Source organism: Methylobacterium sp. Leaf88 (assembly GCF_001422795.1).
GTDB lineage: Bacteria > Pseudomonadota > Alphaproteobacteria > Rhizobiales > Beijerinckiaceae > Methylobacterium.
In genome coordinates this window covers 328,615-384,514 of record NZ_LMMK01000045.1, presented here as the reverse complement: position 1 = coordinate 384,514, position 55,900 = coordinate 328,615, and the positions used below count along the sequence as shown (strand labels likewise).

The following is a 55,900-nucleotide window of genomic DNA, read 5'->3' as shown; positions in this document are numbered from 1 at the left end:
CGAGACGATGACGATCGGCAATTGCGGCCGGGCCTCGGACACCGCGGTGGCGAGCTCGAAGCCGTTGGTCTTGCCGGACAATTCGACGTCCGTGATCAGGCCGCTGATGTCGGGGCGGTCCTGGATGATGCCGAGCGCCCGTTCGGCCGAGGCGCATTGCACGGTCTCGTAGCCGCCATTCTCGAGAACGTCGCCGAGGTCCATGATCGTCAGGGCCTCGTCCTCCACCAGCAGGATCACCGGCCGGTCGTCGTTCGCCTTCGCCTCGTCCACCACGATGCACCCTCCAGCCTGTCTGGCCGCGGGCCCCGCCCGGGACCGGGATCCTCGCGTGAAGCCCGGGGGCCCGCACGGCGCGATCCGGGACACCGGAGATCCTGGACATGGGGCCAGCGCAACGTCATCCCAACGAGCGACGGGGGCGTGGGTTGCACCGGACGCAGGGTCCTCGCCGTCAGGGGGCGACCGCCGGCACCACCGTCCGCATGGCGTCGAGAAGCTCGGCCAGATCCTGCGGCGGGACGGTGAGGGCGGGCGTCAGGTAGACGATGTCGCCGAAGGGGCGGACCCAGGTGCCCCGCGCGAGGAAGCGGCGCTTCAAATCGGCCAGATCGGGGGGCCGGCGGAACTGCACCACCCCGATCGCCCCCAGGACCCGGATGTCGGCGACGTGCGGCAACCCGCGAAGGGGTTCGAGCCCGTCCGCCAGGGCCCCCGCGAGGGCCGCGACCTGATCGAGGCGCGGTTCGCGGTCGAACAGGTCGAGGCTGGCATTGGCCGCCGCGCAGGCGAGCGGGTTGGCCATGAAGGTCGGCCCGTGCATGAGGGCGGCGGCGGGATCGTCGGCGAGGAAGCTCTCGAACACGGCCCCCGTGGCCACCGTGGCGGCCAGCGCCATCGTGCCCCCGGTGAGGGCCTTCGACAGGCACAGGATGTCCGGCACGATGCCGGCCTGCGTGCAGGCGAACAGGGTGCCGGTGCGCCCGAACCCGGTGAAGATCTCGTCGGCGATGAGCGGCAGCCCGTGGCGCCGCGCGAGCCGCGCGACGGTCGCCAGCACCTCGGGGGGGTGCATGCGCATGCCGCCGGCCCCCTGGACTAGGGGCTCGACGATCACAGCCGCCAGGGTCTCGCGCGCGGCCGCCAGGGTCGCGTCGAGGGCGGCGACCTGCGCCGCCGTCCGGGGCAGGTCACAGAAGACCTGGGTCGGCAGGTAGGCCCCGAAGCGCCGGTGCATGCCCTCGTCGGGGTCGCAGACCGACATCGCCCCGAGGGTGTCGCCGTGATAGCCCTCGCGGAAGGCCAGGATGCGGGTGCGCCCGACCACCCCCCGGTTGATCCACATCTGCACCGCCATCTTTAGGGCGACCTCCACGGCCACCGAGCCGGAATCGGTGAAGAAGACGTGGTCGAGGTCGCCGGGCAGCAGGGCCGCGAGGCGCGCCGCCAGCCGCTCCGCCGGGGCGTGGGTGAGCCCCCCGAACATCACGTGCGGCATCGTCTCGAGCTGCGCGGCCACGGCCGCCCGGATGTGGGGATGGTTGTAGCCATGGGCCGCCGTCCACCAGGAAGCGATGCCGTCGATCAGCTCGCGCCCGTCGGCGAGGACGATGCGCGACCCGTGCGTGCGCACGGCTTCCAGCGGCGGGGCCGCCCCCTGCATCTGCGTGTAGGGGCGCCAGAGATGATGCCGTCCGGGGGATTCGCGCGGGCTCGTCATGATCGGACAGGGATGTGAGCGCGGGACCGCCGGGTCAAGCAGGCCCTTCGCTGCCGATCGCCCCCGCGACGGGACTGAACACATGAGCCTTCTTCTTATGATCGACCATGTATATCCTGTCTAAGCTATGCATGTTCATTCCTTTTAGCGGTTCTAATCTTTAAACGACATCTTGCAAATGATGTTGCAGCTCACTACGGCGAAGCTTCTGCTTCGTCCGAGATCCGATATGCCGCGCGCCGCCCGAACCTCTCGCCATGCGTCTCGGCACCGCCGGTTGGCCGGGGGCGCCCTCTGGCTGCTGTCCGCCGGTGCGAGTTCGGCGCAGGAGGCGCCGTCCACCGTCACACTCGAGGAACTCAGCGTCGCCGGCCTCGGCAACGGACTCGCGACCGTCGGCTACCAGCCCAAACGCTCGACCTTCGGGGCGGGGTCCGACACCGCCCTCCTCGACACGCCGGCCAACATCGCCGTGGTCTCCGCCGCGGTGCTGCGCGACCAGCGCGTGATCTCCCTCGACGAGGCCCTGCGCAACGTCAGCGGCATCGCCCAGACCAACAGCGTCGGCGGCACGCAGGAGGCCGTGGTCCGGCGCGGCTTCGGCACCTTCCGCGACGACTCGATCCTGCGGGATGGCCGGCGCACCGTGCTGCAGCAGAACTTCAGCTACGCCATCGAGCGGGTGGAGGTGCTCAAGGGCCCGGCCTCGCTCCTCTACGGCATCACCGACCCGGGCGGGCTGATCAACCTCGTCTCGAAGCGGCCGGACTTCACGCAGCACGGCTCCCTCAACCTCACGGGGACGAGCTTCGACGGCGGCCTGGTCCAGGGCGACCTCACCGGCCCCATCGCGGGCACCAACCTCGCCTACCGGATGGTGGCCGACATCCAGAGCTACGCCTACTGGCGCAACTTCGGCCATCTCAGCCGCCAGGTCGTGGCCCCCTCCCTCACCTGGAAGGGCGACGACACCACCGTGACGGTGGGGTATGAATTCGGGCACTACCGCGTGCCCTACGACCGCGGCACGATCTTCGATCCCACCACCGGGCGGCCCCTGCGGGTGCCGCGCGACCGGCGCTTCGACGAGCGCTCGAGCCAGCACGAGGCCACCAGCCATCTCGCCACCCTCGATGTCGACCACCGCTTCGACAACGCCTGGACGTTGCATTTCGGCTACACCTACTCCCATCTCGGCTACGACGAGGACCAGATCCGGCCGGTCACCTATCTTCCGGCCAGAGGCCTCCTCACCCGCCGGGCCGACGGCACCCGCAACGCGGACTTCAATGCGCATGTCGCCCGCCTCGACCTGACCGGCAGCTTCGACACCGCCGGTCTGCGCCACGACCTCCTGGCCGGCGTCACTTACGAGAACATCGATTACGGCCGGCCCGACATCATCCGGGGCCCGAACCGGGCGGGGTTCGACCCGTTCCGGCCGGTCTACGGCACCCTCGCGGCGGTGCCGGTGATCTCGCCCGCCGACAGCAACCTGCGCGAACGCTTAGTGAATACCAGCGTGTATTTGCAGGACTCCCTGCACCTCAGCGACCAGTGGATCCTGGTCGCCGGGGTCAGCACGCAGATCTTCGACCAGTTCGGCGCCAAGGGGACGCCGGCGGTGGCCTACACCGACATCGACGGGGTGCGCGTCCTGCCGCGGGTCGGCCTCGTCTACAAGCTCGCCCCCACCCTCTCGCTCTACGGGAGCTATTCGCAGTCCTTCAAACCCAACACCTCGCTGGCCAACATCGTCGGCGCCCTGCCGCCCGAGGAGGGAGACTCCATCGAGGTCGGCGTGAAGGCGGATGTCGCCGCCGGGCTGACCGTGACGGGGGCGATGTTCGACATCGACAAGGCGAACGTGCTGGTGACGCAGGTCAACGGCCAGGGCCTCACCGTGGCGACCACCGCCGGCAAGGTGCGCTCGCGCGGGTTCGAGCTCGACGTCGCCGGCCAGATCCTGCCCGACTGGGCGGTGATCGCCAGCTACGGTTTCACCCAGGCGGAGGTGACCCAGGACCCGGTGCTGGTGGGCAAGCAGCTCCTCAACACCCCGCGGGTCACCGCCTCGGCCTTCCTCACGCATCAGTTCGGTGCCATCGCCGAGGCAACGGAGTTCGGCGCGACGCGGCTGGGCGCCGGCTTCCTGGAAGCCGGTTTCGGGGCGCGCTACGTCGGCGCCCGGCCGGGGGACGCCGCCAACAGCTTCGCCCTGCCCGACTACGTCGTCTGCGACGCGTTCCTCGCCTACAGCACCGAGGTGAACGGCTTGGCGACCACGCTCCAGCTCAACCTCAAGAACCTGTTCGACCGCACCTATTATCCCTCGTCGGGGGGCAGCAACCTGCTGGTGGCGGTGGGCGAGCCCTTCCAGGCCCTCGTCACCGCGCGGGTGGCGTGGTGAGGCACCTGCGCGCCGTCCTGTTCCAGCTGCACTGGCTGCTGGGGCTGGGGGCCGGGCTGATCCTGACCGTGGCGGGCGTCACCGGTGCGCTCCTCAGCTACGAGGACGCCATCGGCGAGGCCTTCGACGCGGACCTGATCCGGGTCGCCCGCCGGGCGGAGGATCCGCTCGCGCCGGATGCCCTCCTGGCCCGCTTCCATGCCCAGCGCTCCGACACGGTGGCGAACCTGACGCTCTCGGCCGAGGCTGCCACCGCCGCGATGGTCCGGCTCGGGCGCGATCCCGCCACCGGCCTGCGGCCGCCCTCCCTCTATCTCGACCCCTATGACGGCACGGTGCGCGGCTCGGCCCGGACGGAGGAGGCCTTCGCGACCATCCGGCGCCTGCATCGCTGGCTGCTCCTGCCCGGCGACGGCAAGGGCTGGGGCCGGCCCCTGACCGGCGCGAGCGTCCTCGCGCTCCTCGTCCTCCTCTGCACCGGTCTCTACCTGCGCTGGCCGAAGGTGATGTCGCTGCGGATCTGGCTGAAGCCCCATCTCCGGCAATGGGGCCGGCCGACCTACTGGTCGCTGCACGCGGTGGCCGGCACCTGGGTGCTGCCGGTCTACCTCGTCATCGCCCTGAGCGGGCTGTGGTGGTCCTTCGACGGCTATCGCGAGGTCGTCACCACCCTCCTCACCCTGGGCGAGACCATCACCCGGATGGCCGATGGCAAGCCGCCGGCGACGAAGGCGAACGGGCTGCCCGCCGGCCGGAGGGACTCTGCAGCGAATGGCGAGGCTGCAGGCGGGGGCAGTCGCAAGGAGGTGGGGTTGGGCAGCGCGGGGGCGCCGTCCCTCGACGCGGCCTGGGCGGCCTTCCGTACCGCACAGGACGGGCAGTTCCTCCGTGCCACCCTGCTCCTGCCCGCCGGCCCCGCCGGGCTCGTGCGCATCCGCTCCGAGAACCGGAACGGCTGGCGCGACGACATACGGATCGAGGCGACCAGCGGGCGCATCCTCATGCGCGAGATCGGCGGGGAGCGTCCGCTCGGCGCCCGCATCGCCGGCAACATGCTCGACGTGCACAGCGGGCGCATCTTCGGACTCCTCGGGCCACCGATCTTCCTCGTCGCGGCCCTGCTGATGCCGCTCTTCCTGGTGACGGGCGTGCTGCTCTACGTCGGGCGACGGGCGGCGAAGGCGCGGCGCGCGCAGGCGGGAGCGGACCGTACCGCGACCTCCGCGCTCAGCCCGCGCGCTTGACCCCCAGACCGGTTTTCGACAGGTTCCGCCGCCACAGCTCCCGTCCCCGACCGCTGCAACTCCTGAGATCCGATGTCGTCTGGCGACGAATCCGCCGTCCCGCCCGCCGCATCCGCGCACGAGCGACGCTTCACGATCTGCCGCGAGGACGAGCCGGTGCCGCCCGTGATCGCCGGAGCCATCGCGGCGATCGGCAATTTCGACGGGGTGCATCTCGGTCATCGGACCCTGATCGCCGCCGTGCGCGAGACCGCGCAGGCGGCCGGCCGCCCGGCGGTCGTCCTCACCTTCGAGCCGCATCCGCGCGCCTATTTCGCGCCACATCTCCCCATGTTCCGTCTCACCGACGCGGAAGCCAAGGAGATCGTCTTCGCCCATCTCGGCCTCGACGGACTCATCGTGCGCCGCTTCGACGCAACCCTGGCGGGAACCGGCGCGCGCGACTTCGTCGAGGGGCTGCTGGTGCGCGACCTCGGGGTGGCGGGCGTCGTCATCGGCCACGATTTCCATTTCGGCCGAGGCCGCGAGGGCACGCCGATGGTCCTCGCCGATCTCTGCACGCAGGCGGGCCTGAGTTGCCGGATCATCCCGCCTGTCGCCCTGAGCACGGGGGCGGAGCCGGTCTCGTCGAGCGCGATCCGGGCTGCCCTCACCGAGGGTGCGGTGACGCGGGCCAACGCGCTCCTCGGCTACCGTTGGTTCGTCTCCGGCGAGGTCCGCCACGGCGACAAGCGTGGACGTACCCTCGGCTATCCCACCGCCAACGTGGCGCTGCCCGCCTGCAACCTCGCCCACGGCATCTACGCGGTGCGAGCGCGCCTGCCCGACGGTCGGGTGAAAAACGGGGTCGCCAGCTACGGCCGGCGCCCGACCTTCGACGACGGCGCCCCGCTCCTCGAGGTCAACCTGTTCGATTTCTCCGGCGACCTCTATGGCCAGACGATCGCGGTGGAGTTCCTGGACTATCTCCGCGGCGAGGTCCGCTTCGACGGAGCGGAGGCCCTGATCGCCCAGATGCATCGCGACGCGGCCGAGGCCCGCCGGATCATCGCCGAGAATGCCGCCCCCTCAATGCTCGACGCCTGAGGCCACGCCTATTCTGCGTCGTCCTCGGTCTCCGGCGTGCGATTGGGCCAGGTCACGATCCGATCGAGGAGTTCGTCGGCTGTGAACTCCTCCTCGTTGCCGGAGACGCGGCCGCGCACGGAGATGCCGGCCTCATGCACGCTGGCGGCGCGGCCCGAGACCAGCGGATGCCAGGCGTAGAGATCGCGGCCCTCGCGGATCAGTCGATAGGCGCAGGTCGGTGGCAGCCACGGGATCGTGCGCACCGCCTCGGGCGTCAGGCGCACGCAATCGGGCACGCGCTTCTGGCGCCGCGCATAGTCGCGGCAGCGGCAGCCATGGCCGTCGAGGAGGGTGCAGCCGACATCGGTGTGATAGACTTCCGCCGTATCCTCGTCCTCGAGCTTGAGGAGGCAGCAGCGGCCGCATCCGTCGCACAGGCTCTCCCACTCGGCCGGCGACATCGCCTCCAGGCTCTTCGTCCGCCAGAACGGCTCCACGGTCGGAGCGGTCTGGGGATCGGAACGGATGGTTTCGGGGAAGGCCTGCGGCGTCGGGGAACGCGCGGCCGAGCGGTCCCGCATGGGGAACACCTTGGGCTGGGAGCGGCGAGGATCCGGATGATCTGCCCCTGTGCCGCAACGCGGCCCCGGGAGCAAGCGTTGCCGGCGCACGGCATGACGCCGCGCCGTGTTCGGAGGCGCCGCGCCACCGCGCCGCCCCATTCCGGCATCAAGATTAAGAACAGGTTATGGCCTGCGGCGGCGGGACGCTTGCCCTTGTCGGGCGTTCCCATGAACGAAGCCTCGCGGCCGGGCGCGGGTGTTGGTAGGATCGCGCGGACCGGCGTCGTGCCGGAACCGGGTGCGGAAGGACTGGAACTCAGGTGCGCCTGCCCAAAGCGACCTCCCTCACGACACGGATCAAGCACGCCGCCCTCGCCTTCGACGCCTGGGTGAACGCGAGCCTGTACGACGGCGGTCGCACGGCGGGAGAGACCTACGAGCGCTTCCAGGAGCGCATGAACGTCTTCTCGGTACGAGGCTGGAAACGCTTCGCCCTCGACCTGACCAGCGAGGGGGTGACCCTCGGTACGGGTGGCGCGGTCCTGATGCTTGCCCTGGCGCAGCCGGCCTTCAACCTGACCAGCGACAACTGGCTCAAGGCCCAGGACCTCGCCGTGACGTTCCTCGACCGCTACGGCACCGAGGTCGGACGGCGCGGCATCAAGCACGACGACTCGCTGAGGCTCGACGATTTTCCCGACATCATGATCAAGGCTCTGGTCTCCACCGAGGACCGGCGCTTCTACGAGCATTGGGGCATCGACCCCATCGGCACCGCCCGCGCGCTGGTGTCGAACTCGCGCGGCGGCGGCAACACCCAGGGCGGTTCGTCGATCACGCAGCAGCTCGCCAAGAACCTGTTCCTCACGAACGAGCGCTCCCTCGAGCGCAAGATCAACGAGGCCTTCCTGGCGCTCTGGCTGGAGAGCCACCTCTCCAAGAACGAGATTCTGAAGCTCTACCTCGACCGGGCCTACATGGGCGGCGGCACTTTCGGCGCCGTGGCGGCGGCGGATTATTATTTCGGCAAGCCGCTGAAGGACATCTCCCTGGCCGAGGCCGCGATGCTCGCCGGCCTGTTCAAAGCGCCGACCAAGTACGCCCCCCACGTGAACCTGCCGGCGGCCCGTGCCCGCGCCGGCGACGTGTTGCACAACATGGTCGAGGCCGGCTTCCTCACCGAGGGCCAGATCCAGACCGCCCTGCGCAACCCCGCAACACCGGTGACTCGGACCCGCGACATCACGGCGGACTACTATCTCGACTGGGCCTTCGGCGAGATCAAGCAGATGGCCGATGCGGGCCGCTTCCGCAGCGACCGCGTCCTCACCGTGAAGACGCCCCTCGACCTGACCATCCAGCGCCGGGCCGACGAGGTGGTGCAGAATACCCTGCGCCGATTCGGCGACCAGTACGAGGTTGACGAGGCCGCCATGGTGATCCTCGATCCGGACGGGGCCCTTCGGGCGATGGTCGGTGGTGCCGATTATGGCGAGAGCCAGTTCAACCGCGCCACCGACGCCCTTCGCCAGCCCGGCTCGTCGTTCAAGCCCTATGTCTACGCCGCCGGCCTCGCCTCGGGCCTGTATCGGCCGGACACGCGCGTCGTCGATCGGCCCGTCTGCATCGGCAACTGGTGCCCGCAGAACTACGGGCGCTCGTTCTCGGGGGCCACGACGCTCACTGTCGCGGTGGCGAAATCCATCAACACCATCCCGATTCAAGTCTCGATCGCCCTGGGCAAGGCGATGGGCATCTCCCATGAAGCCAGGGCCGCCGCCGCCGGGCGCAAGAAGATCATCGAGACCGCCCACGCCATGGGCATCACCACGCAGCTGACCGATTCCGTCTCCCTGCCGATCGGCTCGGCGGAGGTGAACGTCATCGACCAGGCTGCCGGCTACGCGGTTTTCGCCAATGGCGGGCGCAGGGCCAAGCCCTACGCGGCCATGGAGGTCCGCAACTCGTCCGGTGATGTGATCTACCGCCATGCCGACGAGCCGATGCCGCAGGTGCTGTCGACCCAGGTGGTCGCCGACATGAACTACATGCTGACCAAGGTGGTCGAGGAAGGCACCGGCAAGCGCGCGGCCCTGGAAGGCATCAAGGTCGCGGGCAAATCCGGCACCACGAACGCTTACCGGGACGCTTGGTTCGTCGGCTATACGGGCAATTACGTCGGCGCTGTCTGGTTCGGCAACGACGATCACACCTCCACCAACAAAATGACGGGCGGCTCGCTGCCGGCCATGACTTGGCATGACGTGATGGAAGTCGCGCATCAGGGTATCGAGCTCAAACCCATGCCGGGCCTGAAGGATCCGGGCCGTGCAGTGGCGCAGTCGGGGCAGAGTGCGGCCCCCGTGAACGCGGCGGCGAGCGCGGCCGGCAAACTTTCCCGGCGTTCCTTCGAGGTCATCGGCAGCATGAACGGCCTGTTCCGCCAGGTGGAGAAGACCTCCCTGAAGGCATCCGAGAAAACCTCCGCCCTCGAGCCCCTGAACGCCCCCGGCCCGGTGGCGGACGGGGTTCGCGCCGTCGGCGGCCGCGTCGGCACACCGTAGCCGGCGATCATGCGCATGACATTCGCCGAGACGGTGGCGCGGTTGCGTCCGGACCAGAGCCGAACGCGTTCTTCCGAGCTTCGGAGCCGGGAAGCAGGCCCGGTCTCCGGAACCGGCGGACGCCTGACGCGCGCGCTGCGACGCGGCGTCCGCAAGGCTTCGACCGTGACAATGATGCTTTACGCCCTGGCGCTGGGGGCGGGCCTTGGCCTCGCGACCGCCGATTATGCCACGCGAGGTGGCTATCCCTTCGGCGGCGTGCGGGTGGGGGCCTGGACCGCCTGGCCGAAAGTCGGTTCCGTCGGTGCGGATCCCTACGCCCGCGCGGTCAACGCGCGGCGCGGTGAGATCCCCCTGGCGATCGGTGAAGGCATGCTGCTCACGGCCGAACAGGACGAATCCGGACGGGCACTCGATGCCGCCTGCACCTACCGCGTGGCGGGCGTGACGCCGCCGGCCCGCGCCTGGACCGTGACGGTGGCCGGGCGCGGGCCACGCGACTCGGACACCGCCCCGATGCGCGAAGGCTTCACCGCCACCGAGATCCTGCGCGAGACCGACGGGCAGTTCGTCATCACCCTGTCGCCGGAGGTCCAACCGGGGAACTGGCTGCCGATGCCGCGCCCCAGGGGGCCGGTACGGCTCGCCTTGCGCCTGTACGACACGCCCGTGGCGGCCAGCGCGGGCAGCCTCGACCGCTCGGCGGTGCCGGCCATCACCCGGACCGGGTGCGCCGCATGACCCCGCGGGGCCGCTTCCTCGTCGCCACCCTGTCGGGACTGGTGCTCGCCGGCCTCGTGCACGGGGCCACCGTCCTGCTCATCCCGCGCCTGGCGGAGTCCGATGCGCTGTCGCGGGCGCGTTCCGGGGAGAACCTCGACCATCCGCTGGCGATCAACACCGTGGCGGCCGGCGACGCCACCCCGCCCGTGGAGGCGTGGCTTCCGATTCCGGACCCGGCGGTGGCGGTCGGGCTCTGCGCCTATGATCTCTCCGAGGGACCGATGCGGGTTTCGGCCCGTACGGGCTCGCTGATGCTGTCCCTGGCGGTACACGGACAGCGGGGGGCTTTCTACGCGGTGACCGACCAGGCGGCGGTGCGCGGCGCCCTCGACCTCGTGGTGCTCACCCGGTCCCAATACGACGAGGCGCTCGCCAATGCCGACGAGGACGAGGTCAGCCACGATGTCCGCATCGTCGCCGGCGACACCCGGGGCTTCGTGGTGGTGCGGGTGATCGCGGCCCTGCCAAGCCAGCGCACAGCAGCCGACGCGGCGGTACAGGCGGTCTCCTGCACCGTCGACAGCCCCGGCGACGAGAAGACCGGCGGCTGAGGCACTCCTCAATTCTTGGCGACGATCGGCCTCGGCGCTGCGACCGCGACCACGCCCTCCGCCTCCGGCAGGAGCCCGCATCGGGCCTCGGCTTCCGGCGGTACCAACGGATCGAGCAGGGGACGCCGCCCGTCGAGGGCGGCCAGGGTCCCTTCCACCGACACGCCTTCCGGCCCTGGCGCCTCGATCAGCAGATGCTCGAGAGCATAGCGGTAGCGGCGGGAGCGGCGACCGGTCTCGAAGCGGACCCAGGCGATGAGGCACCGGTTCTCGGCCACCCGCATGGCGGCTTGGCGCACATCGCCGTCGTCCAGACTCTTGGCGAAGGGCAAGCTGCGCAGGCGCAGGGCGTCGCCCTCCTTCACCCGCACCGCCAGGGCGGCGAATTGCGGGATCAGCCGGGCATCGGTGCCGATATCCTCCGACAGGCGCCGGTAGCGCGAGACCGGCGAGCGAAAGCTCTGTGCCATCAGCGTGTCGTGATAGGCCGCCGGATCGTCGGTCCGCCAGGAGGCGGGGAGCACCCGGGCGCGCGTGAGATTGGCGAGAATGACCGTGAACGCGTCGTGCCCGGCCGCTGGCATGAGGAAGCGCCAGGCGCGGTCGCGCAGGACGCGTTCCTCGTCGGTGAAGGGAAAGGCGGAGGCCGGCTCCTCGCGCTCCCGCGCCGCCAGGGTCCCGGTGGTCTCGATCAGGCTGTTCCAGGCGCCGGTTTTGGGCCGCCCGAAATCCCCCTCCTGCGCGCAGCCGGCGAGGAGCGCCGGGATCGCGAGGGGTATCAGGCGCAGCGCATGCAGCCGGAGGGCCTGCCGACGTCCGGTTCGGAATAAGGACACCATGCGGGGGCGCGTCGGCCGGGTGTCAGGAACGGCGGCGCAGGCGCGGCGCGGGAGCTTCCGGCTCGGGCATGCGCTCGTAGCGAATTCCGGTGAAGAGCAGAATGGCGCCCCGCGGCGCATCCGCGTCCGCTCTCCGGAAGCGGCGCGCCGTAGCCGGGAACGTCACGACCGTGGCCGTCGGACGCTCGGGGCGGCGATCGGCGCCGCCGGTGTCGGGCAACCTGTGGGTGTTCATCGGCTGGTTTCCGATTCCGTTCGATCTCTGAGGCGAGCCGTCGCCGGGCCTGCTCCCGCCGCATCCGGGCCGTTCCGGTGTCGGGGTGATGCCGTCAGAGATCAGCATGGGGTGGTTAACGGAACCTTGCGATGGCCGGAACGGCTCTCTCTTCCGTGCCTCGGTCGCAGCGGGCCAGTCGGGCGTGGCTTCCCTGCCACGCCCTCGGCCCATGGCATGGCCCGCTATTTGCGACGGCGTGGGCTGCCCATGGCGGGCATTTCCTCCCTTGTACTCGGCCCCGCTCGCCCGGCGAGCGGGGCTTTTTTTGCGGGATCGGCATTACGGCGACACTTCGAACCCCGCCGGACGCGGGATCGACGGCATGGAACACGCGGCGGCGGGAGCGCTTGCTAAGGGCCGGTCGCGCCCGATATGCCGTGTCGCTTCCGTTCGAACGGCCTGACTTTTCGCGAACGCACTCTCCCATCCAATACATTTCCCTTTCGCACACCCCATTTCGATTGAAGGACACCGCCGGATGCGCGTGGTTATCTCCCGACTCTTGAGCTCGACCAAAGGACTCAGCACGGCCCTGCGGATTGCGCCGTTCGCCCTCCTGATGGTGGCGGTCAGCCCGGCCCAGGCCCAGCGTGAGGACCAGGGCCTTCAGCTGGGATGCGCCAACGACTATTTCCGCCTCTGTGCCGGCGTGGATCCCAATAGCCAGGATGCGGAGCGCTGCATGGATCGCAACCGCGCCCGCCTGTCGCCCGAGTGCAAGGCGGCCATCGGCGACTACGACCGCCGCACCGGCGGGAAATCGCAGAAGTAAGGTGCCGCACGGCACACCGCATCACGGGCGGGACGGGCAACGACGCTGCCCGTTCCCAGACAGAGGTTTGACAGCATGACCCTGACCGTCGCGGTGCAGATGGACCCGATCCAAACGATCCGGATCGCCGGGGACACCACCTTCGCGCTCCTGCTCGAGGCCCAGGCCCGGGGACACCGGTTGCTGCACTACACGCCGGATCGCTTGTCGATGCAGGGTCAGGTCGTGACGGCCCGCGTCGAGGCCCTCACGGTGCAGGACGTGGAGGGGGCGCACGCCACTCTTGGGCCGGTCGAGCGCATCGATCTGTCGAGCGTCGATGTGGTCCTGATGCGTCAGGACCCGCCCTTCGACATGGCCTACATCACCGCAACCCACATGCTGGAGCGGATCCACCCGCGGACCCTCGTGGTGAACAACCCCGCCGAGGTCCGCAATGCGCCCGAGAAGCTGTTCGTCCTCGATTTTCCCGAGTTGATGCCCCCTACCCTGATCACCCGCGACAAGGCCGAGATCGAGGCGTTCCGGGCCGAGCACGGCGCCATCGTGATGAAGCCCCTGCACGGGCATGGCGGAGCTGCGGTGTTTCGGGTCCTGCCGGAGGACGCGAATTTCGGCTCGATGTTCGACCTGTTCTCGGTGACCTTCCGCGAACAGTGGGTCGTGCAGCGTTTCCTGCCGCGCATCACCGAGGGCGACAAGCGCATCATCCTGGTGGACGGCGAGCCGATGGGCGCGATCAACCGGGTGCCCGCCCTCAATGACATCCGCTCGAACATGGTGCGAGGCGGTGCAGCGGCGGCTTCGGATCTCACGGAGCGCGAGCGCGCGATCTGCGCCGCCATCGGCCCGGAGCTGAAGCGCCGGGGCCTGATCCTCGTGGGGATCGACGTGATCGACGGAAATCTCACCGAGATCAACGTGACGTCGCCGACCGGCATTCGGGCGATCAGGCGCCTCGGCGGGCCGGACTTGGCGGTCTCGGTATGGAACGCGATCGAGGGCCGCGTCGGCAAGGTCCTGTCGGCCTGAGGGGCGCCGAGGCTCGGACGGCCCCGTGTGGCAGGTCCGGTATATCCCGGACCTGCCCCGTTCGTTCCGGCGTCAGACCAGACCGAGCTTCTGCGCCAGGCCGATCCGCTGGAGCTTGCCGGTGGCGCCCTTCGGGATCTCGTCCAGGATCATGATCTTGGCCGGCACCTTGAAGGCGGCGAGACGCTCCGAGGCGAAGCCGCGCAACTCCTTCTCGACAAGGTGGTGTCCCTCGCGCAGCACGATCGCGGCACAGACGTCCTCACCGAGCTTGTCGTGCGGCATCGCGAAGGTGACGCACTGCGACACCGCCGGGTGGTCCATGAGAATCTCGTCGACTTCGCGGGGCGAGATCTTCTCGCCGCCTCGGTTGATGATCTCCTTGAGGCGCCCCGTGATGGTCAGGTAGCCCTCGGGTGAGAGCGAGCCCTGGTCGCCGGTGCGGAACCAGCCCTGCTTGGTGAAGGCCTCCGCATTGGCCTTGTCGTTCTTCTCGTAGCCCGACATCACGTTGTCGCCGCGGATGACGATCTCGCCGGTCTCGCCGGCGGGCAGGGGCTCGCCATCCTCGTCCACGATGGCGATCTCCGGACCGGCCGCGAGACCGACCGAGCCGGCGTAGTGCGGGCGCGGCGGCAGCGGGTTCGAGGCCATCTGGTGGGAAGCCTCCGTCATGCCGTAGGCCTCGATCAGGGGTGCGCCGAAGACCTCCTCGATCTCCTTCATGACCTGCGGCGGCATGGAGGAGGAAGACGAGCGGATGAAGCGCAGGGGATTGGCTTCGATGGTCTCCCGGTTGCGGGAGGCGCGGCCGAGGATCGCCTGGTGCATCGTCGGCACCGCCGTGTACCAGGTCGGGCGGATCTCGCTCATCCAACCGAAGAACTTCAGGGCGTTGAAGCCCGGGGTGCAGCAAACCTGGCCGCCGGCCGAGAGCGGCGCCAGGATGCCGGCGATCAGCCCGTGGATGTGGAACAGCGGCATGATGTTGAGACCGCGATCCTCGGCCGTGAAGGCCAGGGTGGTGCGGATGTTGCGGGCCGAGGCGCAGACGTTCGACTGCTTGAGGGGCACGATCTTGGGGCGCGAGGTGGTGCCCGAGGTATGCAGCACGAGGCCGATATCTTCGGGATGGGCTGGGCCGCCCTGGGCCGCCGGGGCTGCGGTGGAGTCCTCGAAAGACAGGGTGAAGCTGCCCGCGCCTTCTGCCGGGGTGGGGGTCAGGCGCACCACGGGTACGCCCAGGCGCGCGGCCACGGCCACGGCCGGGCTCTCGGAGCCCGCGGCGACGACCAGCAGGCGAGCGTTGAGGTCGGAGAGGTAGAACGTGAACTCGTCCGCCTTGTAGCTCGGGTTGAGGGGGGCCGCCGTCGTACCCGCTCCGATGGCGATGAAGGCGGCCGCCATCTCCGGCCCGTTGTCGAGGACGATGCCGACCCGATCGTTTCGACCGATGCCCTGCGCGTTGAGGGCCGCGATCGTCCGGTCCGTGAGCGCACGGAGACGGCCGAAGGTCAGCGGCACGCCACCGGGGCTCGACAGGGCGGTGGCCTCCCCGGCCCCCGCGCGGATCAGGGCGTGGAGAGTGGTGGCGGCGGTCGTCGGTGCGGCGGTCTCGGCCATGGTCATCGTCCTCGAATGTCTGGGGTTCAGGCCGGCGTGATGGAGAGGCGCCCCTGCGCCCGCTCCAGGCTCTGGGCGAGGAGGCGCATCAGGGCGTAGACGGTGTCGATATGGGGCGTCGGGGTGTCGGTGAGGCGCCCGAGTTCGATGATCGAGCCGACCAGGGCCTCGAGCTCGATTGGCCGCCCGGCCTCCACGTCCTGCAGCATCGAGGTCTTGTGGGCGCCGACCTTCTCGGCCCCCGCGATGCGGCGCTCGATGCCGAGCTTGAAGGTGACGCCGAGGCGGTTCGCGATCGTCTCCGCTTCCCGCATCATGTCGGCGGCGAGCGCCCGGGTTTCGGGAAACTGGCAGATGTCCACCAGGGTGGCGTGGGCCAGCGCCGAGATCGGGTTGAAGCTGAGATTGCCCCACAGCTTGAGCCAGATCTCCGCCCGGATGTCGCTGGTCACCGGTGCGCGAAAGCCCGCCTTGATCAAGGTCTGGGCCAGGGATTGCACCCGCGCCGACATCGAGCCGTCGAGCTCGCCGAGGCCGAAGCGATGGCCCTCCACCACCTGAACCACGCCGGGCTCCGTGAGCACGGCCGCCGGATACACCACCGACCCGATGACGTGCTTCGGGTCGAGGTGCTGGGCGATGAGGCCGGCCGGATCGGCGGTCTCCAGGTGCGTACCCGTCAGGTCCCCGCCATACCCCTGCGAAAAGTACCACCACGGGATGCCATTCTGCATCGTCACCACCATCGTCTCGGGTCCGATGAGGTGGTGAAGGTCGGCTGCGATCGGCCCGACCTGATGCGCCTTGACCGTGAGGAGCACGATGTCGTGCTGGCCCGCCTCGGCCATGGACTTGGTGGCCTTCAGGTTCGTGACGTGGATCTCGGAGCCGTCCTCCTCGATCAGCCGCATGCCGTTTCGCTGGATGGCGTCGAGGTTGGCGCCGCGCGCGATGAAGGTGACGTCCTCGCCCGCATGGGCGAGGCGCACGCCGAGAAATCCTCCGATGGCGCCGGCGCCGACGATCGCGATGCTCATATGGGTGTCCTCAAAACCTGTCCTGATCACGTCCGCTTCGTGGGAGTCGGGTGTCTCATGAAACGCCGTTCGACAACACGCCGATGCCGGCGATCTCGACCTCTACCGTGGCGCCCCTGGGGATCGGGCCGCTGCCCACCGAGGTGCCGCAGGCGATGAGGTCGCCGGGCTCCAGGGTCATGTCCCGAGAAAGCTCGGCCACGAGTTCGGCGGGCCGGCGCATCATGTCGGCGAGCGGATAGCGCTGGCGCTCGCGTCCGTTCACCCGCACCGCCACATCGAGCCCCTCGGGATCGATGTCGGTGGCAATCACCGGACCGAAGGGGCCGAAACCGTCGAAGCCCTTGGAGCGTGTCCAGTGCACGAAGCTCGAGTCGGCTTTCAGCGCTTCCAGCGCGGTGACGTCGTTCACGCAGGTGTAGCCGAAGATGTGCGCGGCCGCCGTCTCCGGCGTGAGGTCTCGGCCGCGCCGGCCGATCACGATCCCGAGTTCGCCCTCGAACAGCAGCCGGCCTGAGCCCTCAGGCGCCGTGATCGTCTGCCCGCTGGCGAGGTAACAGCTCGCCGGCTTCACGAAGTAGAGCGGCACATCGGGCCGGGTGAGCCCCTGCTTCTCGGCCGAGGCGTGGAAGTTGTTCCACAGGGCGATGTACTTCGACGGTCGGCACGGAAGGTCGAGGGTGACCTCGGACAGCAGCAGGATCGCGCCGGTGGGTGTCGGATCGGCGAACAGATCGCCCGCATGAACGTGGATGGTTTCGCCGTCGAGGCGGCCGAAGCCGCTCGCGCCGTGGTGGAGGTAGCGGAGCCAGCGTGCCATCGGGTCAGCTCCGGGCGATGAACCGGGCGCGCATCGGCTTCAGCACGAAGAGCGCGAGGAACCCGGCCAGGAAGGCCATGCCGGAGGCGGCGTAGAACACGTTCTGCCACGAGCCGGTCTTGGCCTGGATCATGAGCAGGATCGGCAGGAGCAGGGCGGCGGTGCCCTTGGCGGTGTAGAGAAGGCCGGCATTGGCCGCCGCGTTCTTGTCGCCGTAGGTGTCGCTGCAGGTGGCGGGGAACAGCGAGTAGATCTCGCCCCAGGCGAAGAACACGAGCCCGGTGAGCAGCACGAAGGCCATCGGGATATGAGCGAACATGCCGAGCGCCAGGATGCCGGCGCCCTCGATCATGAAGGCGATGACCATCGTGTTCTCGCGCCCGATCTTGTCCGAGACCCAGCCGAAGAACGGCCGCGTCACACCGTTGAGCACCCGGTCGATGGTGAGCGCGAAAGTCAGGGCCGGCAGGGTAATGCCGATGAGCGAGACCTCGACCCCCGCGACCTTGAAGTCCTTGGCGATGGGAGCGAGGGAGGCGGCCGCCATCAGGCCACCGGCGGCCATCATCACGAACATCAGGTAGAGCAGCCAGAAGACCGGCGTCCGGACCATCTCGGCGGTCGAGTACTGGCGCCGGGTGACGGTGTTTACGGTCGCGGTGCGGCCGGCCAGCATCCGATCCTTGAAGGCGGCGCTCGGCGAGACGAGGAGCAGGGCCGCCAGCATGACGACCAAGCCCTGGCCGAGGCCGAACACGAAGAAGGTGTGCTGGTAGCCGGAATCGCGGATCATGTTGGCGATCGGGATCACAGTCAGGGCCGAGCCCGCGCCGAAACCGGCCGCGGTGAGGCCGGCCGCGAAGCCGCGCCGGTCGGGAAACCACTTCAGGGCATTGCCGACGCAGGTGCCGTAGACCGCGCCCGCGCCGACGCCACTGATCGCGGCGGCCGCATAGAGCATGGTCAGCGTGTCGGCGTAGGAATTCATCACCCAGCCCAGCGCGCAGAGGGCGCCGCCGAAGATGGTGACGAGGCGCGGGCCGTACTTGTCGACGAACCAGCCCTCGATCGGCACCAACCAGGTTTCCATCACCACGAAGATCGTGAAGGCCCACTGGATCGCGGTGCGTTCCCAGCCGAACTTCTGCTGGATCGGGTCCACGAACAGCGTCCAGCCATACTGCAGGTTGGCGATCATCGACATGCAGAGCACGCCGAGGACGAGCTGTCCCCACCGTCCGAGCGGTGGCGCATCCACTGTCGCAGCAAGCTCCCTGCGGCTTGCAGCAACGTCGGCGGGCGCGATCGACGTCGTCCCGGGCGGGACAGGCGCAGCAGTACGCGCGGTCATGGGCGTCTTCCTTGACTCAACTCTTGTTTGCGGATTTCGGTTTTATCGGCAATTATTTTGAATTCAAGGAGCTATACCTCGGCCAAACCTGTGGTTCGTCTGCAAAATTTTTGGGTTAAGCCCCTAAAAAATTTGAGATGCTGCTCAACCCGCGCATTCGGCCCGTGGGTTTTCTTGCAGTGCAAAGGACGACGTTTGCGGTGCGACATCAGAAGTGCAGTGAACAGGCTCAGGCCAGGCGGGAAACTGTCGGATATGGAACCAACGGGAGTAGGCACCGTTACGCTTGCCAGACGACGCCGGGTGGCATCCTGCGACCGGACGTTCAGCCTGGAACCAACTTCACGGAGCGTTTGATGAGCAGCACGACGGACAAGATCAAGGGTCTCGCCAACGAGGCCGTCGGCAACATCAAGCAAGGCATCGGTTCGGCCACCGGCAATGAAAAGCTGCAGGCCGAGGGCAAGGCTCAGGAACTGAAGGGCGAAGCCCAGAAGACCGTCGGCGATGCCAAGGACGGCATCAAGGGCGCGGCCCAGAGCGCCGCCGACGCCGTCAAGAAGATCTGAGCGGATCGTCCCTTCGCCTCGGTCCCTGACGGGCCGAGGCATCGCGCCGTCGGGCCGACCCACAGCATCATCGAAACAGTCCTTGCCGGAGTGCCCGCGCGCGTTCGGGTGTTCTGACTAGGGCCGAGACGAGAAGGATCTTCAAGATGAACCGCGACCAGATCGAGGGTGGAATCCGGAACATCCAGGGCCGCGGGCGCTCGGCCCTCGGTGCCGTGACCGGACGGGTCCGTCCGCAGGCCGAGGGCGCCTACGACCAGGCGGCCGGTGCCGTCCAGTCTGCCTATGGCCGGGCCCGTCATGCCGCCGATGACCTGCAGCGCGACGGAGCCCACCGTGTCGACGAGGCCCGCCACAGGGGCCGGGCCATCGCGGGCAACCTCCAGGACCGCGGCCGGCTCTACCAGGACGAGGCCGTGCGACGCGGCCGCGCCATCGCCCGCCGGGCCGACGAGAACAAGGGTGCCACCCTCCTCCTCGTGGCCGCGGCCGCCTTCGGCGCCGGCTGGCTCCTGCGCCGCACCCGCTGAATCATCGATTCATCGCCTGAGAAGCGGGCCGGGGCGTTTACGCGCCCCGGCCCGCTTCGCGTTCGAGGGTGCGGCAGCCCCTCTTGGATGAGGCGTGGTTTCCGTGGCACGCAGGATGGCGCGCGGCGTCTCGATCGCTTCGCCCGAGGAGAGCGGCGATGCCGATACGCCAATGGGCCGAGTTGACGACGGACGAGATCCGGGATCGCGACATGGGTCGCACGATCGCGGTGCTGCCCGTCGCCGCCATCGAGCAGCACGGCCCGCACCTGCCGCTGGCCACCGACGCGATCATCGCCGAGGGCTATCTCGCGCGTCTCATGACGTTGCCGGCCCAAGATCTCGACGTCCTGCTCCTGCCGGTCCAGGTCGTCGGCAAGTCGGATGAGCACGAGGGTTTTCCCGGGACCCTGTCGCTGACCACCGCGACGGCCCTGCAGGCCTGGACCGGGATCGGCGATGCCGTCCGCCGCGGCGGCTGCGGCAAGCTCGTCATCGTGACCTCGCATGGTGGCAACAGCGGCCTGATCGACCTCGTGGCGGGGGATCTGCGCGGGCGCCACGCCATGGTGGCGGTGACCACCGCCTGGAGTCGGTTCGGTTATCCCGACGGGCTGTTCCCCGAGGCGGAGATCCGTCATGGCATCCATGGCGGCGGTATCGAGACCGCCCTGATGCTGGCCCTGCGGCCGGATCTGGTGCGGCGTTCCGAGATCGCGGATTTCACGCCGCGCACGCTGGCGATGGAGCGGACCTTCACCCATCTGCGCGCGGGCCGTCCCGCCGCCTTCGCCTGGCGGGCGGAAGATCTCAACCCGGCCGGCGCCATCGGCGACGCCCGCCTCGGTACCGCGGAAGCCGGGGATCGTGCCCTCGACCACGGCGCCCGCGCCTTCCTCGAGCTGCTGCGCGAGGTCGACCGCTTCCGCTTGGCCGAGTGAGAGGGCGACGATCGTGACGTCGGTCCCATGCGCTCGGTAACCTCGGGGAAGCCCGGCGCGAACAAGCCTGATGCGAGAGAGCCGACATGCCGGATGTCGACCTCTCGGATCATGGAGCACCCCCGATGGCCTGTGCCGTCCCGGCCGGACACGATCGGCCGCCCCCGCAGGCCCGCGACCCCTTCGGCTGGGCGACGGTCGCCCGGCCCGCCGCGGCGGCCAGCGGGCTCACCGAGCGCATGAGCCGGGATCAGGCTCTGGCGTGCGATATGGCGGCCGCCCAGGCGGGCGACGCGGAGGCCTATCGCCGCCTCTTGCGCGACTGCCTTCCGGTGATCGCCGGACTGGCGCGGGCGCAGGGGGTCCGGGCGGAGGCGGTGGACGATGTGGTGCAGGACGTGCTGCTGACGATCCACCGGGCGCGGGCGAGCTACGATCCGGCCCGGCCCTTCCTGCCCTGGCTGCGCGCCATCACCCAGCGCCGGGCCATCGACGGGATGCGCCGGGCGAGTCGCCGCCCGCGGGAAGTCCACGACCCCATCGCCTACGAGGCGGAGGTCGATCGCGGGCCGGCGCCGGGCCACCGCCTGGAGGCGCGCGACCGGGAGCGGGTCCTGGCCCGGGCCGTCGCCGCCCTGCCGGATGGCCAGCGCCAGGCCGTGGAGCATCTCGCCCTTCAGGAGCGCAGCCTGGAGGAGACGGCCGCCCTGACGGGGCGCACCAAGGGTGCCCTGAAGGTCAACCTGCACCGGGCCTTGAAGGCCCTGCGACGGACGCTGGGATCGGGTTCCGCGGACCGGGACGAGGCCGCGTCCCGGCCGGGCGAGCGAGGAACCCACGATGTCTGACACGGCCCGCACGTCTTCGCATGACCGCCTGATGGACAGCCTCGCCGGCGGTCTGCGGCCCGTCCGGCGCCTGCCCGGGCCGGCCTTTCGGGCGCTCGCCTGGTGCGCGGCCGCCGTCGGGCTGGGGCTCGCCCTGATGCCCTTCGCCGATCTCGAGGCCCTGCGCATCCGCATGGCGGTGGCCGATCTGCGCTACGCCGCCCTCGGCGCGGTGCTGACCGCCGTCGCGGCGGCGGTCGCCGCCTTCCAGACCAGCGTGCCGGGGCGCGCCTCCGCCTGGGCGCTCCTGCCCCTGGCGCCGGCCGCATTCTGGATCGGGGCCAGCGGCGCCGGCTGCCTGCGCGACTGGGCGGTCCCCGGGGCCGACCCCGCCGACATGCACCAGACCGGGGGGTGCGTCGCCTTCCTGCTCGCCGTCTCGCTTCCGTTGTCGCTGGTCCTCGTCTGGATGCTGCGGCGGGCCTGTCCCCTGCGCCCCAACCTCACGGCGGCGCTGGCGGGGCTCTCGGCGGCGGCGGCCGCGGCGGCGCTCCTGGTGCCGTTCCATCCGCACGACGCCACCGCGACGGACCTCGCCCTGCACGCGCTCGTGGTCGGTCTCGTGATCGGGGCCAACGGGCTCGTCGGCGGACGCCTGCTGCGGCGGGGCTGAGGGACGCGCCGGTATACCGGCGGGGTCGTGTCGAGGTCGCGGGGGGGTCGCCCCGCGCCGCTCAGCCGGCGCGGATCGCGGCCGCGACCTCGCCCGGATATTCCTCGTGCGGGCTGAGCGCCCCCGGCACCGAGGCCCGGGCGACCCGGCCGGTGGCGATCAGCGCGTCCATCTCGGCGCCGGAGCGGCGCGGCGCCCGCTCCGGCCGCAGGACCAGGACCGGCGGCAGGCCGGGGGCCTCGAACAGGTCGAGGAAGTCCCGGCGAGTCGCGAACGGGTCGAGGCCACCGGTGACGAAGGCGGCGGTGCCGAAGCGCCCGCCGTTCTGGCGGGTGATGGCGTGCTTGTCGGCGATGACCCCGGGCGTGACGTGGTCGGGGTCGGCATAGACGTGGGCGCGCATCATCCGGCCGATGACGGGGCGGCTGATGTTGATGCGGTAGAGGGCGTCGCCCAGGAGCGGCAACTCGACGGCCCGGCGCAGGCCGGCGAACAGGCCCCGGCGCTCCGGCCCGAGGGCGGTGGGCAGGGGCCCCCGCCAGGTCGGGGCGACGAGGACGAGGCGCGCGAAGGCCCCGGGATGGCGCCGGGCGGCGGCCACGAGGTAGCCGGCGGCGTGGCCGGCCCCGACCCCGAGGGCGTAGGGCCCGGGGGCCGCCGCCAGCAGGGCGTCCAGGAAGGCGTGCATCGTCTCCGGATTCATCGGCACCCGGGCGCGGACATGGTCGCCGAAGCCCGGCCAGTCCGGCACGAGGCAGCGATAGGCATGGCCGAGGTCCTTAGCCAGGGGCCGCATCTCGACCCGGGCCGAGATCGAGGACAGGGCCGGCAGCAGCAGGGCCTCGGGGCCGCTGCCGACGACGTCGTAGGGCGTCGGCACGCGACGCCCGGCGAAGGTCAGCGCGAAGCTGCGGGCGGAATGGGCCGGGTCGATCATCGTTACGCCTCTCCCTCGCATCCGGGCCGATGTCACCGCCACCAGATGGGGCATGGCCGGCCGCACCGGCACGCGACCGAGCGCCGCCCCGAATGGGGCTTCGCCCGGACCCCGGTCGAGCGACCCGGCGACGCCCCCGGGATCAGGTGCGCAGGAGTTCGTTGATGGCGGTCTTGGCGCGGGTGCCGGCATCGACGCGCTTGACGATCACCGCGCAGTACAGGCCCGGGCCGGGGCTGCCGTCGGGCAGGTCCTTGCCCGGCGTGGTGCCGGAGACCACCACCGAGTAGGGCGGCACGCGGCCGTACATCACCTCGCCGGTGGTCCGGTCGATGATCTTGGTCGAGGCGCCGATGTAGACGCCCATGGAGAGCACGCTGCCCTCGCCGACGATCACGCCCTCGGCCACCTCGGCGCGGGCGCCGATGAAGCAGTTGTCCTCGATGATGACCGGGTTGGCCTGGAGCGGCTCGAGCACGCCCGCGATGCCGGCGCCGCCGGAGATGTGGCAGTTCTTCCCCACCTGGGCGCAGGAGCCGATGGTGACCCAGGTGTCGACCATGGTGCCCTCGCCCACATGGGCGCCGAGGTTGATGAAGCTCGGCATCAGCACGGCGCCGGGGGCGATGTAGGAGCCGCGGCGCACGACGCAGCCGGGCACGGCCCGGAAGCCGGCCTCGCGAAACTGCTTCTTCTTCCAGCCCTCGAACTTCGAGGGCACCTTGTCCCACCAGGTCGCGCCGTCGGGGCCGCCATGGATGATCTCCATGTCGTTGAGGCGGAAGGAGAGCAGCACCGCCTTCTTGAGCCACTGGTTGACCTGCCAGTCGTCGCCGACCTTCTCGGCGACCCGGGCCTTGCCGGAATCCAGGAGGTCGAGGGCCGCGTCGACGGCCTCGCGCACGGCGCCCTTGGTGCCGGTGTCGATGCCGGCGCGCTCCTCCCAGGCGGTCTCGATGGTGGCGGCGAGGTCGGTGGGGGACGCGGGGTGCGACATGGGGCAGGTTCCGGCAACGGATCGGGACGGGCCCCGTGCTTACAAAAGCCCGTCCGGCCTGTCACCTTCGCGGCTGCGGTCCGTGGGGCGGCCCGGGCGGCCGTCCCATCCGGCTGGGCTCAGCCGGTCGTCATGGGCTTGGCGCTGGCATGGCCGCAGGCGTCGTAGCGGCGCTCGATGAGGAAATAGTCCCTCATGGCGGTGTTGTAGTACTTGGCCGAGACGGCGACCTCGCGCCGGCCCGGGCGCCCCTCGGCGATGGCGCTGGGCACCCGCTCGATGGTGCAGCACTCGGTCTTGTCCCCGAGATAGTCGAGCCGGTTGGCATAGGCCCGTCCGCCGTGATCGCCGTTCCTGACGATGTCGCGGATCATGATGTCGACATAGGCCTCGTCGGGCAGGGTGGCGTTGGTCTCGTAGCAGACCAGCAGGCGGGTCGACTGCTCGTAGATCAGGTAGCCCGCGCCCATGACCGCCAGGGCGAAGAAGGCGACGGCCGCCGTCTGCGTCCTCCGGCTCATCGGTTGATCCTCCTGGCGCTCCGCCATCGCATGCCCCTCCGCCGGGCGACGACCCGGGCCCGGAGGCGCACGGGGCCCGGGCCCGTGAGCCCGAACCGGGGAGTCACGGGCGCCGGATGTCACGTCCGGCCGAGCATGCGCCCGATTCCATCACAAAGGGTTTCCGCGAGGCGGTTCGACCCTCACAACGGTCGGCCTCGCTCCGGGGCGAGGCCCCGGCTCGGACCGCCCCCGAGGGGGTCGCGGGCGACCGAGCCGGGGGCGACCGTCGTTCACTCCCCGTAGAAGCGCTGGATGCGCGCGGCTCGATCGGCGCGATCCGCGAACCGGGCGTCTCCGTCGGATTGCGCCTGCCGGACGGCGGCGGCGTGCGAGAACACCCGCGCCGCACCGAAATCACCGTGGAGCGCAGCAACGTTCGCGGCATGCACGTCTCTGCGAGACTGAATGGCACGAACATTCGCGCTATGGGCGGCGTGTTGCGCGACGATCGCCGTCCGCAGGCTCTCCTGAGCCTGCGCGGGCACCACGAGCCACGCCCAACCACTGACGAGACATCCGGCCAGGACCATTTTGACGCCGTTCATGACAGTGTATCCTCAATCTGATCGATGATCACCGATGACGCGACAGGCTCCTTCCATCCCGTCGGACGGATCAGGAGCCTGGGGCCGAGTCGGACTTAGTGTCTTTGTCCGGACTCGACTAGGCCTATAGCCTGTGGAAATCGAAGATCCCTCGACGGCCCGCGCCACGGGCGCCCCGCCGGCGCATCGCGACCGCGACGGTCCGTGGACCTGCGGCGGCGGTGACGAGGGCCCCGCGCCGGCTCCGTCACCGGATCGGGGGCGAAAGCCGTGGGCCGCCACGGACGGGGGGCGCGACCGGATGCAGGCGGCTACGGCGCGATGCGGTCGAACCGGTCGCCGAGGCGGACGAGGTCGCCCGCGAACGCGGCGAGGTCGGCGCGCAGTTCGCCGTGGATCGCGCGGGCGGCGTCGGGAAACTCCTCCAGCACCCGGCGCATCAGGGTCGGGGTGATGCGGACCACCTCGGCGGGGCTCGCCGCGTCGGCGTCGCAGGGACGCTCGCCGCGCTGGAACAGGGCCAGGCGCCCGATCAGGCTGGAGCGCCCGACCGTGACGGGGGACGCACGGTCCCCCCGCGGGGTCAGCGTCAGGGTGCCCGACATCACCACGAAGCCGCCGTCGCCGCGCTCCCCGCGCGCGAACAGGCGCTCGCCCGCCGCGAGGCTGCGGCGCTCGGCGGCGAAAGAGAGCAGGCGGAGGGCATCCCGGCCCAGGAAGCCGAACAGCGGCGCGGCGCTCAGAATCGCGATGTCGTCGTCGAGCCCCACCTGCCGTCCCGTCCTTGGCCGCGCTGTCGGGGGAGCTTAGCCGAACCGGCCGGCGGGCGAAACGGCGGGGACGCCGCGCCGAGGCAGGCCCGGACGCGTCGCCGCCGGAGGTCGACGCCCCCGTGCGCCCCCCCGTGCGGGGGCCGGGATCGCCGGACGCTCCCCTACGGCAGCAGCTTGTAGCCGCCGCCCTCGGTGACGAGGATCGCGGCGAGCGCCGGGTTCGGCTCGATCTTCTGGCGCAGGCGGTAGATGTGCGTCTCGAGGGTGTGGGTGGTGACCTGGGCGTTGTAGCCCCAGACCTCGGCCAGCAGCGTGTCGCGGCCGACCACCTCGCGCCCGGCCCGGTAGAGGAAGCGCAGGATCGCGGTCTCCTTCTCGGTGAGCTTCAGCTTCGAGCCGCGCTCGCCCACCAGGAGCTTGGCGCCGGGCCGGAAGGTGTAGGGGCCGATCTGGAACACCGCGTCCTCGCTGGCCTCGTGGCTGCGCAGGTGGGCGCGGATGCGCGCCAGCAGGACGGCGAACTTGAAGGGCTTGGTGACGTAGTCGTTGGCGCCCGCCTCCAGGCCCTCGACGGTGTCGTCCTCGGAATCCTGCGCCGTCAGCATGATGACGGGGCCGCGATAGCCGCCGCGGCGCATGGCCCGCACGGCCTCGCGCCCGTCCATGTCGGGCAGGCCGACATCCATCACCGCCAGATCGATCCGATCCTCCGTGACGCGGGTGATCGCGCTCTGTCCGTCCAGGGCGGTCAGCACGGTGAATTCGTCGTAGAGATCGAGCTGCTCCATCAGCGTCTCGCGCAGCGAGGCATCGTCGTCGCAGATCAGCAGGCGATGGGTATTCGGCATCGACCGAAGGACTTTCAGGCAGTTTGCAGGATCCGCCAGCGGTGTTCGGGTCCGCGGGCGGGCGGTGAGAGACAGGATCGACGGTGACGCCGCGATCCCGAGGCACGATGATGACACGCGGGCATCGTCTTGCCGTCAGGAAATCACACCGGGGTCATTAAACCAACAATCCGGGCTGCGCACAATACGGTTGTGCGCAGCCTAACACTGCGGAAACGGTGAAGCCCCAAGAAAAGTTTCAGCGGATGTAGCCGCCAATTGGTCCCGTCGCCGTTTCGCGCGGGGTGCGGCCGGATGGGGCCGGCCGGATTTGGCAGCCGCGCGGGCCCGCGCGATAAGCGCCCCATGAAGCGGACCCCGACCTCGACGCGGCAGCGTCCCCCGACGCCCACCACCCTCCCCCGCCTTCGCGTCCGCGCCCTGGTGACGGACCGGAGCCGGGGCCAGCTCCTCGCGGGCGCCGCCATCATCCCCTGCGCCCTCGGGCGGAGCGGGATCGTGCAGGTGAAGCGCGAGGGCGACGGCGCCTCGCCCCGGGGCACGGTCCGCCTGCGCGGCGGGGTCTACCGGCCGGACCACTTCGCGAACCGGCCGGCGAGCCCCCTCCCCCTGCGCCCGAGCGCCCCCGGCGACGGCTGGTGCGACGACGCCCGCGACCGGCGCTACAACCGGCCGATCCGCCTGCCCGCGCCGGGGGTCGGGCACGAGCGGATGTGGCGGGAGGACGGGCTCTACGACCTCGTGGTCGACCTCGACCACAATCGCGGTCCGATCCGGCCCGGCCGCGGCTCGGCGATCTTCCTGCACGTGGCGCGGGGCGGCTTCCTGCCCACCGAGGGCTGCGTCGCCCTGCGCCGGGCCGACCTCGTCCGCCTCCTGCGCCGGGTCGGCCCGGGCACCCGGATGCAGATCGGCTGAACCGGGTTCAGGCCGCCCGTGCGCGCAGGGCGGCGAGGCTCGCCGCCACCGCGTCGGCGAGGGGCGTGTGCGGCTCCGCCCCGAGCCGGGCGACGAGGCGGGCATTGTCGAGCTCCAGGGTGGTCGACCAGAGGTAGCGCATCTCGATCACCTCGCGCAGGAAGGTAACGAAGGGCGCCCCGCCATAGACCGGCGCCCAGGCGAAGGGCCGGACCGGCGGCCGGCGGCCGTCGGCAAGGCTCGCCGCCTCGGCCACCGCCTCCGCCATGGCGCGCCCCTGCAGGTGATGCCCCCGGAAGTTCAGGCGCAGGTGGCGCGGCAGGGTCGCCTCCCCGTCGAGGAGGCGCGCGAAGGTCTCGGCGAGGTCGGGCAGGTAGGCCCAGGCGTGCCCCGCCCCCGGGACCTCGGGCGTCGCCACCCGCCGCAGGGGCCGGCCCTCGCGCATCAGCACCTTGGTCACCCAGGAGCTCGGGGCGCGCGGCCCGAAGAAGTCGCCAGCGTAGACGATTAGGTGGTCGAGATCTGCGGCGGCCTCCAGCATCGCCTCCATCTCGACCCGGACCGCGCCCTTGCGGGTGCGGGGCCGGCGCGGCGCCGCCTCGGTAAGGCACGGCCCGGCCTCGGGGCCGTAGACGTAGAGGTTGCCCGGCAGGGCGAGGCGGGCGCCCGCCCCGCGCGCCGCCGTGATCGCGTGGGCCAGCATGGGCAGGGCGAGGCCGCGCCAGTCGCGGTAGCCGGGCGGGTTAACCCCGTGGAACAGGATGCGGGCGCTCCGCACCGCCGCCACCAGGTCGGCCTCCCGCAGGGCATCGCCCGCGACCCAGTCGACGCCCGCGGGGCCGCTCCGGCGCGCCCGCCCGGGATCGCGCGCCAGCCCGCGCACCCGCCAGCCGTGCCGGAGCAGCGCCTCCGCCACCGCCCCGCCGATGCCCCCCGTCGCCCCGGTCACCAGTGCCAGCCTGTCCGTCATCGCCGTCTCCTCCGTTGAGAACGCCCCGGAGGATGCGGGGGACGGGGCTGAACGCCCATTGCCGAAAGACGGCGGGTTGCCATACGAAACCGTATGGACGAACCGGACTGGCACCTGTGGCGGGCATTTCTCGGGGTGATGCGGGCGGGCAGCCTGTCCGGGGCGGCGCGCGAGCTGCGGCTGACCCAGCCGACCCTCGGCCGGCAGATCGCCGCCCTGGAGCGGAGCCTCGGCGCGACCCTGTTCACCCGGGCCCGCGACGGCCTGCGGCCCACCGACCGGGCCCTCGACCTGGTGCCCCAGGCGGAGGCCATGGCCGCGGCGGCGGCGGCCCTCCTGCGCCGGGCCTCCGGCGAGACCGGCGCCATGCGGGGCCGCGTCCGCCTCACCGCCAGCACCTTCCTAGGCGGCGTGGTGCTGCCGCCGATGCTCGCCCGCTTCCACGCGGCCCATCCGGGGGTCGACCTCGAACTCTCGCTGAGCGACCGCACCGAAGACCTGCTGCGCCGCGACGCCGACCTCGCCGTGCGCAACGTGGCCCCGACCCAGGGCGCCCTGGTGGCCCGGCGCATCGGCACGGCGCCGATCCGATTCTACGCCCACCGAACCTACGCCGCGCGCCGGGGCCTGCCCGCGACGGCGGCGGAGCTCGGGCGCCACAGCCTGATCGGCCGGGCGGTCCACGCCGCGCGGGTGCGCCCGACGCTCGGCCACGACCTCACCTTCGCCTTCGCCTGCGACGACGACCTCGGCCTGCTGGCGGCCCTCCGCGCCGGCTTCGGCATCGGCTATTGCCAGGAGGGCGTCGCCCGCCGCGACCCGGACCTCGTGCCGGTCCTGCCCGGCCTCGTGCTGGCCGAGATCGAGATCTGGCTCGTCATGCACGAGGACCTGCGCACCACCCGCCGCATCCGCGCGCTGTTCGACCATCTGGCTTTGGGGCTGACCGGCTATCTCGGGGAAGAATTGCCGGCTTAGCAAGCGTCCGGCCGGCGTGTCGGGAGCGCGCGGCGCCGGGCCGCCGGAGACGATCGCCACGCGCTTCCGGCGGGCGGTCGGGCCAAAGGCCCCGTCGGGCGCGCGGGTTCAGGAGCGGTCGGGCCGGTCGGCGCCGGGCGGGCCGGCATCCGGCTCCTCCGCTCCCTGGCGGCCCTCCTTCAGCAAGTCGAGGGCCTGGGCCCGCATCCGCTCCCAATCGCCCAGGGCCCAGTCCATTTGCCGGCGCAGGAAATCCTGCTGGAGCTGGAGCATCGCGGACAGGGTCCGCGCGGCCATCAGGCCCTCCACCAGAGCGAGGTTGGCGGCGAGCTGCCGGTGGGTGGTGCGGGCCACCAGCCGGCCAGCGGCCTGAAGGTCGGCGTCGAGGTCGGTGCGGGCCGCCCGACCCAAGGTGGCCAGGCGATCCAGATGGTCTTCCAGGGCCTCCGTGACGGCCTCGCGGGCGGCCTCGGCGCGCCGGAGGGCCGGGTCTGTCTCGGGCGCCGGGCCGGGCTCGGGGCGGGAATCGGGTGTGGTCTCGGGCTCGTTCGATGACATCCGCGGGTCTCCCGAAGCCGGAGCCGGGACGGGCTCCGCGCGGACCGCGCCGGTCGTGGCGCGGTCCTGTCTTCCCGATGCGGCGCCCGTCCCGAAGGCGCTGCCGATCCCGAAGCCGCGGCGCGAACGCCCGGCCTCAGTGACCGGCCTTTTTCGGCCCGTCCTTCCGGGGCATGTAGAGGTCGGTGATGGTGCCCTCGAAGGCCTCCGCCGCCAAGCCGATCGTCTCCGACAGGGTCGGGTGCGGATGGATGGTCAGGCCGATATCCTCGGCATCCGCCCCCATCTCGATGGCGAGGGCCGCCTCCGCGATGAGGTCGCCGGCCGACGGGCCGACGATGCCGCAGCCGAGGATGCGGTCCGTCTCGGGGTCGAACAGGACCTTGGTCAGGCCCTCCTCGCGCCCCAGGGCCAGGGAGCGCCCGGAGGCGGCCCAGGGGAACACGCCCTTGCCGACCTTGATGCCCTTCGCCTTGGCCTCGTTTTCGGTCATGCCGACCCAGGCCACCTCGGGGTCCGTGTAGGCCACCGAGGGGATCACCTTGGCGTCGAAGGCGCTGGACTTGCCGGCGGCGACCTCGGCCGCGACCTTGCCCTCGTGCGTCGCCTTGTGGGCCAGCATCGGCTGGCCGACCACGTCGCCGATGGCGAAGATGTGGGGCACGTTGGTGCGCATCTGCCGGTCCACGGGAATGAAGCCGCGCCCGTCGACGGCGACCCCCGCCGCCTCCGCGCCGATGCGCTGGCCGTTGGGGCGCCGCCCCACCGAGACCAGCACCTTGTCGAAGGTGTCGCTGGCCGGCGCCGTGCCGCCCTCGAACGAGACCTTCAGCCCCGCCGGGGTCGCCTCCACGGCGGTGACCTTGGCCTTGAGGTGGATCGCCTCGTACTGCTTCGCGATCCGCTTCATCAGCGGCGTGACCATGTCCTTGTCCGCACCCGGGATGATCTGGTCCATCAGCTCGACGATGGTCACCTTCGAGCCCAGCGCGTGGTAGACGGTGGCCATCTCCAGCCCGATGATGCCGCCGCCGATCACGAGGAGGCGGGCCGGCACCCCGTCGAGTTCCAGCGCCCCCGTCGAGTCGAGGACGCGCGGGTCGTCGTGCGGGATGAAGGGCATCCGCACGGGCTCGGAGCCGGCCGCGATGATGGCGTGGTCGAAGCCGATCACGCGGGTCCGGCCCTCGTGCGCGACCGCGACCTGATGGGGTGAGACGAAGCGGGCCTCGCCCGTCACCACCGTGACCTTGCGCTGCTTGGCGAGCCCGGTGAGGCCGCCGGTGAGACGCTTGACCACCCCGTCCTTCCATTCGCGCAGCTTGTCGATGTCGATCTGCGGCGCGGTGAAGGAGATGCCGTGCGCCGCCATGGCGTGGCTCTCGTCGATGACCTTGGCCGCGTGCAGCAGGGCCTTCGAGGGGATGCAGCCCACGTTGAGGCAGACGCCGCCGAGGCTCGGCCAGCGCTCGACCAGCACCACCGACTGCCCGAGATCGGCCGCCCGGAAGGCGGCGGTGTAGCCGCCCGGCCCAGCCCCGATGACGAGCACCTGGGCCCGCATCGCCTCGCCGGAGACGTGGGCCGCCGCCGTCGGGGCCGGGGCCGGGGCCGCCCCGCCGGTGGCGGCGGCCGAGGAGCCGTAGCCGGCCTGACCCTCGCCCGGGGCGTGGCCTGGGACGCCCGCGCCGTTTGCGGACGCCCCCGCGCCCGCCTTGGTGGTGTCCGTCACGGTGGGCTTCGGCGCACCGGTGGCGGCGGCCTCGGCCATCACCAGGATCAGGTCGCCCTGGCTCACCGTGTCGCCGGGCTTGATCCGCACCTCGGCCACCGTGCCGGCCACCGGGGACGGGATGTCCATGGTGGCCTTGTCGGATTCCAGCACGATGATCACGTCGTCGAGCGCGATCACAGCGCCGGGGCCGACGCTGACCTCGATCACGGGCACGTTCTTGAAGTCGCCGATATCCGGCAGGTGGACGTCGTTGCTGCTCATCGGGTCACCTCGCTCGTTGGGTCGCGTGGGCCGGCCTTCGTCAGACGACGAGGCGCCGGACGTCCTCGAGGACGTGGGCGAGGTGGCGGGTGAAGCGCGCGGCGAGCGCCCCGTCGATGACGCGGTGGTCGTAGGAGAGCGAGAGCGGCACGATCAGGCGCGGCGCGAACTCGGTGCCGTTCCAGACCGGGCTCATCTTGGAGCGGGCGACGCCGAGGATCGCGACCTCCGGGGCGTTGACCAGCGGCGTGAAGGCGGTGCCGCCGATGCCGCCCAGGCTCGAGATCGAGAAGGTGGCGCCCTGCATGTCGGCCGCCGAGAGCTTGCCGTCGCGGGCTTTGGCCGAGATCGCACCGAGATCGCGGCTGATCTCGACGAGGCCCTTGCGGTCGGCCTCCTTGATGACCGGGACGACGAGGCCGTCCGGCGTGTCGACCGCCACGCCGATGTTGTAGTAGCGCTTGAGGATCAGGGCGTCCTTCTCAGGCGACAGCGAGGCGTTGAACTCGGGATGCTTGCGTAAGCCAGAGACCGCGGCCTTGATCAGGAAGGCCAGCAGGGTGACGCGGTAGCCCTTGTCCTTGAGCTCCTTGCCCTGGGCGTCGAGCTCCCGGCGGTAGGCGTCGGTCTCGGTGATGTCCGACTCGTCCTGGTGGGTGACCAGCGGCACGTTGAGCCAGGACCGGTGCAGGTGCGCGCCGGAGATCTTCTTGATCCGCGACAGGGGTTGGGTCTCGATCGGGCCGAACTTGGCGAAGTCCACCGCCGGGATCTCCGGGATGCCCATGCCGCCGCCCTGGAACGCCGCCGTGCCGGCGGCCGCGGGGGCGGCCGAGCGGGTGAGATGGCCCTTCACGTCCTCCTTGGTGATCCGGCCCTTCTCGCCGGTGCCCTTCACCGCGCTTAGGTCGAGGCCGAGTTCGCGGGCGAGGCGCCGCACGCCGGGGCTGGCATGGACCTGGGAGAAGTCGGGCAGGGTGCCGGCCGGGGCGGGCGACGGGGCAGGCGCGGCGGCCGGGGCCGGGCTTGGGGCCGGGCTTGGGGTCGGGGCCGGCTCCTGCTTGGCCAGCAGGGCTGCGCCATCGGCGCCGGCCGGGGCCTCGGCGGCCTTCGCGGCGCCGGCCGTATCACCCTTGGCGCCCTCGCCCTTGAACACGAGGAGCGGCGAGCCTTCGCTGACCTTGTCGCCGAGCTTGACCAGGATCCGCTCCACCACGCCGGCGCTCGGCGAGGGCACGTCCATGGTCGCCTTGTCGGATTCCAGCGAGACCAGCGGGTCGTCGGGCCCGATCGTGTCGCCCTCCTTCACGTGGATCTCGATGATCGGGATGTCCTTGAAGTCGCCGATGTCCGGGATCTGGATCTCGATGCCCACTGCGCGTTCTCCCTGGCTCTGAGTCGAGGCCTCTCGCGGGCCCCCTCGTGCGGTCGCTTATCGTCGATGATGGCGGAAAGGGTCGGGGCGCCGGCCGCGGGCGGGCGGCCGGCGCCGGAATCAGACGGTCCAGGGTGCCGGTCGGTCCGTGTCGATGCCGTACTTGGCGATGGCGTCGGCCACGGTTTGGGCCGGGATCACGCTGTCCTCGGCGAGGCTGTGCAGGGCCGCCACCACGACCCAGTGCCGGTTGACCTCGAAGAAGTCGCGCAGGCGGGCCCGGTAGTCCGAGCGGCCGAAGCCGTCGGTGCCGAGCACGCGGTAGCGGCCCGGAACCCAGGTGCGGATCTGGTCGGCGAACAGGCGCATGTAGTCGGTGGCCGCGATGACCGGGCCGGTGCGGCCGGTCAGGCAGGTCTCCACGTGGGAGAGGCGCCGGCCCTCCAGCGGGTGCAGGAGGTTCCAGCGCTCCGCCGCCATGGCGTCGCGGCGCAGCTCGGTGAAGCTCGGGCAGCTCCAGATGTCCGACGCGATCCCGAAATCCCGCTCCAGCAGCTCGGCCGCGGCGATGACCTCCCGCAGGATGGTGCCCGAGCCCAGGAGCTGGACCCGGTGGCCCTGGGTCGTCTCCTTCGGGCCGTCCTTGAAGAGGTACATGCCCTTGATGATGTCGGCCTCGGCGCCCTCCGGCATGCCGGGGTGCTCGTAGTTCTCGTTCATCACGGTGATGTAGTAGAACACGTCCTCCTGCTCGGCATACATCCGGCGCAGGCCGTCCTGCACGATCACCGCCACCTCGTAGGAGAAGGTCGGGTCGTAGGAGACGCAGTTCGGGATGGTGGACGAGATCAGGTGGCTGTGGCCGTCCTCGTGCTGCAGGCCCTCGCCGTTGAGGGTGGTGCGCCCGGCGGTGCCGCCGATGAGGAAGCCCCGCGCCCGCATGTCGCCCGCCGCCCAGGCGAGGTCGCCGACCCGCTGGAAGCCGAACATCGAGTAGTAGACGTAGAACGGGATCGTCGGCGCGTCGGAATGCGAGTAGGAGGTCGCGGCCGCGATCCAGGACGACATCGCCCCCGGCTCGTTGATGCCCTCCTGGAGCATCTGACCGTTCTTGTCCTCCTTGTAGTACATGAGCTGGTTGGCATCCTCCGGCCGGTAGAGCTGGCCGACCTGGGAGAAGATGCCGAACTGGCGGAACATGCCCTCCATGCCGAAGGTGCGGCTCTCGTCGGGCACGATCGGCACGATGCGGTTGCCGATGTTCTTGTCGCGCAGCAGCGTGTTGAGGATGCGCACGAAGGCCATGGTGGTGGAGATCTCGCGGCCCGCGGTCTCCTTGAGCTGGGCCGAGAAGGCCGAGAGCGGCGGGATCTCCAGGGCCTGCGAGGTGCGCCGCCGGGCCGGGAGGGGACCGCCCAGGGCTTCCCGCCGCGCCATCAGGTAGCGGTGCTCGGGGCTGCCCTCGGGGAACTTGATGAAGGGGATCTCCTTCAGCTGGTCGTCGCTCAGGTCGATCTGGAAGCGGTCGCGGAACTGGCGCAGCACCGCCTCGCCCATCTTCTTCTGCTGGTGGGTGATGTTCTGGCCCTCGCCGGACTCGCCCATGCCGTAGCCCTTGACCGTCTTGGCGAGGATGAGGGTTGGCTGGCCCTTGTGCTTGGAGGCGGCGCTGTAGGCGGCGAAGACCTTGCGCGGGTCGTGGCCGCCGCGGGTGAGGCGCCAGATGTCGTCGTCGCTCATGTCGGCCACCAGGGCCGCGGTCTCGGGGTAGCGCCCGAAGAAGTGCTCGCGGATGTAGGCGCCGTTCTTCGACTTGAAGTCCTGGTACTCGCCGTCGACGCATTCCTCCATCAGGCGCGCCAGCATGCCGGTGCCGTCGCGCTGGATCAGGGCGTCCCAGCCCGAGCCCCACAGCACCTTGATGACGTTCCAGCCGGCGCCGCGGAAATCGGCCTCGAGCTCCTGGACGATCTTGCCGTTGCCGCGCACCGGGCCGTCGAGGCGCTGCAGGTTGCAGTTGATGACGAAGACGAGGTTGTCGAGCTTTTCCCGGGCCGCGAGCGCGATGGCGCCGAGGCTCTCCGGCTCGTCCATCTCGCCGTCGCCCATGAAGGCCCAGACCTTGCGGCCGTCCGTCTGCGCGAGGTTGCGGTGGTGCAGGTAGCGCAGGAAGCGCGCCTGGTAGATCGCCATCAGGGGCCCGAGGCCCATGGAGACGGTGGGGAACTGCCAGAAATCCGGCATCAGCCAGGGATGGGGATAGGACGACAGGCCCTTGCCGCCGACCTCCTGCCGGAAGCCGAGGAGCTGGTCCTCGGTGAGGCGGCCCTCCAGGAAGGCGCGGGCATAGACGCCCGGCGAGGAGTGGCCCTGCACGTAGATGAGGTCGCCGCCGTGGCTGGCGTCGGCCGCCCGCCAGAAGTGCATGAAGCCGGTGTCGTAGAGGGTCGCGGCCGACTGGAAGCTGGCGATGTGGCCGCCGAGCTCGGACGAATCCTTGTTGGCCCGCAGGATGATCGCGATGGCGTTCCAGCGGATGGCCGAGCGGATGCGGTGCTCGATCGCCCGGTCGCCGGGATGCGGGTCCTGCTTCTCGGGCAGGATCGTGTTCAGGTAGGCGGTGTTGGCGGAATACGGGACGGGCGCGCCCTTCTTGCGGGCCCCGTCGATCACCTGCTCGATCAGGTAGTGGGCCCGCTCCGGCCCGTCGACGTCGAGGACGCCGTCCAGCGAATCGAGCCATTCCTGCGTCTCGACGGGATCGAGGTCGCGGTTCCGCTCCATGGCATCCTCCTTGATTTTTCAGCGGCTCTCGTCGTCCGCCCTTTGGCTGGCCACGCTTCAGCGGCGTTCGTGCGTCGGCAGCGTGCGTTCGCCAGCAGCGTTCGTGCCAACCCCACCCAATCGCTTTTCGCGTTGTCTGGCAACGGCTTCGCCTGAGCCGAAGGTTTTTGGTCTGCGATATTTGTTACGGGTTTGAATTTTTTTGTCTGGCTTTCCAGACCGGGGCCGACGGCGTTGGCCCACGCGGGGGCGACGCAGCGCTCGGACAGCAGGGCCGGGACCGTCCGGGTACCGGACGATCCGCCCGCGCAGGGGAGCGCCCGGCGGGGCGAAGCCGAGTCGAAACGACGACGAGCCGGTTCCGTCTCGGCGGAACCGGCTCGTGCGAGCGCCGGGGGCAGGGGAGCGTTCGGGGCGCCGGACCCGGCGCGCGGCGCTCAATGCACCAGGATCTTCGACAGGAAGTTCTGGGCGCGCTCGGAGCGGGCGTTGGCGAAGAAGTCTTCCTTGGTGGCGTCCTCGACGATCTCGCCCTTGTCCATGAAGATCACGCGGTTCGCGACCTTGCGGGCAAAGCCCATCTCGTGGGTGACGCACATCATGGTCATGCCCTCGCGGGCGAGCTGGACCATGACGTCGAGCACCTCGCCGACCATCTCGGGATCGAGGGCCGAGGTCGGCTCGTCGAACAGCATCACCACCGGGTTCATGGCGAGCGCCCGGGCGATGGCCACGCGCTGCTGCTGGCCGCCCGAGAGCTGGCCGGGAAACTTCTTGGCATGGGCCGAGAGGCCGACCCGGTCGAGGAGCGCCAGGCCCGTCTTGAGGGCGGTGTCCTCGTCGCGCTTGAGCACCTTGCGCTGCGCCAGGGTCAGGTTCTCCGTGATGGAGAGGTGCGGGAACAGCTCGAAGTGCTGGAACACCATGCCGACCCGGGCCCGCAGCTTCGGCAGGTTGGTCTTCTTGTCGTGTACGGGCGTGCCGTCGACGACGATCTCGCCCTTCTGGAAGGGCTCGAGGGCGTTGACGCACTTGATCAGGGTCGACTTGCCGGAACCCGAGGGCCCGCAGACCACGACCACCTCGCCCTTGTTCACGGCGGTGCTGCAATCGGTGAGGACCTGGAAGTCGCCGTACCATTTGCTGACGGACTTCATGGTGATCATGGGCCCCGTGGTCACGGGGGCCTGGGCGGTGTTGAGCGACGTGGGGTTGGGCGACGTGGTCATGGCGGAAATCCTCGTCTGGGGTGCGGCGACGCCTCGTCCGGGGGAGGCCTGGACAGGGGAGGCCGGGCGTCAGCGGATGATGGCGATCTTCTTCTGGAGGCGGCGCACCGCCAGGGAGGCCACGAAGCAGACCGCGAAGTAGACCACGGCCGCGAACAGGTACATTTCCACGAGGCGGCCGTCGCGCTGGGCGATCTTCGAGGCCGCGCCGAGGAAGTCGGTCACCGAGAGGACGTAGACCAGCGAGGTGTCCTGGAAGAGGACGATGGTCTGGGTCAGCAGGATCGGCGTCATGTTGCGGAACACCTGGGGCAGGATCACGCTGCGCATCGAGGCGAAGTAGGTCAGGCCCAGCGCCGAGGCCGCCGCCGCCTGCCCCTTGGGGATCGACTGGATGCCGGCGCGCATGATCTCGGAGAAGTAGGCCGCCTCGAACAGGGTGAAGGTCACCAGCGACGAGGTGAAGGCGCCCACCGTCATCGGCCGGTCGGCGCCCGTGACCCACTGCCCGAGATAGGGCACCAGGAAGTAGAACCAGAAGATCACCAGCACGAGGGGCAGGGACCGCATCAGGTTGACGTAGCCCTTGGCCACCAGCGGGATCACCGGGATGCTGGAGAGCCGCATCATGGCGATGAGCGTGCCGAGCACGATGCCGCCGATGGCGGCGAGCGCCGTCAGCGTCAGGGTGAAGCGCATGCCGTCTAGGAACAGGTAGGGCAGCGCGGAGGTGATGACGGAGAAGTCGAAATTCGCGAGCATCGCGGCGATCCTTGAGGATGAGGAGGCGGAGGGCGGACCCTCAGCGATGGCCCGGGACGGCGACGCGGCGCTCGATCCAGCCGGAGGTGAAGATCACCACGACGTTGATCAGGACGTAGAGGACGGTGGCGGCGGTGAAGGCCTCGAACACCTGGAACGAGAATTCCTGCATGGCGCGGGCGCGGGCGGTGAGCTCGAGCAGGCCGATGGTGAGGGCGACCGAGGTGTTCTTGAGGTTGTTGAGGAATTCCGAGGTCAGCGGCGGGAGGATCATCCGGTAGGCGCTGGGCAGGAGCACGTAGCGGTAGGTCTGGTAGACCGTCAGGCCCATGGCGGTGCCGGCCATCTTCTGGCCGCGCGGCAGGGCCTGGATGCCGGCGCGCACCTGCTCGGCGACGCGGGAGGCGGTGAAGAAGCCCAGGCACACCACCGCCGTGTAGAACGGCGCGTTCGGCAGCTGCTTGATCCAGCCGCCCCAGGATTCGGGCAGCACCTCCGGCAGGACGAAGTACCAGAGGAACATCTGCACCAGCAGGGGGATGTTGCGGAACAGCTCGACGTAGGTCGTGCCGATGGTGTTGGCGACCTTGGAAGGCAGGGTCCGCATCACGCCGATGAGCGAGCCGAGGAAGAAGGCGATGACCCAGGCGCAGAGCGCCGTCACCACCGTCCACATCAGGCCCGAGAGGAGCATGTCCGCGTAGGTCCCGGTGCCTTCCGGGGAGGCTTCGAAGAAGATGCCCCAGTTCCAGTTGTAGTTCATCGCGTCGTCGTCCCCTGTGATCGGGCATCCGGGCGAGCGCCCGTGGCAGGCATGCGGGCGCGCGCCCGTGAATGTGGCGGTGCTGTGTCGGACAGTGCCGAGACCTTGAGCGGAAGGTCCAGGGCCTTGAGGGTCGCGCCCCGGTCCCACACTGACATTTCCAGAGATTTGCTGCTTTTCCGGGCATCCCCCGGCGCAGGCCATGCGACGGCCGTCGCCCCGCCCCACGGGGGCGGCGCGGCGGCCTTCCGGCGATTCGGCCGGGCATGGAGGGGGTTGGGACGGATCGGTCGGGACCCAGGGCGGCACATCGGTGCCCGTCCCAAGCATCATCCGGACCAGAGCCCGCGGGGGCGGGCCGGCCCGCGGCTCAGGCGCGGGCGGGTGTGGCCGCGGGAACACCCTGCGGGGCCGGCCGGCCCAGGGTGAGGATCAGCCCGGCGGCGGCGAGGCAGAGCGCCCCGGCGGCGAAGAAGGCCGGCAGGTAGCTCGCGAGTTCGGTCCGCGACAGGCCGGCCCCGTAGGCGATCGTCGCCGCGCCGAGCTGGTGGCCGGCGAAGACCCAGCCGAAGACGAGGTTGGCGCGCTCGCGCCCGAACCGCGCCGCGGTGAGCCGCACGGTGGGCGGCACCGTGGCGATCCAGTCGAGGCCGTAGAACACCGCGAACAGCGACAGGCCCACGAAGGAGAAGTCCGAGAACGGCAGGAACATCAGCGAGAGGCCGCGCAGGCCGTAGTACCAGAACAGGAGCCAGCGGTTGTCGTAGCGGTCGGAGAGCCAGCCCGAGGCCACGGTGCCGATGAAGTCAAACACGCCCATGGCCGCGAGCACGCTGGCCCCCTGCACCGGCCCGATGCCGTAATCGGCGCAGAGGGGGATGAAGTGGGTCTGGATCAGCCCGTTCGTGCTGGCCCCGCAGATGAAGAAGGTGGCGAACAGCACCCAGAACACGCGGGTGCCGGCGGCGTCCCGCAGGGCGGACAGGGCGCCGTTCGCACTCGGTCCCGGCATGGCCGGGAGCGCGAGGGGACGGGTCTCGCCGTAGGGCACGAGCCCGAGATCCTCCGGCCGGTCGCGCATCAGGGCGAGGACGCCGAGGCCCGCCGCGAGGAGGAGCGCGCAGATCACCAGGAGGGCGGCGCGCCAGCCGAGCGCCTCCGTGAGGGCGGCCAGCAGGGGCAGCACGACGAGCTGCCCGGTGGCGGAACTGGCGGTGAGGAGGCCGACCACGAGGCCGCGCGATCGCGAGAACCAGCGCGTCGCCACCGTTGCCGCCAGCACCAGGGCGGTGAGCCCCGTGCCGATGCCCACCACCACGCCCCAGAGCAGGACGAGCTGCCAGACCCGGGTCATGCCCAAGGAGGCCAGCAGGCCGCCGGCGATGAGCGCCAGGGCCAGGAGCACGATCCGGCGCGGGCCGTAGCGGTTCATCAGGGCGGCGGCGAAGGGGCCCATCAGGCCGAACAGGACGAGGCGCACGGCGAGCGCCGAGCCGATCGTCGCCGTGTCCCAGCCGAACTCCTTCTGCAGGGGCAGGATCAGCACCCCGGGGGCCCCGACGGCGCCCGCCGTCACCAGCATGGTCAGGAAGGTCACGGCAGCCACCGCCCAGCCGTAATGGACGCCGCGGCGGGCGAGGCCCGCCGCGACGGCGTCGGAGAGGCGAAGGGTGGGGTCGGTGGCCATGGCGCATCGCTCCGGAGCGCCGGCTGCCGAGGCGCTGCGCCCTCCATAGGGGCATGGACACGGATGAGCCAAGGGGCCCGGTCCCGCCGGCCCGGCCCGAGCGCGCTCGCGGCCTTGGCCGGCGCCCTGGCGGTGGACCGCGCCGGTGCGAGGCGGCGCCCTAGTCCCTGCGCGGGCGGGCGCCGAAGATCGCGGTGCCGACCCGGACATGGGTCGCGCCCATCTGGATCGCCGCGGGGTAGTCCGCGCTCATGCCCATGGAGAGGATCGGCAGGTTGTGGCGCTCGGCGATCCGGGCCAGCAGGGCGAAATGGGCCGAGGGCGGCGCCTCGGCGGGCGGGATGCACATCAGCCCCTGGATCGCGAGGCCGTGGGTCTCGCGGCACTCCGAGAGCAGGGTGTCGACCTGGGCCGAGGAGATGCCGCCCTTCTGCGGCTCGTCGCCGGTATTGACCTGGATCAGGAGCTTGGGCGCCCGTCCGACCCGCGCGATCTCCTTGGCGAGCGCCGCCGCGAGGGAGAGCCGGTCGAGGCCGTGGATGACGTCGAACAGCTCCACCGCCTCCCGGGCCTTGTTGGATTGCAGCGGGCCGACGAGGTGGAGCTCCACATCCGGGAAGCGCTCGCGCAGGGCTGGCCACTTGGCCTTCGATTCCTGGACGTAGTTCTCGCCGAACAGGCGCTGCCCGGCCTCGAGCGCCGGCAGGATGCCCGCGGCGGGAATCGTCTTCGACACCGCCACCAGGGCGACCGAGGCGGGGTCGCGCTCGGCATCCTCGGCCGCCTGGGCGATCTGGTGGCGCACCGCCGCGAGCCCGGCCACCACGTCGGCGGCGTTCGGGGGGGGCGGGGCGGCGTGGGGAGCGGCTTCGGGAGCGGCGTCGTCGGAGACTGTGTCGGCCATGCTGCCTCGCAGGGAAGGGGTTCGGTGAACCGGTCGGCCCGGGAACTACCATCCCGGGCGCGGGCCGCGAAGGACAACGCGCATCACGCCGACGGGGCCCCCGCGACGCGGCTCCCCCGGCGGGCGGGACGACCCGATCCGTGTTGACCCCTCCCCTCCCCGTGGTAGTCCGGCCCCCAGCCTCTCAGGGCGCGCCCGCACCGTGCGGGGCGCGCCCCTCACCCCCGAACCCCGGCGCCGGCCCATGACGACCACCCCCGCCCCCAAACCCGCTCCCGAGCGCTACAACGCCAAGGAGACAGAGCCGCGCTGGCAGCAGGCGTGGGATGCGGCGGCCATCTACGCCACGAAGAACGACGATCCGAAGCCGAAATACTACGTGCTGGAGATGTTCCCCTACCCGTCGGGGCGCATCCACATGGGCCACGTGCGCAACTACGCCATGGGCGACGTGGTGGCGCGCTACAAGCGGGCGCGGGGCTTCAACGTGCTGCACCCGATGGGCTGGGACGCCTTCGGCCTGCCGGCCGAGAACGCCGCCATGGAGCGCAAGGTCAACCCGCGCGACTGGACCTACGCCAACATCGCGACGATGCGCGGCCAGCTCCAGAGCATGGGCCTGTCGCTGGACTGGAGCCGGGAGATCGCGACCTGCGACCCCGAATACTACAAGCACCAGCAGCGCATGTTCCTCGACTTCCTGGCCAAGGGTCTGGTGACGCGCCGCACCGCGAAGGTGAACTGGGACCCGGTGGACCACACGGTGCTGGCCAACGAGCAGGTCATCGACGGGCGCGGCTGGCGCTCGGGCGCCCTGGTGGAGCAGCGCGAGCTGACCCAGTGGTTCTTCAAGATCACCGATTTCGCCCAGGACCTCTACGACGCCCTCGACGGCCTGGAGCGCTGGCCCGAGAAGGTCCGGGTGATGCAGAAGAACTGGATCGGCCGCTCGGAAGGGTTGGAGGTCCGCTTCGCCCTGGAGGCGCCGCCGGCCCATGTCGACCCCGAGGTGAAGGTCTACACGACGCGGCCCGACACCCTGTTCGGGGCGAAGTTCCTGGCCATCGCCGCCGACCACCCGATCGCCGCCGCCCTGGCCCCGGCCCACCCGGCCCTGCAGGGCTTCATCGAGGAATGCCGGCGCACGGGCACGGCCCAGGCCGCCATCGACACGGCGGAGAAGCTCGGCTTCGACACCGGCCTCAAGGTCCGCCACCCCCTCGACCCGTCCTGGCTGCTGCCGGTCTACGTCGCGAACTTCGTGCTCATGGACTACGGCACCGGCGCGGTGTTCGGCTGCCCGGCCCACGACCAGCGCGACCTCGACTTCGCCAACAAGTACGGGCTCGGCAACACACCCGTGGTCTGCCCGGAGGACCAGGACGCGGCCAGCTTCGTCATCACCGACACCGCCTATGACGGCGACGGGCGGATGATCCACTCGCGCTTCCTCGACGACATGACCACGGACGAGGCCTTCCACGCCGTGGCCAACCGCCTGGAGGTGGAGATCCTCGACGGAGAGCCGGTGGCGCAGCGCAAGGTGCAGTTCCGCCTGCGCGACTGGGGCGTCTCGCGCCAGCGCTACTGGGGCTGCCCCATCCCGATCATCCACTGCGAGGCCTGCGGGCCCGTGCCGGTGCCGGTGGCCGACCTGCCGGTGAAGCTCCCCGACACGGTTTCCTTCGACGTGCCCGGCAACCCCCTGGAGCGCGACCACGCCTGGCGCAACGTCCCCTGCCCCACCTGCGGGCAGCCGGCACGGCGCGAGACCGACACCATGGACACCTTCGTGGATTCGTCCTGGTACTATGCCCGCTTCACCGCCCCCTGGCTGCAGGACGCGCCCACCGACCGCGCCGCGGTCGACCAGTGGCTCGCCGTCGACCAGTATATCGGTGGCATCGAGCACGCGATCCTGCACCTGCTCTACGCCCGCTTCTTCATGCGGGCCATGAAGGCCACCGACTGGTCCGGCGTCTCGGAGCCCTTCGACGGCCTGTTCACGCAGGGCATGGTGGTCCACGAGACCTACAAGGATGCGGCCGGGGCCTGGGTGCCGCCGGCCGACATCCGGATCTCGGCCGAGTCCGGCACGCGGGAGGCGTTTCACGTGAAAACGGCGGCGCCGATCACGATCGGCGCCATCGAGAAGATGTCGAAGTCGAAGAAGAACGTCGTCGACCCGGACGACATCATCGCCAGCTACGGCGCCGACACCGCGCGCTGGTTCATGCTCTCCGACTCGCCGCCCGAGCGCGACGTGATCTGGACCGAGGACGGCGTCCAGGGCGCGGCCCGCTTCGTCCAGCGCGTCTGGCGTCTCGTCTCCCTGGCGAGCACCGTGGCGGCACCGGAGGCCGCCGGCGACGCCGCCCTGCGCAAGGCCGCCCACAAGGCCCTGGCCGCCGTGGAGGAGGATGTGGAGCGCCTGCGCTTCAACCGCTGCGTGGCGCACATCTACACCCTTGCCAACGCCCTCGACGAGGCCCTACGGGGCGGCGTCTCGCGGGCCGTCGCCGGGGAGGCGGCCGGGATCCTGACCCAGCTGATCGCCCCGATGATGCCGCATCTCGCCGAGGAATGCTGGCAGGCGCTGGGCCGCGACGGCCTGGCCGCGCAGGCGGCCTGGCCGAAGGTCGAGCGCGCGCTCCTCGTGGAGGACAGCGTCACCCTCCCCGTCCAGCTCAACGGCAAGAAGCGGGCGGACGTCACGGTGCCGCGCAGCGCCGACGTGGCGGCGGTTCAGGCCCTGGTCCTGGCCGACGAGGCGGTGCAGCGGGCTCTGGAGGGCCGTAGCCCGAAGAAGGTCATCGTGGTGCCGGGCCGGATCGTGAACCTCGTCGTCTGATCGAGGAGACCGCGCTCCGGCTTCCGGCGGGCGGAACGGGGCCTGGCACAGCGCCCGGCCTTCCCAACGCTGAGATTCGGTTCGGCGCACGCGACGCAGCCCTCCTCCCCAGCGGATCTCGGGCCTGCCCGACATCCATGGCACTTGCGGGAAGGCGTTGGAGGCGGGGGTGGTTGGGCGACCCTCGCGTTGCGGAGGCAAGTGGAACCGCCCCGACCCCCGACCCCGCCCCTTTAAGAGGGAGGGGGACGCCCACATTGTCCACACCCCCGATCCGGCGACCATGATCCTGCCGGATAGGAAACGTAAAGCTTGGCGCGAATAGGCTGTCGTCGAACTCCGGTTCGCCGTACAGACGGGCGGGACGAGACAGCGGGACGGCAGCGGGCATGATGCGCTTGGCAAACGGGGCGATGGCGGTTCGGGTCGCGGCAACCGGTTCGGTCGGCCGGGCCGTGCGGGTCGCGGCCGTCGCCGCCCTGGCGCTCAACCTGTCGGCCTGCTTCCGCCCCCTCTACGGCCCCACCGCCTCCGGCGAGCCCATGGCCGCCCTCCTCGCCTCCGTCCAGGTGGACGACGTGGCGATGGCGCAGGGCCAGGAGCGCCTGGGGCATTACCTGCGCAGCGAACTCATCTTCGATCTCGACGGCTCGGGCCAGCCCTCCGCCAAGCGCTATCGCCTGAAGATGCAGGGCAGCGAGTCGGTGCAGACCCCGATCGTCTCCTCGCAGACCGGTCGCGCCGAGGCCGGCACCATCGTCGGAACCGTGAAATACGCCCTGGAAGACCTGAGCGGCACGAAGATCATCAGCGAGGGCGTGGCGACCTCCACCGCCACCTACGACCGCTCGATCCAGCGCTTCGCCAGCCTGCGGGCCGCCCGTGACGCCGAGATCCGCCTCGCCAAGGTCCTGGCCGAGCAGATCAAGACCCGCATCGCCTCCGTGCTGGTGACGAAGCCCTGAGCGGGACGGGCGCGTGACCGCCGTCAAGGCCGGAGACGTCGACGGGCTGATCCGGCGCGGGCCCGATCCGCGCATCGCGATCCTCCTCGTCTACGGCCCGGATACGGGCCTCGTCTTCACCCGCGCCAAGGCGCTGGCGGAAGCCTTCGTCAGCGATCCGGGCGACCCCTTCGCCATGGTGAAGATCGACGGTGACGTGCTGGCCCAGGACCCCGGCCGCCTCGTGGACGAGGCCGGCACGGTCGGGCTCTTCGGCGGCACCCGCACCATCTGGGTCCGGTCCGGCAGCCGCAACTACGCCCCCGCCGTCGAGGCCGCCCTGAAGGCCGAGATCCAGAACGCCCGCATCGTGGTGGAGGGCGGCGACCTCGCCAAGAGCGCGCCCTTGCGGACGCTCTGCGAGAAGTCGCCGAAGGCCCTCGCCCTGCCCTGCTATCCCGACGACGAGCGGGCCTTGGGCGACCTCATCGACCGCACCCTGCAGGACCAGGGCCTGCGCATCGCCCGCGAGGCGCGGGACGTGCTCGCCACCAGCCTCGGCGGTGACCGCGGCGCCAGCCTGTCGGAGATCGAGAAGCTCGCCCTCTACGCCCGTGGCCAGAGCCAAGTGAGCCTCGACGATGTCGAGGCGGTGGTCAGCGACGTCGCCGGCAGCGTGCTCAACACCCTGATCGATGCGGCCTTCGCGGGGCGCAGCGGCGAGGTCGAGCGCGATTATCGCCGCTTCCGCCACGAGGGCATGGATCCCTCGGTGATGCTCGGCTCGGCCCTGCGGCACGCCCTGACGCTCCTGGCCACGCGGCTCGCCGGGGAGGGGCAGAGTGCCAGCCTGATGGTGGCGAACTGGCGTGGCCTGCATTTCCGGCGGAAAGCCCTGGTGGAGACCCAGCTCGCCCGCTGGTCGCCCCCGGCCCTGCGCCACGCGATCCAGCTGTTGCAGGACTCCGTCCTGGCCTGCCGCCGCGCGGACCCGGACCTGGCCCACGCGCATGCCTCGAGCACCCTCCTGCGCATCGCCGGCGAGGCGGCCCGGCGGCGTTAGCGATCGGTCTGGCTCAGGCCTCCGCCTGCCCCAGGTTGAAGCGCTGGCACAGGGCTTCGAGCTCGGCCGCGTTCTCGTAGCGGATGCGGATCTCCCCCGCCCCGGCCACCTTCGACTTGACGGCCACCGTCATGCCGAGGGCGCGGGCCATGGCCTGCTCCAAGGTGCGGATCTCCGCATCCTTCTCGGCCGCGCGCCGGGGCCGGCCGGGGCGGGGGCCGTCGCCCTCCGGCACCTCGGCGGAGGCCAAGGCCTCAACCTCGCGGACCGACAGGCCCTCCTCCACGATCCGGCGGGCAACGCCCTCGGCATCCCGCACGGCCAGGAGCGCGCGGGCATGGCCGGCCGTGATCTCACCGGCCACGACCCGGTCCTGAATCGTCGGGGCGAGCTGGAGCAGCCGAAGGGTGTTGGCGAGGTGGCTGCGGCTCTTGCCGAGGATCTCCGCGAGCTCGCTCTGGCTGTACTGGAACTCGCTCATCAACCGCTCGTAGCCCGCGGCCTCCTCGATGGCGTTGAGGTCCGTGCGCTGGACGTTCTCCAGGATGGCAAATTCGAGGGAGGTCCGATCGTCGATCTCCACCGTGACCACCGGCACTTCGTGGAGCCCGGCCCGCTGGGCCGCGCGCCAGCGGCGCTCGCCGGCGACGATCTCGTAGGTGTCCGGCACGCCGGCCAGGGCCCGGACCACGATGGGCTGGATGATGCCGCGCAGCTTGATCGAAGCCGACAGCTCCTCGAGGTCGGATTCGTGGAAGCGGCGGCGCGGGTTGCGCGGGTTGGGACGCAGGAATTCCACCGCGACCTTGCGCTGCTCCTGAGACTTGCTCGCCGCAGCACTGTCATCGCCGAAATCGCCGATCAGGGCCGCGAGGCCGCGCCCGAGCCTGGGCCGCACCACATCATCCGCCATCGCCACCTGCTTCAACTCCGAACCTTCGGGAAACGCTTGTCACACACCGGGGGCAGGGGGCCCCCGCATCGGTCACGCGGCGACGGGCAGACGCCCCTCGCGCTGGATGATCTCGGAGGCGAGGCGCAAATAGGCCTGCGAGCCCGCACATTTGAGATCGTAGAGCAGCACGGGCTTGCCGTGCGACGGCGCCTCGGACACGCGGACGTTGCGGGGAATCATGGTCTCGTAGACCTTCTCCCCCATGAAGCTGCGCACATCCGCCACCACCTGCGCCGACAGGTTGTTGCGGGGATCGAACATGGTCAGGACGATGCCCTGGATGGTGAGGCGCGGATTGAGGGCGCCCCGCACCTGCTCCACCGTGCGCAGCAGCTGGCTCAAGCCTTCGAGGGCGAAGAACTCGCATTGCAGGGGGACCAGCACCGCGTCGGAGGCCGCCAGGGCGTTGATCGTCAGCAGGTTCAGGGAGGGCGGGCAGTCGATCAGCACGTAGGTGACACCCGCCGTGGCGCCGACCTCGCCGACGCCCTTCAGCACGTTGCGCAGGCGATGGGCGCGGTCCGGCGCGCTCGCCATCTCCAGCTCCAGGCCGAGGAGGTCCATGGTGGAGGGGGCCACCATCAGGCGCGGCACCGCGGTGGGGATGCAAGCCTGCCCCAGGGACGCCTCGCCGGCGAGCACGTGGTAGGTCGAGACCTTGCGCTGGCGGCGATCGATGCCGAGACCCGTGGAGGCGTTTCCCTGCGGATCGAGGTCGATCACCAGGACGCTCTCGCCGATGGCCGCCAGAGCGGTGCCGAGGTTGATCGCCGTCGTCGTCTTGCCGACGCCCCCCTTCTGGTTGGCCAGGGCCAGGATGCGCAGCGGCCGATCCGGATGCGCTCCGGTCGTCGGTACGGCAGTCGGATCGCTTGTCATGAATCCACGCGAGATAGGGTCGTGACGCGGACGATCCGCGCTTCCGACTCGGTTCGGCTCGGCACGAGATCGTAAACGAATCTCCACCGTTGCGCGGCCTCGGTCAATTCCGATTGGACATCCCGTCCTTTCGGAAACAGGCCGACCGTGCCGGTTGTCAACAGCGGCTCCGCCCAGGCGAGCAGCTGGGCGAGGGGGGCGAGCGCCCGGGCGCAGACCACCGCGGCGCCGCGATGCGTGCCGATGACCTGCTCGATCCGGGCGTTGTGCACCGTCGCAGGCGCGCCGGTGAGGCGCGCGGTCTCGGTGAGGAAGGCGCATTTGCGCGCATTGCTCTCGACGAGATCGACCCGAAACCCGGGACGCTCCCGGCCCGCAATGGCAAGGACGAGGCCGGGGAGTCCCGCCCCCGCCCCAAGGTCCAGCCAGGTGTCGGCCTCCGGCGCGAGCTCACGAAGCTGGAGCGCGTCGGCAATGTGGCGGGTCCAGACCTCAGACAGGGTGGCCGGTCCGACCAGATTCTTGACCGTCTGCCAGCGCCGCAGCTGGTCGACATAGAGATCGAGGCGCCGCGCTGTTTCACGTGAAACCCCCGCAGCGGCCAGGACCCGATCGCGGTCGCGATCAGAGGCCATGGGAGGCCCCACGCTCGGCCCGGCGGGCATGGGCGGCGAGGAGCGTAAGGGCGGCGGGGGTCACGCCCTCGATGCGGGCCGCCTGCCCCAGGGTTCCCGGACGCACGGCTTCGAGCTTCAGCCGCATCTCGTTCGACAACCCGGGAATGCCCGCATAGTCCAGGCGGATCGGCAGGGCCACGGCCTCGTCCCGCCGGAAGGCGGCGATGTCGGCCCGCTGCCGGTCGAGATAGACGGCGTAGGTGGCGTCGGTGCAGAGCCGCTCGGCCACGCGGGGCGGGACCGCCGCGAGTTCCGGCCAGACCGCGCAGAGGCGCGCCCAGTCGATGTCCGAGTAGGACAGGAGCTGGAAGGCGCTGCGGCGGATGCCGTCCTGGTTGAGCGCGATACCGACGGCTCCGGCCTGGTTCGGGCTGAGACTCAGGCGGTCGAGCTGCGCGCGCGCGGCCTCGAGGGCCGTCTGCCCGGCGGCGAAATGCGCGGCGCGGTGCCGCCCGACGCAGCCGAGGGCGGCGCCCTTCGGCGTTAGGCGCTCGTCGGCATTGTCGATGCGCAGGGAGAGCCGGTATTCCGAGCGCGAGGTGAACATGCGGTAGGGCTCGCTCACCCCATGGGTAACGAGATCGTCGATCATCACGCCGAGGTAGGATTCGGCCCGGTCGAAGGTGGCGAGGGCCGAGCCGCCGGCGTGGCGGGCCGCGTTGATGCCAGCCACGAGCCCCTGCCCCGCCGCTTCCTCGTAGCCGGTGGTGCCGTTGATCTGCCCGGCCAGGAACAGGCCCGGCAGGCGCTTGGCCTGGAGGGTCGCGTCGAGTTCGCGGGGGTCCACGTAGTCGTACTCGATGGCGTAACCCGGCCGCAGGATCGCGGCGCGCTCCAGCCCGGGGATCAGCGCGATGACCTCGCGCTGGACGCTCTCGGGCAGCGCGGTGGAGATGCCATTGGGGTAGACGGTCGGGTCGTCCAGGCCTTCCGGTTCGAGGAAGATCTGGTGGCCCTCGCGATCCCCGAAGCGCACCACCTTGTCCTCGATGGACGGGCAGTAGCGCGGCCCCCGGCTGGCGATGCCGCCGGAATACATCGGCGAGCGGTGCAGGTTGGCGCGGATGAGGTCGTGGACCGCCTGGGTCGTGCGGGTGATGCCGCACTGGATCTGCGGCGTGGTGATCCGCTCGGTAAGGGTCGAGAACGGGACGGGGTCCGCGTCGGCCGACTGCATCTCCAGGCCGGACCAGTCGATGGTGCGCCCGTCGAGGCGGGCCGGCGTGCCGGTCTTCAGGCGGCCAAGGGCGAAACCGGCGCGGTCCAGTGTCCGGGCCAAGCCCACGGACGGCCCCTCGCCAATCCGACCGGCGGGGATCTGGGTCTCGCCGATATGGATGAGGCCGCGCAGGAAGGTGCCGGTGGTCAGCACGACGGCGGCGCAGGGGAGGGTGCGCCCATCGGCCAGGATCACCCCCGAGACGCGTCCCCCGGCGAGGGCGAGGTCGGCCACCTCCCCTTCGATCACCGCCAGGTTCGCGGTCCCGGCGATGGCCGCCTGCATGGCGCGGGCGTAGAGCTTGCGATCAGCCTGGGTGCGGGGACCGCGGACCGCGGGACCCTTGCGTCGGTTGAGGAGCCGGAACTGAATGCCGGCCGCGTCGGCGACCCGCCCCATCAGGCCGTCGAGGGCATCGACTTCGCAGACCAGATGACCCTTGCCCAGACCGCCGATGGCGGGATTGCAGGACATGGCACCGATGGTGGCGGCCTGATGGGTCACGAGGGCCGTCCGCGCGCCGATCCGGGCCGCGGCGGCCGCTGCCTCGACGCCGGCATGGCCTCCACCGACGACGATCACGTCGTAGGAATCAGGGGTGTGGTGCATGGGATCGATTAAGCGGCTAGCGCGCCGATGGTCAATCGATGGTTCGACCACGGCGTGGTTTTCACGTGAAAACGCCGCCCCGTGGTCCCGGGGTCACAGGCCGGGGTCGACCCGGCTCACTTGCCGATGCAGAAGCCGGAGAACAGCCGATCCAGCATCTCCTCGACGCTCACATGCCCTGCCACTTCGCCCAGCGCGCGCACGGCGAGCCGGAGATCCTCGGCGGCGAGCTCGGGCAGGGCCGCCCCCGCCAGCAGGCGGTCGAGATCCTCGCGGCAGCGGGTCAGCCCCAGCCGGTGGCGTTCGCGGGTGATCAGGGCATCGCCGCTCCCGACTGCTCGGGAAGCCTCGGCCTCGATGGCCGCCAGCAATCCGTCCAGGCCCGCGCCGGTGATCGCCGAGATGCCGATTGCGCTCTCCGGCACGCCGACGGCAGGCTCGAGGTCGCGCTTGGTCCGCACGCGGAGCATCGGTCCCTCCGGCATCGGCTCGAGCGTGGTCGCCGGCGCGTCCGGGCCGTCGAGCATCACGACGAGGTCGGCCTGCCGCATCCGGGCCCGTGTGCGGCGGATGCCCTCCGCCTCAATGGCATCGCCCGCCTCGCGCAGGCCGGCGGTGTCGACCAGGATCACCGGCAAGCCGCCGAGGTCGCAGCGGACCTCAATGACGTCGCGGGTGGTGCCGGGGATGGCCGAGACGATGGCCGCCTCGCGCCGGCTCAGGGCGTTCAGCAGCGTCGACTTGCCGGCATTGGGTGGTCCGGCCAGGACCACGGTGAAACCATCCCGCAGGCGCTCGCCGCGCCGGGCATCGGCCAGGACCGTTGCGATCTCGTCGCGGATCGCGCGGACCTTCTGCGCCAGGGCGGCGTCCAGGGCCGCGTCGTCGACGTCCCCTTCGTCGGAGAAATCGAGGGCCGCCTCGACGCCCGCGAGGAGATCGATGAGGCGTGCGCGCCAATCGGCCACCCGCCCGCCCAGGGCCCCATCGAGCTGGCGCAGGGCCTGGCGTCGCTGCGCCTCGGTCTCGGCATCGATGAGGTCGGCGATCCCCTCGGCTTCGGTGAGGTCCAGACGGCCGTTGAGGAAGGCCCGGCGGGTGAAGGCCCCGGGCTCGGCCGGTCGACAGTGCGGGATCTCGGCCAGAGCTTGCAGGACCGCGCTGCGAACGGCCAGGCCGCCATGCAGGTGCAGCTCCACCATGTCCTCGCCGGTGAAGCTGGCGGGGCCCGGCATCCAGGCGACGAGGGCCTGGTCGAGCGGCGTGCCGTCGGGGCTGCGCAGCGTGCGCAGGGACAGGCGGCGGGGCGGGGGGAGGGGGCCGGCGAGGGTGTGAATCACCGCGGCCGAGGCCGGTCCGGAGATCCGGATGACGCTGACCGCCGATCGACCCGGGCCGGTGGCAGGCGCGTAGAGGGTGGGGGTTTCGGTCATCGGCGCGGCGCCCCGGACGCCAATCCCTGACGCGTCAGGCAATCATTAACCAGCTAACAAACTTGTTTCAGCCGGAAATCTTCGAGCGGGCGAGGGCACCGACCGGACCCGTAGGCTGATGCCGCGCGGGTCCGGCCGGGTCGGTCTCAGGTGTTCATCGAGTCGAAGAAGTCGTTGTTGCTCTTGGTCTGGCGCAGCTTGTCCATGAGGAACTCGATCGCGTCGGTGACGCCCATCGGGTTGAGGATGCGGCGCAGGACGTAGGTCTTCTTGAGCGCATCCGGCGGCACCAGGAGCTCTTCCTTGCGGGTGCCCGAGCGGGTGATGTCGATGGCCGGGAAGATGCGCTTGTCGGAGACCTTGCGGTCGAGAATGATCTCGGAGTTGCCGGTGCCCTTGAACTCCTCGAAGATCACCTCGTCCATGCGCGAGCCGGTGTCGATGAGCGCGGTGGCGATGATCGAGAGCGAGCCGCCCTCCTCGATGTTGCGGGCGGCACCGAAGAAGCGCTTCGGGCGCTGCAGGGCGTTGGCGTCGACGCCGCCCGTGAGCACCTTGCCGGAGGACGGCACCACGGTGTTGTAGGCCCGGCCCAGGCGGGTGATCGAATCGAGCAGGATGACCACGTCACGGCCATGCTCCACGAGGCGCTTGGCCTTCTCGATCACCATCTCGGCGACCTGCACGTGGCGGGTGGCCGGCTCATCGAAGGTCGAGGCGATGACCTCGCCCTTCACCGAGCGGATCATGTCGGTGACTTCCTCGGGGCGCTCGTCGATGAGCAGCACGATGAGGTAGCATTCCGGGTGGTTGATGGTGATCGACTGCGCGATGTTCTGCATCAGCACGGTCTTGCCGGTGCGCGGCGGCGCCACGATCAGGGCGCGCTGGCCCTTGCCGATGGGGGCGACGATGTCGATGATCCGCGGCGAGAAATCCTTCTTGGGCGGATTGTCCAGTTCGAGCTTGAAGCGCTGCGTCGGGAAGAGCGGCGTCAGGTTGTCGAAATGGACCTTGTGCTTGATCTTCTCCGGGTTCTCGAAGTTGATCGTGTTGACCTTGAGCAGCGCGAAGTAGCGCTCGCCGTCCTTGGGTCCGCGGATCGGCCCCTCGACGGTGTCGCCGGTGCGCAGGCCGAAGCGCCGGATCTGGGTCGGCGAGATGTAGATGTCGTCGGGGCCCGGCAGGTAGTTCGAATCGGACGAGCGCAGGAAGCCGAAGCCGTCCTGCAGCACCTCGACGGTGCCCGCCCCGATGATCTCGACCTCCTTGGCAGCGAGCTGCTTCAGGATGGCGAACATCAGTTCCTGCTTGCGCATGGTCGAGGCGTTCTCGACCTCGACCTCTTCGGCGAAGGCGATCAGGTCGGTCGGCGTCCTGGACTTGAGGTCCTGGAGCTTGACCTCGCGCATGCCGTCGAGATCGGCGGCGACGATTCCGCCCTCGGCCGGGCTTTCCACGGGGAGGGTCTCGTACGGTGACGTCATGGGGGATTCAGAACCGGCGGGAAGGGCGAGGCGGGGCAGAGGGTCGGACGGGGCAGTCGGGGAGTTTGGTCGCCGGGCGCCGTTTCGGCGCCGATCAGTCGGTCCGTCCTGGGGAAAGACGGCTCCGCGCATCGTCTTGGCGGAGCCAGAGGCTCACGGATGCAACACGGCGTAACGAGGAGAGGCCTCAGCGGTAGCGCGTTTCCCGGCTTTTCGCAAGGTCCGTCCGTCGGGGCTCCGCCAGGGGCCCTCAGCGGCGGCGCAGGCGGACGTAGAGGGCCCCGGCACCGCCGTGGTGGCGGGCCGCCTCCTCGAAGCCGAGGACCACGGTGCGCAGCTCCGGCGCGCGCAGCCAGTGGGGCACGCTGCGGCGGAGCACGCCGCGCTCGGAGAAGGCGTCGTCGTAGGTCGGGCCGCCCTTGCCGGTGACCACGAGGACGTGGGTGTGGCCCGACGCCCGGGCCCGCATCAGGAAGCCGATCAGCGCCCCGTGCGCCTCCGCCTGGTACATCCCGTGGAGATCGATCCGGGCATCGACCTGGAGGGCGCCCCGGCGCAGGGCAAGGCGGACGCGGCGCTCGAGACCGGGCGCGGTCGGCGGTGCCGGTGCCAGGACGGGGGCCGGCGGCGCCGGCGGCGGGTTCGGCTTCAGCGCCGCGCGCTTGGCCAGCGTCCGGGGCATCGGTTTCGGGGGCGCGGGCTTGGCGGGACCCGAGTTGGTGATGGCGGACTTGGCGATGGCGGACTTGGCGGGGACGACCTTGGACGACGCCCCCGCGGGCGTCGCCGGGGCCGGCGTGGCGGCGGCCGGCTTGCCCGCCGCGCCCCGCCCCGCGAGGCGGCCGCGCAGGGGCGTGATCAGCCGGGCGATCTCGCCCCACAGATAGGCGTCCTCCCCGGAGAGGCCGCGCGGGCGCCGGGGCGTCTTCATGGGGCGGACGTCCCGGATTTCGGGAGCAGGACGACGAAGCCGACGGCGTCGCGCAGGTTGCCGGCGGCGATCCCCGCCTCCGCGCCGGTGCCGAGATAGAGGTCGCCGCGCGCCGGGCCGACGATGGCCGACCCCGTGTCGGCGGCGACGACGAGGCGCCCCGGCTCGGCGGATCCGGCGATCCGGCCCTCGAGCCAGAACGGCAGGCCGTAGCGCCAGAGGGTGGCGTCAACCGCGAGGTTGCGGCCGGGGCTGAGGGGCACGCCGGCCCCGCCGGGCGGCCCGAGCGTCGGGTCGTCGATCTCGGCCAGGCGGAAGAAGATGTAGGAGGCGTTGGCCCGCATCAGCCGGGCGGCGTGCCGGGGGTTGGCCCGCAGCCAGCCGGTCCAGCGGGCCAGGGTAAGGCCGTCGAGGGGCAGGTGCCCCTCCGTCACGATGAGCTTGCCGATGGAGGTGTAGGGCCGGCCGTTGCGGCCGTCGTAGAGGACCCGGACGGAGCGCCCGTCGGTCAGGCGGACCCGGCCGGAGCCCTGGACCTGGAGCACGAACAGGTCGACGGCGTCGCGCAGGTAGAGGAGGGGGCGGGCGCGGGCGCCCAGGGCGCCGTCCTCGATCGCGGCCCGATCGGGATAGGCCTCGAAGCCGTCGCCGGTCCGGCGCGCGGCGCGCAAGGACGGGTCGAGGCCGGGCCGCGTCTCGCCGGGCTCCAGGCTGACGAGGTCGTCGGGCCGGGCCAGCACCGCGGCGGTGAAATCCGGGCTCGGGGTGACGGCGCCGACGAGTTCCGGCTCGAAGTAACCGGTGAGGAAGCCCGTGCGCTGCTCGGGCTTGCCCCCGGCCGGAGGCCTGACGATTCGGTAGGGCGTGAAGGCTTCGGCGAAGAAGCGGGCCGCCGCGGCGTCAGCCACAGGCTCGGACACGGTCTCGGCCCGGGCGCAGGCGGTCCGGAGCGCCTCGGGCGCGCCCGCGACGGTGGCGGGCTGGGGCGTCCCCGGCGGGGTCCGGCAGGTCCGGCGGAAGGCCGCGAGCGCCGCGCCGGCGTCGGGGCCGGGAAACCCCGGCAGCGAGGCG

The 55,900-nt window shown here is 70.8% G+C and carries 50 protein-coding genes and 1 pseudogene (1 of these 51 cut by a window edge); 18 read left to right on the top strand and 33 right to left on the bottom strand.

Features of this window, described 5'->3' with window-relative positions:
- Positions 1–276, bottom strand: partial view of a response regulator gene (locus ASF20_RS18305; RefSeq protein WP_244472675.1) — the 5' portion only. The gene continues 111 nt to the left of window position 1, outside the view; only the first 276 of its 387 coding nucleotides appear in the window; its start codon is at positions 274–276; its stop codon lies off the left edge, out of view.
- A 178-nt stretch (positions 277–454) separates the two neighbouring features.
- Positions 455–1,720, bottom strand: coding sequence for an adenosylmethionine--8-amino-7-oxononanoate transaminase (locus ASF20_RS18300; RefSeq protein ID WP_056276478.1), 1,266 nt, complete (start codon positions 1,718–1,720; stop codon positions 455–457).
- A 277-nt stretch (positions 1,721–1,997) separates the two neighbouring features.
- Here ASF20_RS18300 and ASF20_RS18295 point away from each other — a divergent pair, with 277 nt between their 5' ends.
- From ASF20_RS18295 to ASF20_RS18285, 3 genes are all read left to right on the top strand, one after another.
- Positions 1,998–4,130 carry a TonB-dependent siderophore receptor gene (locus ASF20_RS18295; RefSeq protein WP_244476475.1) on the top strand — a complete coding sequence of 711 codons (2,133 nt, stop codon included), beginning with the start codon at positions 1,998–2,000 and terminating at the stop codon, positions 4,128–4,130.
- On the top strand, positions 4,127–5,374 hold the full coding sequence (locus ASF20_RS18290) for a PepSY-associated TM helix domain-containing protein (protein ID WP_244476474.1): 1,248 nt from the start codon (positions 4,127–4,129) through the stop codon (positions 5,372–5,374). Before ASF20_RS18295 ends, ASF20_RS18290 begins: the two co-directional genes overlap by 4 nt.
- Before the next feature lie 72 nt (positions 5,375–5,446).
- The gene (locus ASF20_RS18285) at positions 5,447–6,460 is read left to right on the top strand and encodes a bifunctional riboflavin kinase/FAD synthetase (protein ID WP_056276471.1); all 1,014 of its coding nucleotides are present in this window, start codon (positions 5,447–5,449) and stop codon (positions 6,458–6,460) included.
- A gap of 8 nt (positions 6,461–6,468) precedes the next feature.
- Here the strand turns inward: ASF20_RS18285 and ASF20_RS18280 are convergent, their stop codons facing one another.
- Positions 6,469–7,023: a YcgN family cysteine cluster protein gene (locus ASF20_RS18280; RefSeq protein ID WP_082501427.1), complete on the bottom strand. Its 555-nt coding sequence runs from the start codon at positions 7,021–7,023 to the stop codon at positions 6,469–6,471.
- Between the two features lie 302 nt (positions 7,024–7,325).
- Between ASF20_RS18280 and ASF20_RS18275 the strand changes: the two genes are divergently transcribed.
- From ASF20_RS18275 to ASF20_RS18265, 3 genes are all read left to right on the top strand, one after another.
- Complete coding sequence (locus tag ASF20_RS18275) at positions 7,326–9,569, top strand: PBP1A family penicillin-binding protein (RefSeq protein ID WP_056218353.1); 2,244 nt, start codon at positions 7,326–7,328, stop codon at positions 9,567–9,569.
- A gap of 123 nt (positions 9,570–9,692) precedes the next feature.
- Positions 9,693–10,310 (top strand): DUF1214 domain-containing protein, encoded by a 618-nt coding sequence (locus ASF20_RS18270; protein WP_244476486.1) that lies wholly within the window; start codon positions 9,693–9,695, stop codon positions 10,308–10,310.
- Positions 10,307–10,903 (top strand): hypothetical protein, encoded by a 597-nt coding sequence (locus ASF20_RS18265; RefSeq protein ID WP_056218356.1) that lies wholly within the window; start codon positions 10,307–10,309, stop codon positions 10,901–10,903. The genes ASF20_RS18270 and ASF20_RS18265 overlap by 4 nt, the downstream gene beginning before the upstream one ends.
- Before the next feature lie 8 nt (positions 10,904–10,911).
- On the opposite strand, the gene ASF20_RS18260 is transcribed toward ASF20_RS18265, so the two are convergent.
- Positions 10,912–11,742, bottom strand: coding sequence for a hypothetical protein (locus tag ASF20_RS18260; protein WP_244476473.1), 831 nt, complete (start codon positions 11,740–11,742; stop codon positions 10,912–10,914).
- Positions 11,743–11,764: 22 nt separating this feature from the next.
- The gene (locus ASF20_RS18255) at positions 11,765–11,977 is read right to left on the bottom strand and encodes a hypothetical protein (protein ID WP_056218358.1); all 213 of its coding nucleotides are present in this window, start codon (positions 11,975–11,977) and stop codon (positions 11,765–11,767) included.
- Between the two features lie 520 nt (positions 11,978–12,497).
- Between ASF20_RS18255 and ASF20_RS18250 the strand changes: the two genes are divergently transcribed.
- Both ASF20_RS18250 and gshB read left to right on the top strand, forming a co-directional pair.
- Positions 12,498–12,791 carry a hypothetical protein gene (locus ASF20_RS18250; protein WP_056276468.1) on the top strand — a complete coding sequence of 98 codons (294 nt, stop codon included), beginning with the start codon at positions 12,498–12,500 and terminating at the stop codon, positions 12,789–12,791.
- 75 nt (positions 12,792–12,866) lie between these two features.
- On the top strand, positions 12,867–13,823 hold the full coding sequence (gshB, locus tag ASF20_RS18245) for a glutathione synthase (RefSeq protein ID WP_056218363.1): 957 nt from the start codon (positions 12,867–12,869) through the stop codon (positions 13,821–13,823).
- 72 nt (positions 13,824–13,895) lie between these two features.
- Here the strand turns inward: gshB and ASF20_RS18240 are convergent, their stop codons facing one another.
- The 4 genes from ASF20_RS18240 to oxlT are packed head-to-tail and all read right to left on the bottom strand — an operon-like array spanning position 13,896 to position 18,561.
- Complete coding sequence (locus ASF20_RS18240) at positions 13,896–15,452, bottom strand: acyl--CoA ligase (RefSeq protein ID WP_056276465.1); 1,557 nt, start codon at positions 15,450–15,452, stop codon at positions 13,896–13,898.
- A 20-nt stretch (positions 15,453–15,472) separates the two neighbouring features.
- Positions 15,473–16,483 carry a 2-dehydropantoate 2-reductase gene (locus ASF20_RS18235; RefSeq protein WP_056218368.1) on the bottom strand — a complete coding sequence of 337 codons (1,011 nt, stop codon included), beginning with the start codon at positions 16,481–16,483 and terminating at the stop codon, positions 15,473–15,475.
- Between the two features lie 55 nt (positions 16,484–16,538).
- The gene (locus ASF20_RS18230) at positions 16,539–17,303 is read right to left on the bottom strand and encodes a fumarylacetoacetate hydrolase family protein (protein ID WP_056276461.1); all 765 of its coding nucleotides are present in this window, start codon (positions 17,301–17,303) and stop codon (positions 16,539–16,541) included.
- Positions 17,304–17,307: 4 nt separating this feature from the next.
- Positions 17,308–18,561: an oxalate/formate MFS antiporter gene (oxlT, locus tag ASF20_RS18225; protein WP_056218373.1), complete on the bottom strand. Its 1,254-nt coding sequence runs from the start codon at positions 18,559–18,561 to the stop codon at positions 17,308–17,310.
- 449 nt (positions 18,562–19,010) lie between these two features.
- Between oxlT and ASF20_RS18220 the strand changes: the two genes are divergently transcribed.
- The 5 genes from ASF20_RS18220 (at position 19,011) to ASF20_RS18200 (ending at position 22,194) form a co-directional block, all read left to right on the top strand.
- The gene (locus ASF20_RS18220) at positions 19,011–19,223 is read left to right on the top strand and encodes a CsbD family protein (protein ID WP_055946396.1); all 213 of its coding nucleotides are present in this window, start codon (positions 19,011–19,013) and stop codon (positions 19,221–19,223) included.
- Positions 19,224–19,369: 146 nt separating this feature from the next.
- Entirely contained in the window at positions 19,370–19,753 is a 384-nt protein-coding gene (locus ASF20_RS18215) for a CsbD family protein (RefSeq protein WP_056276457.1), read from the top strand.
- Positions 19,754–19,911: 158 nt separating this feature from the next.
- Entirely contained in the window at positions 19,912–20,694 is a 783-nt protein-coding gene (locus ASF20_RS18210; protein WP_056276455.1) for a creatininase family protein, read from the top strand.
- Positions 20,695–20,933: 239 nt separating this feature from the next.
- A complete protein-coding gene (locus ASF20_RS18205; protein ID WP_056276728.1) occupies positions 20,934–21,542 on the top strand; it encodes a sigma-70 family RNA polymerase sigma factor in 609 nt (202 codons plus the stop codon).
- Positions 21,535–22,194 carry an NrsF family protein gene (locus ASF20_RS18200; protein WP_056276452.1) on the top strand — a complete coding sequence of 220 codons (660 nt, stop codon included), beginning with the start codon at positions 21,535–21,537 and terminating at the stop codon, positions 22,192–22,194. Before ASF20_RS18205 ends, ASF20_RS18200 begins: the two co-directional genes overlap by 8 nt.
- 61 nt (positions 22,195–22,255) lie before the next feature.
- Here ASF20_RS18200 and ASF20_RS18195 read toward each other — a convergent pair whose 3' ends face one another.
- From ASF20_RS18195 to ASF20_RS18170, 6 genes are all read right to left on the bottom strand, one after another.
- The gene (locus tag ASF20_RS18195; RefSeq protein WP_156648120.1) at positions 22,256–23,131 is read right to left on the bottom strand and encodes an alpha/beta hydrolase; all 876 of its coding nucleotides are present in this window, start codon (positions 23,129–23,131) and stop codon (positions 22,256–22,258) included.
- Positions 23,132–23,273: 142 nt separating this feature from the next.
- Complete coding sequence (gene dapD / locus ASF20_RS18190) at positions 23,274–24,128, bottom strand: 2,3,4,5-tetrahydropyridine-2,6-dicarboxylate N-succinyltransferase (protein ID WP_056218385.1); 855 nt, start codon at positions 24,126–24,128, stop codon at positions 23,274–23,276.
- A 119-nt stretch (positions 24,129–24,247) separates the two neighbouring features.
- Complete coding sequence (locus ASF20_RS18185; protein WP_156389744.1) at positions 24,248–24,649, bottom strand: hypothetical protein; 402 nt, start codon at positions 24,647–24,649, stop codon at positions 24,248–24,250.
- A 272-nt stretch (positions 24,650–24,921) separates the two neighbouring features.
- Positions 24,922–25,236 carry a hypothetical protein gene (locus tag ASF20_RS18180; protein WP_056276447.1) on the bottom strand — a complete coding sequence of 105 codons (315 nt, stop codon included), beginning with the start codon at positions 25,234–25,236 and terminating at the stop codon, positions 24,922–24,924.
- A 311-nt stretch (positions 25,237–25,547) separates the two neighbouring features.
- The gene (locus ASF20_RS18175; RefSeq protein ID WP_056276444.1) at positions 25,548–26,006 is read right to left on the bottom strand and encodes a Crp/Fnr family transcriptional regulator; all 459 of its coding nucleotides are present in this window, start codon (positions 26,004–26,006) and stop codon (positions 25,548–25,550) included.
- 164 nt (positions 26,007–26,170) lie between these two features.
- Positions 26,171–26,857: a response regulator transcription factor gene (locus ASF20_RS18170; RefSeq protein ID WP_056218401.1), complete on the bottom strand. Its 687-nt coding sequence runs from the start codon at positions 26,855–26,857 to the stop codon at positions 26,171–26,173.
- 345 nt (positions 26,858–27,202) lie between these two features.
- On the opposite strand from ASF20_RS18170, the gene ASF20_RS18165 reads away from it, so the two are divergent.
- Complete coding sequence (locus ASF20_RS18165; protein ID WP_056276441.1) at positions 27,203–27,775, top strand: L,D-transpeptidase family protein; 573 nt, start codon at positions 27,203–27,205, stop codon at positions 27,773–27,775.
- A 7-nt stretch (positions 27,776–27,782) separates the two neighbouring features.
- On the opposite strand, the gene ASF20_RS18160 is transcribed toward ASF20_RS18165, so the two are convergent.
- On the bottom strand, positions 27,783–28,745 hold the full coding sequence (locus ASF20_RS18160) for an NAD(P)H-binding protein (protein ID WP_056276438.1): 963 nt from the start codon (positions 28,743–28,745) through the stop codon (positions 27,783–27,785).
- A gap of 93 nt (positions 28,746–28,838) precedes the next feature.
- Between ASF20_RS18160 and ASF20_RS18155 the strand changes: the two genes are divergently transcribed.
- Positions 28,839–29,723, top strand: a complete 885-nt coding sequence (locus ASF20_RS18155) for a LysR family transcriptional regulator (protein ID WP_056276435.1) — start codon at positions 28,839–28,841, stop codon at positions 29,721–29,723.
- Positions 29,724–29,831: 108 nt separating this feature from the next.
- Here the strand turns inward: ASF20_RS18155 and ASF20_RS18150 are convergent, their stop codons facing one another.
- From ASF20_RS18150 to ASF20_RS18110, 9 genes and pseudogenes are all read right to left on the bottom strand, one after another.
- Complete coding sequence (locus ASF20_RS18150) at positions 29,832–30,281, bottom strand: phasin family protein (RefSeq protein ID WP_056276432.1); 450 nt, start codon at positions 30,279–30,281, stop codon at positions 29,832–29,834.
- A gap of 136 nt (positions 30,282–30,417) precedes the next feature.
- The gene (gene lpdA / locus ASF20_RS18145; protein WP_056276429.1) at positions 30,418–32,277 is read right to left on the bottom strand and encodes a dihydrolipoyl dehydrogenase; all 1,860 of its coding nucleotides are present in this window, start codon (positions 32,275–32,277) and stop codon (positions 30,418–30,420) included.
- Between the two features lie 40 nt (positions 32,278–32,317).
- Positions 32,318–33,673: pseudogene (aceF, locus tag ASF20_RS18140) on the bottom strand (dihydrolipoyllysine-residue acetyltransferase); the annotation flags it as partial.
- 99 nt (positions 33,674–33,772) lie between these two features.
- Complete coding sequence (gene aceE, locus ASF20_RS18135; protein WP_056276423.1) at positions 33,773–36,436, bottom strand: pyruvate dehydrogenase (acetyl-transferring), homodimeric type; 2,664 nt, start codon at positions 36,434–36,436, stop codon at positions 33,773–33,775.
- Between the two features lie 437 nt (positions 36,437–36,873).
- Positions 36,874–37,602 (bottom strand): amino acid ABC transporter ATP-binding protein, encoded by a 729-nt coding sequence (locus tag ASF20_RS18130; protein ID WP_056219417.1) that lies wholly within the window; start codon positions 37,600–37,602, stop codon positions 36,874–36,876.
- A 132-nt stretch (positions 37,603–37,734) separates the two neighbouring features.
- Positions 37,735–38,427 carry an ABC transporter permease subunit gene (locus ASF20_RS18125; protein WP_056218418.1) on the bottom strand — a complete coding sequence of 231 codons (693 nt, stop codon included), beginning with the start codon at positions 38,425–38,427 and terminating at the stop codon, positions 37,735–37,737.
- 40 nt (positions 38,428–38,467) lie between these two features.
- Positions 38,468–39,190 carry an amino acid ABC transporter permease gene (locus tag ASF20_RS18120; RefSeq protein WP_056218421.1) on the bottom strand — a complete coding sequence of 241 codons (723 nt, stop codon included), beginning with the start codon at positions 39,188–39,190 and terminating at the stop codon, positions 38,468–38,470.
- Between the two features lie 370 nt (positions 39,191–39,560).
- Positions 39,561–40,877, bottom strand: coding sequence for an MFS transporter (locus ASF20_RS18115; protein WP_056276420.1), 1,317 nt, complete (start codon positions 40,875–40,877; stop codon positions 39,561–39,563).
- Between the two features lie 160 nt (positions 40,878–41,037).
- Positions 41,038–41,781, bottom strand: a complete 744-nt coding sequence (locus ASF20_RS18110; protein ID WP_056276418.1) for a YggS family pyridoxal phosphate-dependent enzyme — start codon at positions 41,779–41,781, stop codon at positions 41,038–41,040.
- Positions 41,782–42,025: 244 nt separating this feature from the next.
- On the opposite strand from ASF20_RS18110, the gene leuS reads away from it, so the two are divergent.
- The 3 genes from leuS (at position 42,026) to holA (ending at position 46,639) form a co-directional block, all read left to right on the top strand.
- Positions 42,026–44,632: a leucine--tRNA ligase gene (gene leuS / locus ASF20_RS18105; RefSeq protein WP_056276415.1), complete on the top strand. Its 2,607-nt coding sequence runs from the start codon at positions 42,026–42,028 to the stop codon at positions 44,630–44,632.
- Between the two features lie 413 nt (positions 44,633–45,045).
- The gene (lptE, locus tag ASF20_RS18100) at positions 45,046–45,597 is read left to right on the top strand and encodes an LPS assembly lipoprotein LptE (protein ID WP_056276722.1); all 552 of its coding nucleotides are present in this window, start codon (positions 45,046–45,048) and stop codon (positions 45,595–45,597) included.
- A 13-nt stretch (positions 45,598–45,610) separates the two neighbouring features.
- A complete protein-coding gene (holA, locus tag ASF20_RS18095; RefSeq protein WP_056218436.1) occupies positions 45,611–46,639 on the top strand; it encodes a DNA polymerase III subunit delta in 1,029 nt (342 codons plus the stop codon).
- Positions 46,640–46,652: 13 nt separating this feature from the next.
- Here the strand turns inward: holA and ASF20_RS18090 are convergent, their stop codons facing one another.
- The 8 genes from ASF20_RS18090 to ASF20_RS18055 form a co-directional block, all read right to left on the bottom strand.
- Complete coding sequence (locus ASF20_RS18090; protein ID WP_056219423.1) at positions 46,653–47,552, bottom strand: ParB/RepB/Spo0J family partition protein; 900 nt, start codon at positions 47,550–47,552, stop codon at positions 46,653–46,655.
- Positions 47,553–47,624: 72 nt separating this feature from the next.
- Positions 47,625–48,473: a ParA family protein gene (locus tag ASF20_RS18085; protein WP_056218438.1), complete on the bottom strand. Its 849-nt coding sequence runs from the start codon at positions 48,471–48,473 to the stop codon at positions 47,625–47,627.
- Entirely contained in the window at positions 48,470–49,108 is a 639-nt protein-coding gene (gene rsmG / locus ASF20_RS18080; RefSeq protein ID WP_056276410.1) for a 16S rRNA (guanine(527)-N(7))-methyltransferase RsmG, read from the bottom strand. The genes ASF20_RS18085 and rsmG overlap by 4 nt, the downstream gene beginning before the upstream one ends.
- Positions 49,098–50,978, bottom strand: coding sequence for a tRNA uridine-5-carboxymethylaminomethyl(34) synthesis enzyme MnmG (gene mnmG / locus ASF20_RS18075; protein ID WP_056276407.1), 1,881 nt, complete (start codon positions 50,976–50,978; stop codon positions 49,098–49,100). The genes rsmG and mnmG overlap by 11 nt, the downstream gene beginning before the upstream one ends.
- Before the next feature lie 116 nt (positions 50,979–51,094).
- Positions 51,095–52,411: a tRNA uridine-5-carboxymethylaminomethyl(34) synthesis GTPase MnmE gene (mnmE, locus tag ASF20_RS18070; RefSeq protein ID WP_056276405.1), complete on the bottom strand. Its 1,317-nt coding sequence runs from the start codon at positions 52,409–52,411 to the stop codon at positions 51,095–51,097.
- A gap of 146 nt (positions 52,412–52,557) precedes the next feature.
- On the bottom strand, positions 52,558–53,898 hold the full coding sequence (rho, locus tag ASF20_RS18065; protein WP_056218446.1) for a transcription termination factor Rho: 1,341 nt from the start codon (positions 53,896–53,898) through the stop codon (positions 52,558–52,560).
- 250 nt (positions 53,899–54,148) lie between these two features.
- Positions 54,149–54,829 (bottom strand): Smr/MutS family protein, encoded by a 681-nt coding sequence (locus ASF20_RS18060; RefSeq protein WP_056276401.1) that lies wholly within the window; start codon positions 54,827–54,829, stop codon positions 54,149–54,151.
- Positions 54,826–55,900: murein transglycosylase A (locus ASF20_RS18055; protein WP_056276397.1), on the bottom strand; the 1,075-nt coding region annotated here is incomplete at its 5' end. The genes ASF20_RS18060 and ASF20_RS18055, both read right to left, overlap by 4 nt.

Bases quoted from the DNA above. Each gene is read 5' to 3' on its own strand.
- ASF20_RS18300 (WP_056276478.1), bottom strand. From the start codon at position 1,720: ATGACGAGCCCGCGCGAATCCCCCGGACGGCATCATCTCTGGCGCCCC.
- ASF20_RS18285 (WP_056276471.1), top strand. From the start codon at position 5,447: ATGTCGTCTGGCGACGAATCCGCCGTCCCGCCCGCCGCATCCGCGCAC.
- ASF20_RS18280 (WP_082501427.1), bottom strand. From the start codon at position 7,023: ATGCGGGACCGCTCGGCCGCGCGTTCCCCGACGCCGCAGGCCTTCCCC.
- ASF20_RS18265 (WP_056218356.1), top strand. From the start codon at position 10,307: ATGACCCCGCGGGGCCGCTTCCTCGTCGCCACCCTGTCGGGACTGGTG.
- ASF20_RS18260 (WP_244476473.1), bottom strand. From the start codon at position 11,742: ATGGTGTCCTTATTCCGAACCGGACGTCGGCAGGCCCTCCGGCTGCAT.
- ASF20_RS18255 (WP_056218358.1), bottom strand. From the start codon at position 11,977: ATGAACACCCACAGGTTGCCCGACACCGGCGGCGCCGATCGCCGCCCC.
- ASF20_RS18250 (WP_056276468.1), top strand. From the start codon at position 12,498: ATGCGCGTGGTTATCTCCCGACTCTTGAGCTCGACCAAAGGACTCAGC.
- gshB (WP_056218363.1), top strand. From the start codon at position 12,867: ATGACCCTGACCGTCGCGGTGCAGATGGACCCGATCCAAACGATCCGG.
- ASF20_RS18240 (WP_056276465.1), bottom strand. From the start codon at position 15,452: ATGACCATGGCCGAGACCGCCGCACCGACGACCGCCGCCACCACTCTC.
- ASF20_RS18235 (WP_056218368.1), bottom strand. From the start codon at position 16,483: ATGAGCATCGCGATCGTCGGCGCCGGCGCCATCGGAGGATTTCTCGGC.
- ASF20_RS18230 (WP_056276461.1), bottom strand. From the start codon at position 17,303: ATGGCACGCTGGCTCCGCTACCTCCACCACGGCGCGAGCGGCTTCGGC.
- ASF20_RS18220 (WP_055946396.1), top strand. From the start codon at position 19,011: ATGAGCAGCACGACGGACAAGATCAAGGGTCTCGCCAACGAGGCCGTC.
- ASF20_RS18215 (WP_056276457.1), top strand. From the start codon at position 19,370: ATGAACCGCGACCAGATCGAGGGTGGAATCCGGAACATCCAGGGCCGC.
- ASF20_RS18210 (WP_056276455.1), top strand. From the start codon at position 19,912: ATGCCGATACGCCAATGGGCCGAGTTGACGACGGACGAGATCCGGGAT.
- ASF20_RS18205 (WP_056276728.1), top strand. From the start codon at position 20,934: ATGAGCCGGGATCAGGCTCTGGCGTGCGATATGGCGGCCGCCCAGGCG.
- ASF20_RS18200 (WP_056276452.1), top strand. From the start codon at position 21,535: ATGTCTGACACGGCCCGCACGTCTTCGCATGACCGCCTGATGGACAGC.
- ASF20_RS18195 (WP_156648120.1), bottom strand. From the start codon at position 23,131: ATGATCGACCCGGCCCATTCCGCCCGCAGCTTCGCGCTGACCTTCGCC.
- dapD (WP_056218385.1), bottom strand. From the start codon at position 24,128: ATGTCGCACCCCGCGTCCCCCACCGACCTCGCCGCCACCATCGAGACC.
- ASF20_RS18185 (WP_156389744.1), bottom strand. From the start codon at position 24,649: ATGAGCCGGAGGACGCAGACGGCGGCCGTCGCCTTCTTCGCCCTGGCG.
- ASF20_RS18180 (WP_056276447.1), bottom strand. From the start codon at position 25,236: ATGAACGGCGTCAAAATGGTCCTGGCCGGATGTCTCGTCAGTGGTTGG.
- ASF20_RS18170 (WP_056218401.1), bottom strand. From the start codon at position 26,857: ATGCCGAATACCCATCGCCTGCTGATCTGCGACGACGATGCCTCGCTG.
- ASF20_RS18165 (WP_056276441.1), top strand. From the start codon at position 27,203: ATGAAGCGGACCCCGACCTCGACGCGGCAGCGTCCCCCGACGCCCACC.
- ASF20_RS18160 (WP_056276438.1), bottom strand. From the start codon at position 28,745: ATGACGGACAGGCTGGCACTGGTGACCGGGGCGACGGGGGGCATCGGC.
- ASF20_RS18155 (WP_056276435.1), top strand. From the start codon at position 28,839: ATGGACGAACCGGACTGGCACCTGTGGCGGGCATTTCTCGGGGTGATG.
- ASF20_RS18150 (WP_056276432.1), bottom strand. From the start codon at position 30,281: ATGTCATCGAACGAGCCCGAGACCACACCCGATTCCCGCCCCGAGCCC.
- lpdA (WP_056276429.1), bottom strand. From the start codon at position 32,277: ATGAGCAGCAACGACGTCCACCTGCCGGATATCGGCGACTTCAAGAAC.
- aceE (WP_056276423.1), bottom strand. From the start codon at position 36,436: ATGGAGCGGAACCGCGACCTCGATCCCGTCGAGACGCAGGAATGGCTC.
- ASF20_RS18130 (WP_056219417.1), bottom strand. From the start codon at position 37,602: ATGATCACCATGAAGTCCGTCAGCAAATGGTACGGCGACTTCCAGGTC.
- ASF20_RS18125 (WP_056218418.1), bottom strand. From the start codon at position 38,427: ATGCTCGCGAATTTCGACTTCTCCGTCATCACCTCCGCGCTGCCCTAC.
- ASF20_RS18120 (WP_056218421.1), bottom strand. From the start codon at position 39,190: ATGAACTACAACTGGAACTGGGGCATCTTCTTCGAAGCCTCCCCGGAA.
- ASF20_RS18115 (WP_056276420.1), bottom strand. From the start codon at position 40,877: ATGGCCACCGACCCCACCCTTCGCCTCTCCGACGCCGTCGCGGCGGGC.
- ASF20_RS18110 (WP_056276418.1), bottom strand. From the start codon at position 41,781: ATGGCCGACACAGTCTCCGACGACGCCGCTCCCGAAGCCGCTCCCCAC.
- leuS (WP_056276415.1), top strand. From the start codon at position 42,026: ATGACGACCACCCCCGCCCCCAAACCCGCTCCCGAGCGCTACAACGCC.
- lptE (WP_056276722.1), top strand. From the start codon at position 45,046: ATGGCGGTTCGGGTCGCGGCAACCGGTTCGGTCGGCCGGGCCGTGCGG.
- ASF20_RS18090 (WP_056219423.1), bottom strand. From the start codon at position 47,552: ATGGCGGATGATGTGGTGCGGCCCAGGCTCGGGCGCGGCCTCGCGGCC.
- ASF20_RS18085 (WP_056218438.1), bottom strand. From the start codon at position 48,473: ATGACAAGCGATCCGACTGCCGTACCGACGACCGGAGCGCATCCGGAT.
- rsmG (WP_056276410.1), bottom strand. From the start codon at position 49,108: ATGGCCTCTGATCGCGACCGCGATCGGGTCCTGGCCGCTGCGGGGGTT.
- mnmG (WP_056276407.1), bottom strand. From the start codon at position 50,978: ATGCACCACACCCCTGATTCCTACGACGTGATCGTCGTCGGTGGAGGC.
- mnmE (WP_056276405.1), bottom strand. From the start codon at position 52,411: ATGACCGAAACCCCCACCCTCTACGCGCCTGCCACCGGCCCGGGTCGA.
- rho (WP_056218446.1), bottom strand. From the start codon at position 53,898: ATGACGTCACCGTACGAGACCCTCCCCGTGGAAAGCCCGGCCGAGGGC.
- ASF20_RS18060 (WP_056276401.1), bottom strand. From the start codon at position 54,829: ATGAAGACGCCCCGGCGCCCGCGCGGCCTCTCCGGGGAGGACGCCTAT.